Consider the following 57,671-nt stretch of genomic DNA (forward strand, 5'->3'; position numbering starts at 1 on the left):
CGCACCACCAAGACGAATCCGCAGAAATCCCCCCCCTCACTAATTAGCGAATTAAGCGCGCTGTACGCCACTGTAATCAGCGCAAAAATAATTGCTGCTGTGGCATGAATAATTGATTTTAACGCCTCTGTGACGCTGAGATTTTGCGGACGGATAATTAACAATAAACATGTCGCCGCGCAATCGTAGCCCCGCCACGCCTGCCCACTAAATAGGTCGGTTTTCATGCAGGTGCAAGAGATCGTCAGAACCGCGCTAGTGCAGGCGCTTTACGCAGGTCACGATCCTTGTTTAATCTTGCAGAATGGGGCAGAGAATTGCGGAATTTATGATGAAGGTTATGGTGATAAAAATTATTTACAGTATTATTTCATGTTTTATAATTTACTTTATCTCATAAAATACTAGGTAGTATCTTAATTCATTATTTACTACAAAACTATGTAGTTAGGCTTCTTAAAATAAAAAGACTAGTTACACATATTTAAAGGATTGATTATGCGTTTAAGTAAAGTTCGGGTACAAAATTATCGTAGCATTATTGATACTGGTGAATTTGATGTGGATGAGTTTAAAACAATTTTGGTTGGCCCAAATGAGGCCGGGAAAACGGCTATTCTCCAAGCCATTCAACAAATAAATCCCCCTAAAGAGATGAAGGGGTTTAAACCGCTTCGTGACTATCCTAGAGCTGAATACACCAAAATCAGTAGGGGAGAGCTAAAACCTGAATATATCAAGGTAGTGACTGCAACTTTTAAATTAGAAGAGTCTGATTTAAAGCACGCACCTGAAAAATTAAGAAATCAAGAAATTAGTTATGTTATTACTCGATATATGGATAATCATGCAACTCATAATTTACTTGGGGTGCAATCACTACTTTATGGCGAAGTTAAAGATAACCTAAGAAGAATAGCTCATTATTTAGATAGTCTTCTTGAGGATGAAAATAATAAAACCTACACTGATAGCCTTACTCAGATAACGAGTGGTTTTACTGAAAATCAAAAACTGTCTATTGAAAATATTAGAACACTATTAGAGTGGCTTGAGAATAATTTCACATTAATTGATGAAGAAAATGAAAAAGAAATTAAACGCCATAAAGAGATCGAAGATAAATTAAGTACTGAAATAGAAAAAGATAATTTTCTTTCGTATCTTTGGGATAATAAACCTACTTTTGTATTATATAGCAACTACTTCCGAGTTAAGCCTATTATTCATTTGGAGAACTTAGCTAAACGCCTGACCTCAAACATTATGGATGATGACTCTTATGATTATGGTAATAGTTGCCTACTTAGTTTGCTTGGGTTTACAGCTGAGGAGCTTTCTGAACTCGGAAAAGTATCAGAATCTACCAACAACTCAACTGAATTAAATATGGATGCTTATCGCGAAAATTTAGATAGGCGTAGTTATGAACTAAATGCTGCTAGTGTCGAGTTAACTCGTCAAATAATTAAAGTATGGAATCCTGAAGATAATAAAGCTGAAGCTAGCAGGCTTAAATTAGTTGCAGATGGACAATATCTCAAAGTAGTGGTAGAGGATAATATTGGTGTTGAAGTTGAGCTAGACCAGCGTTCCGAAGGATTTCAATGGTTAGTTTCCTTTTTTATAGTATTTTTTGCAGAAGCAAAAGGAAAGCATAAAAATACTATTTTACTTTTAGATGAACCCGGGGTAAGCCTTCACGCTTTAAAGCAAAGAGAATTTAGAAAGACAGTTTCACTACTTTCTGAAAATAATCAGACATTATACTCAACTCATTCTCCATTTTTAGTAGGGCCGGATGAACTCGATAAAGTAAGAGTTGTTGAATTGACCGATAGAGCTATTGGCACTAAAGTTCATACAACAATATCTTCTAGTGATCCTGCTGCATTATTACCATTGCAAGAAGCTCTTGGTTATGACCTAGCTCAAAGTCTATTTGCTCATCAACGTAATTTAATCCTAGAAGGATTGACAGATTATTGGTATATCGAAGCAATTTCTAACTTATTGAAAGATGGAGGAGAGAAGTTTTTAGATGACAAGATAGCTCTTGTGCCAGCTAACACAGCTAGTAAAATAGTTTATTTCGCTACAATTTTAACCTCACATAATCTTAAAGTGGCAGCTTTGCTTGACTCCGATAATGCAGGAGATCAAGCTGCAAAACAGGAAGTTTTAGTTCATCGTCTTGGTAATAAAAGAATTCTTCGTACTTCTGATTTTACTAGGCCTAAGATTGATAAAGCTGAAATTGAAGACCTACTTAGAGATACATTAGTTCAAATTGCAAAAGATGAGCTTAACTGGGATATAACAACATCTTTTTCTGGCGCCATTGATAAGCCGATTATTAATATATTCCAAAAGGAAATAGGCAAAGACTTCTCTAAGTATAAGTTAGCAAAGGCATTTTTAAAATGGTCACGAGACCATTCAATCACTAATTTAACTAAAAATGAGATTCAAGGTTGTACTAACCTAATTAACGCTATTAATTCAGCCCTAAAATAATTAATTAAAGATTTCTGACTCATTATTCATGAATAATAGTGGGTCAGAATTATTTTACTAATTTATTAATTCGAGCTAATACATTCACACACCTCTGCCTATATTTCCTACTAATCGCCTCTCTCTGCGCTTCTAACTCCTGCTTTTGCAGCCCTTTCCCATACTCATTTAAACTCAATCTCAACCTATCCCCGTCAACTTTTATAAAATGTAGGCCATCACTTACGCCTAAACCATTAATGAACATTGTTTTAATCTGTGGAATATCGAAATTAATGCCGACCTCATTAGCAAAAGTAACTATTTTCGACTGAATTTCTTTATCACCCTCATTTAATTCAATTCGTGATACTTGCCGCTGTTGTCTACCCTGTGATATTTTGGCTCCTGCTGCGTTCTGAGCGTCTGTTTCAATAAAGGCAAAACCGTATTCCTCTATGCTGCATACTTCACCAGAGCAGCGCTCTGGCTCGTAAAACTGCACATCTGAAAGATTGGATGTGATCCGCGATCTACAGTTATTGACAGGACTCCGAGGCGCGCCGATGGCGCTTTTTAAAAGACCATCGCCGGCAGCATCGGTGTTTTTCTTCACAATCTTGTATTGTCTGTCGCGAGTTTTGAGTGTTGGCTTGTTTGCAACAAGCTGATTGTAAATACCCACGACTTTCTGAACGTCTTCACCGTAAACATTCACATCACTAATTTCACGTGCAACTCGTATCGTCTCTTCTTTGCGGCGAATACATGGACCACCTTGCGACATCACATATTCAAAGAAATCACCACCATCGGCAGCGGCGCGAACACGCTCCGCAACATCACCGAGCTGATCCGCAATCGAAACGCCTCGCGGAAGCCGACGACACTCGCGATAAGCACCTTTTGAGGGAAGTTTATAGAATTGAAATTGCGGTATGCGCCATGTTGAAGCCCAAGCAGTAACCGCTGCTGCCATGCTTTTTAAATCTTTGCCGGTTTCGTGGTCTATCTCGCCATCAAGCGCATAACCATCAATATTTTTAGCGATATACTTTGCAATGTAACCCACAGCACCGCCGCGATTCATGTGCTTACATTCGAAACGGTACTTATGTGCGCCGGCCTCGTCACCATCTTCTTTTAAAGCGCGTTTACGCATAATCTCAATGGCTTTTGCACGGCTGGCTTTATCAACAAATAACAGCATATGCCAGTGAGGCGTGCCGTCATGATGCGGCTCAACAACCCGAACACCATAAACATTAATGTTATTGTCATTAAATGCAGAACGAATACGCGACCAGACTTTGACTAAGTACTGTTGTCCGTCTTTTGGTGTGTAGGCCTCATTTTTCCATTTACCATTAAGCGCAGCGATCACGTCTTTCTTACGCTTACGCAGTTTTGTTGGATGATATTTAGAAGGGCAGGTCCTGGTAATAAACATACCGATATCGCCACGTTCTTTCGCTACACGTTCAATGCCGGCCATTTGCGCCATTAATTCCATGCGACGAATTTCAGGGTTTGAAACACTTGCCATCACTTTATCGAACAGATCAAACCGCTCACCCGTTTCAACGTCTTCAATATCCATGCCTTGTAAATACTGCATATTAGATAAACGTTGCGCTTGCACAGCTCGAATGGCTTGTTTACTGGCGTAGGGGTTGCGATTCTGGCAAACATCCATATTTGCGATCATCAAGGCTTCAAGCCATTGGGTACGATGGGCTTTTAATTTGCGATACCAATAATCTGTATTGGTTAGGCGCTGAACGGCGGCAATAACTTTGCGAGCATCTAATGACGTGACAGCGGGACAATCAAAAATCTATTTTTATGAGTGGGCTTTTTAATCAGCGAAGAAGATAAACACGATGGCTAAACCAGATTGGGGGACTTTAGCCGGTGCATCTTGCCAGTTATTTGTGGGGGGAAGGAGGGGAAGTTTGGCGTTGAGGCAATCACTCGCTATTAAGGTGATGCGCTTAAAATGGCCACACAACATTTAGGGATGGTGAAAACCCGAACTGAATTAACCAGCAAAGGCGGCGAACCTATCAAAACCGAAGTTGCAAACATGATTTCACAAGAAGTTGCCGACGCTTATAAAAAACTAATGGGTTAATTACTGGAAATAGCCGTTTTAGCGAAAAAATAGGTTATGCAAAAACACCTATTTTACGTACGTTTTATTCACTGAGAATTTATGCATTTTTAAGGAGCAATTTAGATAAATGGTGCTTATCTGCAGAAACTAAATTGAACCTGTTTTCCGTAGGGGTAAGCACCATAATTTTAAATAAAAATGTGTTAGTCACATTTAAGTGGGGGGCAGGATGCTCCTTAGGGGGTGTCGTTTAAAAGAAACAATAAAAGCATTGCCACGGCGTTATTAATCATATGCAAAATAATTGGTGCCATAAGCGAATTAGTCTGAATTCTGACATGGCAAAAAATAACGGACATCACAAAAATCATAATAAATGTGGCAGGTGAATTATATTGATGGTGTATCATTGCAAATAGTACAGAGGTGATAATAATCATCACATGCTTGCCATTTGGGCCGTAGCCCATTCCGGCATTCAGTAAAAAGCCTCTGAAAATAATTTCTTCAATAATTGGCGCTGCGAAAACGACTGACACGACCAGAATAAACTGATGCAATGGTGATAGGGCGAGCATCTCAAGTATCGATGTTTCATCTTCTCCGTAAAACATAGTTGCAACAGATAATATGACCATTGCTATTATTGGAAGCCTGAGATCTGAAAATCGTACTGTGCCGAAAGGCATTAGCCCGGTTCGTTTCTGGTAATATGCTCGAGAGAACAGGGAATAAGGTAAGATAAATAGAATCGTAAATAGTGGCCAAGCGGCTAAGGCATCGTTATAGGTGGTTATCCCAGGAAATGCCAGTAAGGCATACTGAATTAAGTACCAACCTACAAAAAAACTGACGCAGACCAAGCTGTGTAGAACTCTGTCCATAGATATCATTATTATCCACATTGTTTTGTTGTTTATAAACGTTGATTTTAATGTATTACCAATAAAAAACCAAAAAATATTGGTTTTGTTTCATTTGCCATTGTCGAAGCGCTTAAGTGGATTATATTAAATAGCCCCTAAATGTAAGGAATTGACTAAGCCAACTCCTTCCCATTTGATTTAAAAATACTGAGCTATTTCCTGCATTAAGAGCATGTGACAAAGACAATCCAGCCCAATTTATCATTGATTAGGGGATGATTAACGACCCACGTAATCCTGAGCGTGGCTTACCCTCGTATATTCCATTTACTGCTCTTTCCTTGGCAGGAAGAATGGACTAAACGGTTTATCAGTAACGCACTAACAAAATATCGTCGTCTGTAATGAGGCGGCGCTAATCTCCCAGAGCGAGAATGATACGTATGATAATGTAAAACAATGCTATTAGCTTAATGAAACTTAATTTTAACTCTTATCTGGAGTAATAGCTATCATATATCTAGATATGGTGTATAGCTCGTAGGCTTACAATGATGCTGATGTGGGGCACGCACTGCAAAAGTAAATATACCTGCTCGTAATAAAAGTAAAATCGCAATACCAAGGCCAGCCACGAGCAAAAATCACACTCAGGATGAGTAAATTAAAATGCATTTGACCTTGGTTTTGCTTGCCACGAAAAAACCATGGAAAATTAGCTAAGGTAAAGTGAGTGCTGAATATCACAGGGAAATTTGTTGCAGGAATTACTTATCTGCCAGTTGATGACTTAAAAAGTATCAACAGCGTATTGATAGTGCTGCAAACTCTTAATGAGCCAATAGAAGTAGAAGTATTGAACTTCAATGATCTTAGTTTATCCCAATCAAGTTCAAGTCATGTGAACTATTACCAGCAAACAGATGATATGTTTGTTCTTGTTTCATCTTTAATTAAAAGCTGGATAAGAAACCACCCGGTTGCTAATGCGAATAAATGAACCGCTATGATGGCGAGTTGTGTTTATCTACTGCTTAACGGTTATGAGTTAACTACCCCAAAGAATGAGGTCATAGAGATGGCTAATGGAATGGCGACCAAAGAATATTCGTTTATTGAGTTAGATGGTTGGTTAAGTTTCTGATTTAGGCCTTTTGACTTAAGACAATTGTGTGAGTAAACGGAGATAGCAGCCATCTCAATCATCAAGATAAAGATAGACTAGTTCACTGTGGCGATTTTCCTAGGCATAAAAAAGTCGAAGGTGTTATCACCTCAGCTATAGATAATACCATCATCGACCAACCTGCTCATTTCGCTAACAAAATTATTGGTTATTCAGATAGCACATGATTTTAAGGTCGCAGAATTATGTAAGACAGAAGTGTTTATTTGAATAGCAAATAAGTGATACTGATTAAAAAGGGAAGGTATCCAGTATTGAAAAGATATAAAGAATAATGTTAACAAGAGGTATATCACTAAAATATATACGATTATATCAAAAATCTTTCCCGTATGTTGATTGCGTTCAAATATAAAAATATAAATCTTACTTAAGTTTTAATAGGGTTTATATTAACTAGCCATACGGGAACAGCAAAGACAGGTGAATAGGTTCAATAACAAGTGCATTATAATGATAATCTTGAATGCTAACAATAACGAACTCTTTTTGTCAGAGTTCGATTTTAAATTGAAATTAGTGAATGTACATAGTGAAGGTTTTTGAATGGTGACATAACTAAAAAAAATAGTTAATTATTCTGATTATGTTGTTAACTGTAAATATCGTTATGTTTCATTTACTTTGTTTATGTTAGCCTACGCGGCAAAAATTAAGAGTGGATTTTATAAAAATTTAGTTATGAATCAGAAAATAAAAAATGTAATTAAAAGCAAGTTAATTCTCAAGTTTATTTCAAATTTTCTTCTTTTTTCTTTATTACATAAGGTCATGGGGTATCCATTTAAGCCGCTTTATGTATTATTTATAAGTATTGGTTTGCTTTATGTAAAGAATAGGTCATACCGTTTTTTTGTTTTATTTTTCACCATATTAGCTGCTCTTTATTTACCAGTGGGTTTAATTTATGGCCCTCCAACATATAATACAGTTGCATCTTTTTACTATACGGATATACAAGAATCACGAGAGTTTATGTCAAATATTGATAGTAAATATTACATTTACTCGACGTTTATTCTAATTTTTGGGGCTTTAGTTAGCTCTATAAAAGTAAATGCTGTAAACTATCACAATAAAATAATATTTAGCATGGTGATATTGGTCTTTATCTTTACTCCGTTAAAAAATGCCTTAAGTGGTAAATATGAAAGAGCAGCTAATTCAGGTACACCAGAGACACGGTTCTTCACAGAGTTAGCTTATTCAATTTATTCATTAATTGATGAAATTGAATTATATACAAGTGAAGATACTTTTGAAATTACAAAGGTAACTAACCAATATGATATTTATGTTATCATCATTGGTGAAAGTGTTCGAAAAGATTTTATGCATGCATATGGTTTTAAGATAAATAATACACCATTCATGAGCTCAAGCAATGGTATTCTCTTTACTAACTACATATCTGCAGCTAGTTCTACGCAACCATCTTTGACACATAGTTTATCTTTATATCCAAATATAGGTAACAATATCATAACACTAGCTAATAAGGCAGGTTTTAATACTTATTGGTTATCTAATCAAGGTTTTGTTGGTGAGTACGATGGTTCAGTTGCTGCTATTGGTCGAAGAGCTAATAATAGCTTTTTTATTAAAAGAGGAGGCTCTGATGATAAGATAATATCTCCAGATACTGCGTTATTACCAGAATTTAAATTAGCTTTAGAATCATCAGACCATAAAAAGCTTATTGTTGTGCATCTTATGGGAAGTCATACACCATTTTGTACTAGAACAGAGGGGCTGTATGATTATTTTTATCATAATAAAAAACTTTCTTGTTATGTTCAAAGCATAAAAAATACAGATAAGCTTTTATCAGAAATTTATCATGATTTAAGTAAAACAAAATCTAAGTGGTCAATGATGTATTTTTCTGATCATGCACTATCTTTGACCTATGATAGAAATGAGTTGGTACATAATGATAAATATCAGCAAAACTATGAAGTACCTTTTTTTATTACTTCATACGACTCTAATAAAAAAGAAATTATAAATAATCGTCGTAGTGGCTTAAGCTTTATGTCTTTATTTTCTCAGTGGACAGGAATCAATGAGAGTAATATTGAAAAAAATTGTGACATGTTATCTAAAAATGACTGCCCTAATCAAAATACTATAATCGATTTTAATAAAAACAATCGTATATTTGATGATTTGCCCGATGATTATTCAAAGTAGCACAGAAACTTTTAGTATCGAGATAGTTGTCATTCTTCTGAAAATCAATCTGAGAGCACAGAGTGACATATGAGATGTATCTTTTTTAATAGAAAGTAAAGGTACTTACGAAATTACTGCTGCTTTACAATTTACTTGCTGTGGCAGCAGTATAAATGAATTTTATTAATTAGCCAGTTTATTCAGCACATTAGGGCCGAAAGTTCGATAAAGAATACGTACTGACATAAATTAAAAAAGCATTAGTAATATATAGGGAATTTCTAGTTAAGCATGGTGTGGAAGGTAATAACTTAACTAAATAAAAGTGATACAAAAATGAAATATAAACCTAAGTCTAAAGAGTTTGTTTTATTGTATGTTGAAAAAACAATGTTACTTTTGTGTGGTTGAATCATTGACTAAGATATCTAATATTAGGTAATACCTCTGAAAACTAGTGAAACACAGTAGGTTTCGGCAATTTGCTATAATATTATAATCATGGGCTGTAATATATGGAGCTAGGTGGCACTATCCTTGTGTGGAAATAAACTCAGCTAACTACATTCAACAAAAACTTCTGTTGAAAAAGTGGGGAAATACCGAAGAAAATATTGCAGAGTAAGCATTTAAGAAAATTACTATATAAATAAAATACTAGCATAATAGATATATAGATTAACATTATGAGTGATCCCTCAACTAACCAAAAACATCAAAATAAAGCCTCACCGAAGTGAGGCTTATGTATATGCGCTTTGCTAAAGAAACACTAAAGATCCTATACACGGTAAATGAATAAAGAATATTGCAGAAAGTACCAATATCAGGGTTAGCAATAAAAGGATTGAATGTCTAAAAAAGCTTACGGATTTTGGATTTTTCAGGAAAAATATTAATAAAAATGGGATGATAATTCCTAATATAGATACATAAGTTAGATACTTATCCAAATATTTAAACATAACTAACCCTATTTAAATTGGCTCTTTATATTGTCATTTCACGTACACAAATGGCCATTTATATCTGCCAGCTAGTAAGGCCTTCAGTGCCAATGACATTGTAGTGACAGCGGCTGCAAGGTAGCTTCCTTTAGAGCAGTGCGGCATAACGAGTTTTAAATTCCCAGTTATAGGCCACACCAGCCTTGCTCTTGCCATTATCCCAATTCACCGACCAAGTCATTAGGCCTTTAATCGACAAGTTTTTGGCATCAAGACGCGCAAAAGCATTATAGACAGCTTGTTTATCAATCACATAACCAGAGCCAGCAGCATCATTGTTGGCAGGCAAACCGATAACAAATTTAGAGGGTGGAATTTTTGTATAACCGCGGGTACCAGTAACTAGACTTTCAGTCAGGTAATACAAAAAGTCTTCTTTCATTGCGTCACTATTTTGGGTGAGCCAAGCACCTTTACCGCTCGTGGTTTCATCAACCCAAATACCATCGCCACCCTGATTATAATATTGCGGAGCAATAAAATCATAATATCCTTCGAGGGCATTGATATAATCTAGATAAGCACCGTTGATACGTAAATATGGGAATTCTGGCGCCATACTGATAATAAAGTTTTTCCCTTCGGCGGCGTAATGTTCTTTTACTTTTTTCAATGCGGCAGGTAAAACTGTTTTATTATTAGCTGAACTAATGGCTGTTTGCTCTAAATCGATATCTAAGCCATCAAAGCCGTAGGTTTCCACCAAACGGATAATTTCATTAGTTAGCTTGTCTTCGTCGCCAGTTTTCAATTGGATATGCGCATCGGCACCACCTAGGGAAATGAGTACTGCGCGGCCTTGGCTGTTTAATACTCCGACTTGACGGCGGAACTCGGCATCCGACAGATTGTATGGCTTGAAGGTTGGAATACCTTCGCCTTTCATAAAGGCCACGGCCACCACGTTATATTCTTCAGGAATGTCTGTCAGATTCATATTGGCACATTGCCCCTGCTGATAGCCATCACTGGCACCCGCGGCCCAATTGTGCCAAAAACCCATCATAATTTTTTTATTAGAGATATCCGGCATGGCGGCTGCGTCATCTACGACTTGTGTATTGATAATGTTATCTGAGCTCATAGTAACCTCGTTATTTTAGGTAAGATTAATTCCACACGCGCCAATATTGGTGGGCGTAAAGATATAATGCGTTTTTTTAACGAGGGTAAGGTGAAACCTTTTCCTGCCAATAATAAATTAAATTCAAGCTAACTGGAAAATGTAGGATGCTTTCAAAAAAGAATGTTTTGCTCTTAGATGTATAATTTTTCAGATTAGTGGAGGCGTATTTATAGCAATGACTATCTTCAAATGACTCACTAAAGAGTAAATAAATTATGACAGTAATTGTTACATATTATTTATAGCTATTACTCCAATTTATATTGACAATATTTATTGTCAGTATCATGCCGCGGTTTTCACTTATGAAGCGAGTGACGATTAGCTTTGTGAAATGGATAGATGAACCATAATCTGATAATGTTGAAAAATTAGCAGGGGTTCGCAAGAGGCTAGAAACGACGTATCAAGTGAGCCGTACAAGAAAATAAAATAGGTAATTCTGCTAATATTATTGGTTACAGCGGAATAGCTAGTGTTTATTTTATAAATGATAATGATTATTTATAAGTGGAATATTATCTGCTTTGGTCTTTATTGTCTATTTTATGGAGGATGCCAAAGATATTACAACAAAATTCTAAAATTAGAGATTGCAGTAGTGAGCCGTAATAGAAAAATAGAGTATTTCGCTTTTAGTTAAAATGCTAGAATCATTCTACCGATGAAAATGCGATAGAGAATTTAAATGATTAGATTATTTCTATTTTTAATATTTGTGTTCCCTTCAATCACATACGCTGCAAGTTTTGATTGTGCTAAGGCTCAGAGTAATGTGGAAAAATTAATATGCAATACTCCTGAACTATCTAAAGCAGATGATGAATTATATGTTGATTATCTGCAAGCAAAGTTAGTAACTGGAAACAGCGATGAATTTAAGAGGTTAGTTAAAAAGAATTGGGAATTGCGGGTTAAAAATTGCGATACAAAGTCGTGCTTGCTAGATTGGTATCATCGCTCAACGATTATTTATAGAAATATTGCTGCTAGCCAACCAGTAGATGAGCAAGATATATCTGAATTTAATTATTATTATAATTCGCCAGTGAAGTTAAGAGGCGTTATTAGATTAGAAAAACCAGATGGGTTCTTAACATTAAGAACAGATAATATAATTTCTGTCTCATCAAAAGAACCGGAAGATAGTGAGGGAGAGCCCACTGAATGGGGGATAGGTGCTTTGCATTTAGCACCAAGAAATTCAGATCAATTTAATCAGCTAAAAGAGATCCAAGGTAAAAAGGTAGATATCACTTGTGACCTATACCATGCAACTAATATTCATCACAAAACTCCGGTTCTTTGCAGTGTTGAACATTATGTTTTGGTTAAGTAATTGGCTGTATGGCATAAAACTGAAAACATAAAGTATCGTAGAAAAATGAAATAGGGCAACCTGCTATTCGTTTGTGATGAGTGACTGAAGGTACGATATTTTTATCTTTTTTTACCCTTTATTTTTTGCTCAAAAAATTTCCCTTTAAAAATAATAAGTTATATTATGTCGTAGAAATGAAGGTATTTTGCATAAAATCGTTGTAATTTATTGTTGCGCTAAGATTTTTTCCTGATAATTTATAGTGTACTGCCGCATAGGCAGCTTAGAAATCAACCGTACGGCTATCAATCTGCTTGGTTTTGTGTACTGCCGCATAGGCAGCTTAGAAAGTTGTGAGACGCGATTTTCGCTGTATCTATTTGTGTACTGCCGCATAGGCAGCTTAGAAAAAGCGCAAAAAAAAGGAATGCGACTTGATTTTGTGTACTGCCGCATAGGCAGCTTAGAAATTGGCGATATCGCACTCATGGATGATTTTCTGGTGTACTCCGGATGCAACTCCCGCTATTGCTGGCAACACCAGAGGAAATTGTAAAACCAAAACAAATAGTGAAAGTAAAACAAATTATGCGGGAACCATATATTTGACATAACCTAAAACAGCAAAGTTTATCGATTATATTCGTGAAGCATTACACCATCAACATGCAAAAAGGCATCTCTTAGTATTCCCAATGATTGAAACTCATTTAACTTATGATAATACGTCGACTCTACCTGTTCACGGGTAAGGCCTGTGAGGTAATCACTTTGTTGATTTGTTTCCCAATAAATCTCACCTTTTCCTTTTATGAAGTATCCTCTTAAAAATCCAGGCCATTTATCACGCATGTTAGATATCAACAGAGAGTGGCTATCAGGCTGTGTTGCTTGAAATTCATGAAAAAAATCACCTCTAAAGATAAAAATATTATTGCATTTAGTACATTGATAGATATCTCTTACATACTTGTATGCTACAGAAGCAAAATTATCTCTAGACTCCCCTTCTAGTTCATCAAGAAAATCATAGAAGTCTTGATCAGAGATGTAATAAGCCTTATAACTAAGATAATCTGTATTATCCCTAATTATATGACCGCAGCTACATTGAAACTTAGACATTTAATATTGACCTCATAATTCTGGATTTAGAATAAGATTATCGCCAATATTAATAATACATAATGTTAGATAAAAACATCATAAATATCTTAAAATTACCTAGAGTGATAAATATAACAGTATGCTAAATAAAAACACACTGAATTGACGTAAACACGGGCTTATAGGCTTACAAATCAAACTTGCTCATGGATATCTTATCAATTAATCTCTTTAGTAAATGGTCATTATTTTTTCCACACTGGGGATGGCTAATTTTTGAGGCGCTTAACCCATGATATTGGGTACGACTCATTGTATTTATTGCTTAGTCAAGTGAGATAATCTTTGATTAAAATACACTAGTATGAAAAGATTACCATTAATGTATTAGAGTAAGAGGAAATGCGTGTCAATGAAGGCAATATATTTATTACTGGGGTTGCTGTTTTCATCTTTTGCATTCTCAGCTGAAAACTCAGTGATGATCCTTGGCGATGATTATAGGCATACCTTAGTTAAGGAGCTAGAAGGGGCAACATTTGTAACTCATGGAAAGAATGACTCACTCATTCAGCAGGTTAAACAAGCATTTAATCAAGACAGTATTATTTTGGTTATTAACATGGCGGATGGACCAACTCAAAATCTTAGAGAATCCATCTTAATAGCAAGGCAATCAGGTCATAATTCTGTCCAAGTTTATTATCATGGTAAGCATTTACCAAAAGAGATGCTTAATGATGATGACTTTAAAAAGCTAATGACACTTGTTGTTAAGGAAGTTAACGAATTATTGGATCTGTATGAAATCCAAATAACAGGGGCTTATTATGATTGGGAAAGAGATTTTCCAGAAAAATTTCAGTTACAAAAAAATATTATGGCTAAATTTAGTCCAGAGCCTAACACGTTAATGACTGAAATACATAGTTATACCTATGTGTTTACAAAGGAAGAAGCAAGTAATAATACTATCATCACTGATGGAACGGTATTGGCATTTGCTTGTCAGGATGTCATTGGTAATGCGACTGTTCGAAGCCAAGATCCCATAAAGAGAGGTGGGAATTATTCTCACATAGTATTGGAGTTAGAAAAGCCAACATTGATCCCTTTACACGCACGATGCTTAGGTACATTAAATAACACGTTAGCTATGGCTTTTATTACTGTATTAGAGAATGAGAAATAATTAAATATCATGATAATTTTAATGTATTCACTATCTCATTTTTTTAAATACCTGTTTATAAACAGATGTTTGAATGATGAATGGAGCTATTAACGAATACGCACTAAACTCCTGAATATATAATAGTATTCAATTTGTCAGGCTGTATGTTATGAAATATTTAGAGCGTTATCTGTATCATATCATCTATTGAATTTTGTGATAAATATAACGGTATCATTATCAATTTAACTATTTAAATTTATCAATATATTAATGCTAAATAGAGTATATTGATTGAAATAAACGCCACTTATACAATTTAACGGAAAAATTCTTTTAGCGAAGAAGCTTTAAACCCTATTTAAATCCTTTACAGAACAGTATGTTTATTCTGTTTTATATAGAGTGCATATCAATCTCAGGTGCCTCAGCTAGAAACTATCCGAAGGTATTAGCAATGGGGCATCATTTCATTTGGTTTGCGGCAATTGAAAAAGTTATTGATGCTTTAGATAAATGATCGCTGATAAAAATTAGCAAACATGATATTTTCAGAATTACATTAAAATTAGATAGTTACAAAAAATATAACTATTGAAAATGAATTGACAATTTTCCGAGTGATTTAAGCGCGGTAATTGCGACCTCTTTATTAGGATCAAAGCAAAGCTCTATTAATCGGTTTAAGGTTTCTTCATTTTGGATTGCGTATTTGTAATCACCAAGGATGGATATCGCAGTGAGTTTAACTTCATTATTAGTTCCTTGTGTGAGCTGGATTAGTGTATTTAATATGATTTTTTGTCGTGAATGATTCATTTATTCATACCTAGCTAGGATATGTTAAGAAAAATCTGATTATAATCAGCCAAAATAGACATCATATTGTTATTTCTCCTTATTGCATTGTTCCTAGATGACAACTTCAATAAAAAGTATATGAGAAATTTGCATTTTATAAACAATAGCAACTAAATTTACTACGGATAGGCATCGGTATAATCACCATCTAATGTTAAAATCAGGGTGAAGTAGATTTTTTATACATCCTATTAGTAAGATATATGATAGGAAAACTTAATAGCTAGTTAAATTAACTGAGCTAAGAGGTATTTTCACTATTTGAGTATAGAGTGATAATAAGAGCCCAAAATAAGGGCTCTCATCTATAAACGTCATTCATGTGTTATTCTCAACAAATTGAATGTTAATTACTTAAATTCACATCGATAACTTGATAAAAAGCATTTTGGGTATTATCAACATCCCATGTTGCAAGAATAACATGGTAACCTTCATGATCAGCGGGCACATCACATATAAAGTTGATATCCACTTCGATCAATGGCATTGCTCCATGATCATCTCTTTGACAAAATGGCGTTAACTCAAAAGCTGAACGAGTTAATGGTGCTGATTGGTCCCAGCCATTTTTTGTAATAAAAAACCGCCAATTATCGGTTGCATGAGCCATAGTTAGATACCAAGTGAAGGTATTGAGACCCGTTTTCATATCAATTTTATGCCAACGGGTAGGTGTTTGCACATCAAGAGGACTGAAACGTTCTATACCACCTCCGCTAGCTATTAATCCATCAGGAGGCCCAGATTCTGGAAAGCCTTTTTGAGTTTCAATGCTCTGAGGTTCATATTCTGGCCCTAATCCACAATCATTGTTTAATGGTATTTTTGGCTCCTTAAGATAGTCGTTAAAGCTACATAGATAAGCGCGACTTTCTGGCATCCTTATATAGCCATGGGCGCTCGCGTAGAATGAAAATAACGTTAATACAGTACCTAATATACTTGGATATATTAATGGTATGATTAGATTTTTCATAATCACCTCGGACATAAAGATAAAGAATATTTACTGATCGATTATTGAATGATGTGTCAGAGAACTCATTCATCGTTTCAGTAATAATATTTTTATCATACTGACTTGCAGCAAAATTGAATAATTTAGTTCTTTATTTATTAAATTTTGCGTCATCTTTGCTGATTAATCATCTAATTAGTTAAATCTAAGTATTATTTAATGAGATTTAAGGGTATGAGAAGTTGAAATAGGGTAGAGTGGTATTATCCTAACCCTCCAAAGGAAAAGAGGGTTAGAACCAATAGCATTATTCAATCAGCATTAGGGGCCTTCGCCGCCTGAATCAATCCCTCCCATTCCTGGTGTATAAGTTATGCAATCTGGTTTGCCTGTAACAGGATTTGGTTCAGGTGAGCACCAAGTAACAGTGTTAGTCGCGTAAGCCGATGAACAAAGAATTGAAATAATAAATAATAGTTTTTTCATGATTACTTCCTTCTATTTGATAATCATGATTACTTTATTTTAATTATGTAGGCGAAGTTCATATTCCATTACTTAATGTGATGGGTGTCTCTTAAATAATTTTTTATTTAAGTGATTGATTTAATGCTCTTAAAAATAAGAGATGATATTTTACTATATGGGTAATTTATAGGTTAAGGTTGTTATGGCGTAATCATTAAAATATTTTATTGATTATGGTGTAACTGATATTGTGTATAACGTGATGTGTTAGTATGGAGAGATAAAGGTATTTAAATGATTCAAATAATTAACAATAAATTAGGCGAACCTACTAAAAGGTTCGCCATTCAATCATTATTTAATACTGTCATCTAATAATTCATTGAAATAAATGATTTTTTGGTCAAAATCAATAGCTATATTTTGATCTTTACACTCATTATTAGATATCATTTTACAGGAAGATTGTATGTTTTTTTCATGGATGCCTAACCATTCAGCTAATAAATGAAATAAATTCAGTCCACTCCTTTGCGCTGATATTATCTCTCTCGTATTTGAATCTGAAGAAGTAATAAAAAGAGGCGTTTCAAAATTTTGACGATGTTTATCATCATGGATTAGATCTTGTTGATTATCAATAAAAGAAAGCCCATGATCTGAAAAATATAACATAGACCATGAGTTTTTAGACTTTGATAATATGTCATGTAATAGAGATAACTGTAAATCAGTATTTTTTATACTTTGAACATAGCAAGATAAATCTTTGCTTTTATAAAATTCATCATACTTATTTGAGATCCTTTTACAAAATGGAGAGTGGCTACCAATTAAATGAACAACAATCAGTTTTTTCTTTGCAGGATTGTCGATGGACTCAATAAACTTGGGAATAATAGGGCCATCTTCTGTTAGTGGGTATACAAAGCTGTTTCTATATTTACTTTTAGTGTGAGCAGTCGCACATTTGCAAAATTAACCATGATGTTGCTAATAAGGGAAGTAGATACACCAGTATAGATTTATTATGTACTGAGTTATGATTATGTTGTCATTTTTGACGTAACTTAGGGGTAATAATATGTTAAAAGTAATTGCAGAAGATTTTATCCAGCTTGAGGCTATAAATATCGTACTCCCACTTTACCGTGAATTAGTTGAAGCGACTAAGCGTGAGCCTCTCTGTATTGCTTATGATTTATATGTTGACCAAAAAGATAGAGGGCATTTTATTTTTATCGAAGAGTGGCCTGATCAAGCAGCCTTAGATGCACATTGTAAGAGCGAACATTTTCAACGCCTTGTTCCCATGATTAATCAATATCAGCGAAAAGAGCCTTCTTTTATATTTATGGATGACGCTCTAGCTAAAATATAAACACTATAGAATTTCTTTTCGATAAAAATCATTAGGGTAACTCTATTTTAATGCCATTAGTGTATAGCTGATGGTTATTTTATTTTTAATGGTGATGCAGAAAGGACTAGGGGATAATTGGTCAATAGGTATGTTTAACTTTACTTATTTGGTTAACCGGGATTTTATTTTCTCTAAAAGGTAAAAAGCGACTTTCAGCTTAACTAATGATTTTATAGGGCCATCAAACTATCTGTTAGGTGTGTGTGAAATATTTATTTTAATAGTATTTAATGTATAAAAGGTTGGGTTAATTTTTTCGTCTAATCAGCAAGTGATTTTCCTTGTTTTTTACCCTTTAAATTTTTAAAGTTTTTATATCCTTTTAAAACAATAGGTTATGTTACCTGATAAAAAAGAAGGTATTTAAGGGGAAATTGTTATAATTTACTGTTGCATAAAGTTTTTTTACTGATAATTTATAGTTCACTGCCGTATAGGCAGCTTAGAAAATGGTTGGCAGGGACTATTTCCTGAGAAAGCTGTTCACTGCCGTATAGGCAGCTTAGAAATGAAAATGGTGGCAATGTGGCTACAACGGTTCACTGCCGTATAGGCAGCTTAGAAACGTTATCGCCACGGGTTTTAATGTATTGTCCGGTTCACTGCCGTATAGGCAGCTTAGAAAATGATCCACGCAGCAGCATCTTCTTGCGTCATAGTTCACTGCCGTATAGGCAGCTTAAAAATACGTTTTAATATAACTTAAAATTTCTACCTTATCCTTTCTAGCACACCCTCAATAAGATTTAGTGATTTTCACTTATCATGCAGAATAAAAGACTGTTAGCCTTGATGCGAAGTCAGAATAAGGCTTATGATATTTTGTACAGGGAGATTATTATAGGAATATTACCTATGGTGAGGAGGGGTGTTGATGTGTATTTTGAAAATACCAGCTCGGTGGAGGTATTTATATGAATAAGCTTTTTCGAATGTGCAACCTATTGCTATTAACTGCAAGCTTCTCAATGGTCTCTTTATCTTCCTATGCAGATCCCAATGGCGGTCATGGTCATGGGCAAGGAAAAGAGCATCAAAAAAATAAGCCTAACAAAGGTCATAATGGTAACGGAAAAGAAAAAGCAGATCATTTATCCTTAAATAAGAGTAATTCAATATCAGTATCATTAACTTACAATGAAGCAAGAGCACTCGCTTTAGACAGTGGTATTACAGGCTATCACGCGTTACCACCCGGTATTGCCAAAAACTTAGCTAGGGGGAAACCATTGCCGCCAGGGATAGCTAAAAAGGTTGTTCCACCTTCTATGCTTGTACAATTACCTCATTATCCAGGCTATGAATGGAGTATTGTTGGTAATGACTTAGTACTTATTGCATTAAGTACAGCGGTAGTCACTTCGATTATTAATAATGTATTTGACTGATCTTAGTAATGTGTATTGAAGCCATTAAGTAATATATACCTGTTAAATTGAAAAAGACCGTTCATTTGATAAACGTTATCCCATTAGCCCTCAATTTTTTGAGGGCTATGCAATCAAAGGGATTATTATTTCGTTTTATTCTTTTCTAACCATTTTTGCATTTGCTCTATTTCTGGACCTTGGGCGTTAATAATCTCTTCTGCAAGCTTTCTCATTTCAGGGTCGGTGCCATATTTTAATTCAATTTTTGCCATATCAATTGCCCCTAGGTGATGAGCGATCATACCTTGCGCAAATGCAATATCTGCATTCTCTTCATTCATACCTTTGGCCATATCTGCATGCATTTTATCCATAGATTGGTTTAACTCTTTTTGCATTTCGTTGCTGGCAGGAGCTTGAGCATGCATAGAATGATTTGAATTAGCAAAAGAACTAAAGGAGGCGATGCTAATGGTTAAAATTGCAGCGATAGGAAGCATTTTTTTCATGATAAATACCTTATTAAAAGGGGATTAAGTTAGGTTGACGATAAAGCTTCCCCTAAGGTTAAGGTCAATGGGGTAATAACAGATTTAACTTATTTTACATATAAATTGATTTTTATACTTAACTCATTTAATTGAGAGAGACGCAGTGAGTCTAAAAATAGTGGTATGATAAAATGAAATAACGATTCTTTATAATAGTGATCTATATCAAAAATTTCGAATAAGCGCTTATCTGTTTTTTACCGGTTTATATAAATCGAATGGATAATTAGATGCGTGGTATTATTGGTTTTATGTATTGTTCGCCATGTAAATATACTCTTTAATTATTTTTAAATATGGGGTTTATGTGGTAATTGATTGATTTTAAGGTTGAAGTTTTTTTAGGTTTTATTGTTAAAGTATATCTTTTCATTTAAATTTCATAAAATAAATTATCAATGTTAATGATAATGATTTCTATTTGAGAGTCTATTCTAGGTTGTTATATACTCTGATTTAAACAGGTGTGGTGATGATTCAGGGGTTATTAATGGCTATGCAGAAATAGTCTCTTAATACGGGGGAGATTAAGAATAATTAGGTTGGGTTAATTCTATAAATATTAAAAATCCTTTTTATAGCTAATGGAGTGAAGCTGTTATATTTATTACGTTTTTAAAATTATTTATATTATTAAATAATGGTCTTCACAATAAATAGCAGGCAGGAAAATTTTTATAAAAATGAAAATTAACATAGATATTTTATTCTGTAAATTTGAATCCTTATTTGAGTGATAATCAACTCATTATTTTTACTGTTATTTACTGATGTTCAAAGTGTTGCTATGCCATCAAAAATAATATTGAAAGTTATTGCAAATAACAGTTACTGATAGGGGAGCGCATCTGCAATGTTGTATGTTTATTTGTTGAGTTTTTATGCAGTTATTGTGCTTAAAAAAAGGAAATGGAGTGGGGGAAAGAATCAATGTATGAGGCTTTATGATGCAGATCACATAATAAATTCTTATGTTTTTATTGTGGTTATTATATGAAAGGTAATTGAAATTTATATAGGCAATATAATAGTCTTAATTTTTCTATTTTTCCATTCTATAGGCCTAAATTTATCCTAAGTTAGGATAATTGTTTAACTGTCTGTTTTTTAATGATATTTGTTATTTTTTTATTCGATTTGGCCATGGTTATAGCGTAAAAAGAAGTAAAATACCTACAAATGGTAATGATAATAATAACTATTTGCAATTGGGTGGGGTTGATATATACTCCGAATCGATCATTTATTTTAATGAATCTGTTGTGAGTAGATAGTTATATTTAATATGCATTTATCATTTATATGGCAAGGAATATTATGAAAAACCTATCATTAACAGCATTAACAATTGTTTTATCGAGTGTCGCGTTTAGTACTAGTGGAGAGACGGTTTCAGGACAGAGCCAAGCGTATGATTCCAATGGAGTTGAGGTGAATGTTGGAAAAACACAGTTTGCACAAGGCACCCATAGTGGGGTTATTGGTGATCCTGGTGTCGGTTTGAAAACCATCGCTAACGGTACAAGAATTGGTTTTTCTGGTTTTAAATCATTAGCACCAGAGAATGAGCAAGGTGTCAATGTATTACCTGCATCAAGTGGTGGCCATGGAGGGGCGATGGGGGAGTTTCATTTTACACAAGTTGCTAATGCAGAAGTCTATTTTGGCGACTGGTCTAAAACGGGGAGTGTAGGTGACCAAACTCATACTGCTTTCTTCTCAGGTAAAGAAGCCACAGAGTCGGTACCAACCGCGGGGCAGGCGGAATATACCATTGCTGGTATCAATCAATTTGATGGTCCAGGTAAATTAAGCGGTGTATTTAATGCTGATTTTGGTTCGAAAAAATATACAGGCGCTCTAAATGGTCAATCTCTTAATATTACTATGAATGGTAACATTCAAGACAAAGGGCAATTTTCTGGTAGTGCAATAGCAAATGGTTCAATTCAGGGTAAAAGCTCAGGGCAGTTTTTTGGCAAAAATGCGGATGTTGTCGCGGGTATAACCACCTTTGATAGTGACCATACAAAAGACACTTCGTTTGGCGGTTCAAAAGTGCAATAACTTATATTGCGGGTGGAAAGGATTTCCACCTATTACGATTACTTTAATAGAACATTGGTTGATATTTATGGGGTTATTTCGAGCGGGTATCCTATGGTTGTTACTTTATAGTAGTGTCGCCATCGGAGAGATAAGTGATATTGATAATTATCGCTTTTTATTAAAAGATAAAGCGGAATTTAGTCGAAAATCTCCCGTTATTGAAAATAATAAACCGTTTATTAAAGATGACATCAAAATTAATTTCGATGGTAAAGAATATCAGGTTAGTAATACGCTTAATGAGATGGGAATGGCTATTTATATTGCCTTAAATCGTGGGCAATACGATGACGTAGAACGTCTATTATCATATTACCAACAATTAAGTGGATATGACGTTTTACTTGTTGAGTTTGCTAAAGCACAAATGGCACGTGCAAATCATGATTATGCTCAGGCTATTTTTCACTACCAAACTATTTTAGCGCTAAAACCTGATTTTTTGCGTGTCGAGCTTGAATTAGCTCGAACTTATTTTGAAGATCAACAAAATAATGAGGCATCTTCACAGTTTAAACGGGTATTGGAAAAGTATCAGCAGCAGTTACCACAAAGTGTATTAGCTACAATTTCACAATTTATTACGGAATTAAGTAAACGAAATAGTTGGTCAGGAAGTTTTTCGGTAGGTTACGGTTACAACTCTAATATTAATCAAGTACCGGGGGATAAAAGACAGCGTTGCTACAGAAATGCAGTGCAGCAGTTTTGTTATGGTGCTGGATTGGCGGATAAAGGCACCAAATTTATCTATGATGGTGATATTAAACGTACCTTTTCACTTTACCAGCATCACAGTTTACTGTTTAAAGCATATACCTATGGCAATAAGTATGATGGTGCTGCCGAGTATAATGAAAATACCAGCCACATACGGGTTTATTATCAATATCAGGATGCAAAAAAATCATTCGCTATTGGCCCAATTAGTGAATTTAAATGGGTAGGAGAGCGGCGACACTATTATGGTGTTGGAGTGGGAATGGAAGCGGAGTATCGTTTTTTACCCCAGTTTTCGCTGAGTACAGTGATTGATCACCAAAAAATAAACTATCGTTCACCTTATCAAAGCCAAGATGGTAATAAGAGTCAGGCTTATATCACAGGGATTTATGCTCTTAGCTCAGATGCGGTGATATTTGGTGGTGTAGATAGTGGGTATGTGAATAAGGTTTATGATAGTGACAGTTATAAACAATATGGCATAAGAGGAGGAATATTTAAAGACGTTAGTCAGTATTATCATCTATTGGGGATCGCCAGTTATAAGCAAACTCGATTTAATGCTCCGCAATATGCGTTGGGAAGTCAAAATCGAATGGATGATGAACAACTGTATTTGGCTAAGTTAAGTTTACCTAAATACAGTATTGCCACAATGACACCATCCATTTCTTATAGGTATAGAGTCAATAAAAGTAATATTGATGCACTGTATTCATATCAACAAAGTGAAATTGAAATTAGATTAGAAAAACGCTTTTAATATTTTAGGTGTTAACAATGAAAATAAAAAAAATCATCACAATGAATATTGTGACAGGGATTTCGCTTACCTTAATTTCCGGTTTAGTGTTAGCAAAAGAACAAGAAGACCTCGGTACTATTATTGTTAAAGATAACGCAGAAACAATTAAGGAACGCGATCAAAAAGGTTATGACGATCAGTATGATAAAAATGAATCCAATATTTACCTCGGAAAAGATCTTGTTGAACGTTATAAAGGAACTAACCCAGCAGATGTGCTCAATAGTGCGGTAGGGGTGTATAGTGGAGATGCACGTAATAGTGGTGCATTAGATCCCAATATTCGGGGGATACAAGGTCAAGGCCGAGTACCAGTCACTGTCGATGGCACAGAGCAAGCCCAAACAGTGTGGCGAGGATATAACGGAGCCAATAATCGTAATTATGTTGACCCAAATATGATCAGCAGTATAACGATTCAAAAAAGTGCATCCTTAAACCCTAATGTGAAAACATCGGTTGGTGGGGGCATTGCGATAAAGACACTTAATATTGATGATGTCGTTGCTCCAGATGAAACGTTTGGTTTTGATTTAAAATTGGAAACCAGCAGTAATTCAACAAAACCAAGAGTACCTAATTTAGATTATGGGCATGACTATCGAGATGACCCTGCGATTATGGATAATATAAAAAATGGCAACAAAGCAAGAATGCTGTTTAATGATCCAGGGCTGCTAGTTACGCCTAAATCTCGTGGAGACGCAAACTTTTTTAATTTTAAAGATAATGCAGTTAGGGTCGCGGTGGGAACTCGGCAATCACGTTTCGATATCATGGCGGCTTATAGTTATCGAGACCAAGGAAACTACTTTGCGGGTAAACGTGGAGCTAATCGCTATAAAGATGATGTGTTTAGTTATGACCCGAAGAACCCATCTAAACCGGTTGACCCCTATTTGCCTTTTGCTGCGAACGTGTTTGCACCAGGTAAAGAGGTAACTAATACCTCCAGTGAAATGGAGAGTTATTTAGTGAAAACGAATCTATTTTTATCTGACTCACAAAAGGTGTCATTAGGATATACCCATACGACGAACCACTATGGGGAAATCATGCCGTCAAGGATCAGTTTCATGGAGTTAGATGGAAAAGTGCCGCAATGGACACTCGCGAAATTTAATATTCAAGCTTTTCATGCCGACTATTATTTAAATCCTGAAGATAATCCATACGTAAATATGAAACTTGGTTACTGGATGACCAAAACAACGAGTGATACGAATACTTCAGGCGGTTTTCCTCGAGAGCCTAAAGAGCGTGATATGGGGTTTGAATATGGGTGGATGCCTCGCAACCCTAATATTGATGGTACGTTAGTACCGGGTGCATCCTTGAATTCAACGAACAAACGACAAGGCTTAAATTTATCTAACCAAATGGCATTAACAGATAGCCTTGATTTAACTTTAATGGGGAGTTTTAGCAAAGAAACGGTTGATACAGAGGATGATATTTTTGAATATTCAGGGAGTTCTACATCGACGATTTTCCGAGCTGTACCGAGAGAAGGGGAAAGGCAAGAGAATACATTCGCATTTAATTTTGAATGGCGGCCAACAGATTGGTTGAATGTGACGGCTGGTGCTCAACGAACGAGTTATTGGTCGAAAGATCATTTATTAGATAAACGACGCGATGCGAAAGATGTTAACTTTGCGAGACCTCATCAACTACTCTCCAAAAACTATGATATTTCACGCACAATTACACAAAATGAATATGACACATTGACTCGTTTTACCAATGCTGAAGGGCAAAAATTAGATGACGTCATGGATTCGCCTTATTATTTAGAAAGGTTTGTTGAGGAAGCGCTAAATTTACAAAAACATTCTCTCGATTATGCGGGATTCAGATCTGCAAATGGGCAAGGGGAGTTCCGCATAGATGAAAAAAATAAGGCTAAATGGCGACCCGATGGAAAAAATAAACTGACCCGAGAAACCAACCCTTTTTATAATGGTACGATTGATACAAAAGCACAGACTGTCGATCCATTTACAGGCAAAGTGGTTAATCAATATATTCCCAATCAATCTCGCTCTAGCGATGAACAGGAAGATATTCGCTATTTATCCGAAGAAGAACGATTCCGCCATCAGGGGAAAAAGAAAGCACATGCTTGGGCGCCTTCCTTTTCCGCTTCTGCCTATTTAACTGATAATGACCGAGTTTACGCGAGCTATACGGAAACGGTACGTATGCCTAGTATCTTTGAGGATACGGTAGGTTTTTCTGGCTCAAGGGGTTATGCGTCACTCACCGAGAAGTTTGAGCCTGAACGCGGTAAAACAGTGGAAGTGGGCTATGTGCGTAATTTACAAAGTCTACTGGGTGCGGAACGTTTCGCTGACGTGCGTATTAATTATTATCACACGGTCATTGAAAACGCGTTTGAACGGGATATCTATCTCAAGTTTACACAAGTAGATAAGCACAAAACATCAGGTATTGAGCTACAAGCTCGTTATGACAATGGTAATTATTTTGGGGATATTGGGCTTGATTACCGTTTGCAAAATGAGGTGTGTGATAGTGCCTCCATTGCTGCTTTAGATCCAACTAACAAGTTTAATATGTCTGAATGTGTTGATGCGGGCTTTCCTGGTGGGTTCTTACGCACACAATTACAACCTAAATACAGTATTAATGCCAATTTAGGGATGCGTTTTTTGGATGAGCGTTTAGAAATTGGTAGCCGCATGCGTTATCACAGCCGTGCTGAAAATAATGACGAAAAGAAAATGATGGATAAATATCCGGCCAACTACGCACCTTTAAATAATAGCCCAATGCGCTGGGAGCCTGTATTTGTTGCCGATGCTTACGTCAGTTATGGCATTTCAGACAACGTCAAAATGGAATTGTTAGCGACAAATATTCTTGATGAATATTATGTGGATCCACTCACTCGAACCATGATGCCTGCTCCGGGTAGAACGTTACGATTGAATTTTACAAGCCATTTTTAAAGCAAAATGCCCTTCTTGTGGTACTAAGAAGGGCATCTTAAGATTCTCATGAAAAAGACGCGTTTTTTAACTGTTACTCTGTCTGTTTTGCTGCACGCTGTCATTATTATGGGCTTTATTCATCTGGCTCAAGAAGAAAAAAATCAACAGCATCAAGCGGTAATGGATGCGCCAGTGATGTCGATTGCGTTAACACACGCTATTGAAGAAACTGCGCCAACAGACTCAGATATGACACCCATGGTTGAGCCTGAAGCGGAGATTGTTCCGCCTGTTGTCGTGGAGACGGCACAGGTAGTGCTACCAAAAAAAGAGAAGAAAATTGAGCGACCTAAAAAAAAGGTCAAAGAGCCAAATAAGCGTTTAAGCGAGAAAAAAGAGGTTGAACAGCAAAAAGTATCTACCAATAAAATAACCAAGTCGGCAATAACACCACAGCAGTCACAACAAGGGGAAACGGCGGCATCTTCCCCTTCGATGGGGAAGGTGGGGCAACCTAAAAATGGGATGTCAAACCTAGCAGATACTCAGCAAATCAATGCATACAGGGAAAAATTACGCCAAGAAGTTGAAAGGCATAAACGCTATCCTCGGCGCGCCAAAAGTATGAAGAAACAAGGTGTTGCTCAAGTCCAATTTAGGTTAACGGAGACGGGAGAAATAATGTCAGCGCGTATTGTGAGTAGTTCAGGTAGTGAACTATTGGATAACGCTGCGCTCGCTGCTGTTGAAAAAAGCCAGTCAGTAGGGAAGCCACCTTCCGGCTTTGCTCACATAGTCACCTTTAAAATTGAATTTAAATAGCGATTGTGGGTGGCACACATCATTCAGTTGCCGTAGATATTTTTTCGCCAATAAAGTTAATCGTTGAAATCCCTTTTTCACAGGCTGTTTCTTTCAGTGTAGAAGGGGTTTTTTCTGCTGATTTTTTAAGGTTGTTTAGCTGCTTAACATATTTTTCTGAACCTGCAATTGTCGGGTTCTCTTCTAAATAACCTATCAGTGAATCTATTTGTTGATAGAAATAGTCGCATTGACTTTGATTAGGTTCAATTTTCTTGAAATTTTTTAGCCCTTCGGGAATTAAGTTTGCTGTATTATCTTTAACTAATTCAGCATATTGCCCATTTTTAATTTGTTCGACAGTTGAGTCAATTTTGCTTTTTAAGTTAAAAAACAGAGCTCCCACGACAATAATGGTGATCAGCAATACCACATTTACAAAAAGGCTAATTGGCAACAAATACTTTTTCATAGTAATCCCTTAGATATCAGGTTTGTTGTTGATATATGTATTTTTCCATCGAGCCTAATATAGCACTTAACTTGAATTACAGTAAAATAAAATATGCAAGTAACCTCTAATATTAAAACGGTGATTAAGTGTCTCTAGAACAAAAGTAATTTTTAAGGCAAACAGTATGGTGCTACAGCATAGGATAAATAAACTACCTGTTTATAGGGTACAAAGGAGATTGCATAAAACGCATTGTTTATTTGCATAAAGAATCAATGTTCAGTGATCCGCTAGCGAAGTATATTAGGTTTGATTCCTTAGGATATAAAGGAAAAATGCAGTAGCCAGTAAATTATTTCTGTTGGTGAAGAATTATTCAGGCTGATATTCTTTTGAGTTTGTTATTCGCCATATTAATCACGATGGTGAGAGTCTAAAATTTCAAACGAATATTATTCGCTTAATTCCCCATTCAGTTTGAATTTAGTTAATGCTTATTAATAATTTTATGATTGCGTTTTTAAAATCTGAACTCGCTATATGTTTTATTTTATTTTTATTAATTAGCATTTTAATTTATGGATAAAAACCTATCGACTGCTGGGTTTTTATCAATCATTTTATATTAATCAGTCTAAGGTTATTTTATGAATAAAGTATTATTTTCTATTATAGCAACATTTTTTTTTGTTCTTCAGCGGTAGCACAATCACAGGCTCACGATAAGGTACGTACGCATGAAAATGCGCTGATTGCTTTAAGTTTTACAGAAAACAGTACCTCTCAAGCTAACCAAATTGCGATGGCTAGGCATGCTGAAAAAGCCAATATTGAAAAACCAACGATTAATGGCCTATCGAAAACGTTTTCAAATATGGATGCCCATGAAAAAGCCGCGACGGCATTAAGTTTCACAGAAAATAGCCAATCGTATGCTGTACAACGTGTGATTAATCAACATATGGCAAGAAGCCAAACTAAATAAGCTTAATGAAATAGCGCATAGACACTCTATGCGCTATTCAGCATTTAGCAATGTGAATTAAAATAGTTTTTTCTGGGGAGGCCCTGAGAAATTCATTTTACCAATATTTTCCATAAGGACTTCTACAACGACAGGCTGTTTTAATTCGACGGCACGTTGTAACGTAGATTTAAAATCTTCTGCCTTATCAACGGTTAGTGCTTTAATTCCCATTGATTCTGCTAATCGCGTAAATGAAGGAGTGAGTAACTCATTATAATATTGCCGATCAGCGAAATATTTCTCTTGGATCCCGCGCATAACACCATATCCATGGTCATTCATAATAAGAAGCACAATCGGTAGTTGCTCTTGTGCCATGGTAGCAAGCTCCCCAATACCTAGCATTAAACCACCATCGCCAACTAAGCCAATAACGGGAGTCTGAGGATTCGCTTTAGCGCTACCGATAGCCATTGCTAAGCCTAATCCAATCGCACCAGCCAAAGAGTGAATATTGTGTAATGGCTGAGTCGCTTTTAGTAAGCGGCTTCCCCATAAGCTACCTGAAACGGTGATATCTCGCACAAATATACCGTGATCTGGCAGTGCCTGCTCAACCGCATCGCTTAATTGGCTGTATGGTCCACATTGCGCTCTGAGTTGTGCTTCGGCTTGCTGAGTGGCTTCTTGGACTTGTTGTTGCCATTGTGGTGAAATTGTTCGCTTAGCTTGCTCGAGTTTGCTGGCTAATGCGTTCAGAATACTATGGCAATCGGCAGTAACCACCAAATCTGCACGATAGTTTCGATTAGCCGCTAGCGGATCGATATCAATTTGAATTAAAGGTTGCGGCAAGGGTAATGACCACGTTTTGGTTTCATTACTGCGTAAACGAGAGCCAGCGACGAGTGTGATATCGCAAGAACGCATCAATTTATCAATAGCATCTGCGTTATGGAAAGCGCGTAAGCTAAATGGATGTTCGTCAGATAAAATACCTCGCCCATGCGTACTACTGATCACGGCTACCCCCTGATCTGCCAATTTTTTAATCGCATCAGAGGCGTGTAGCGCACCACCACCAATCCATAATAAAGGGCGTTGTGCATGCTGTAATTTTTGCCAAATCGCATCGACTTGATCCGCCGTTGCTTCTGGTAAAGGTTGAACTGTCAGTGGTGCGCTGAGTAGCGATAAGGGAACTTGTGCGCTTTGTATATCAATCGGTATTTCGATAGAGACGGGGCCACAAGGAACGGTTTGTGCAACTTGAATGGCTTTATGTAAGACGGCAACCGCTTGTTCGGCGCTATGGACGCGAAATGCTTGCTTAGAGCTGGCTTTTAAAAAGCCAAGTTGATCGCGCGTTTCGTGAATAAAACCGGCATCCATATCCAGATACGCTTTTTCTACTTGCCCTGTAATATGGATAATTGGCGAGCAAGCATTCATGGCTTCAATCATTGAGCCCACGGCATTACCCGCGCCGGCTCCTGTGCTGGTTAAGGCGACGCCAAGTCCGGTGAAGCGACCATGTGCATCAGCCATGGTAACGGCACCCGCTTCCCCACGACTAGGGGTGAAGTCAATCACGCCACGGCGACCAATTGCATCTGCAATCGGCAGGTTGTGGATTGAGATAACGCCATAGACGGTACTGACTTGGTATTGTTCTAATGTTCTGGCGATCGCCTCGCCAACCGTGATTGTCTCATACATAGTGTTCTCCTTTAGAATTCGATAACCAATAATTTGCAACGTGAAGATATTTACGGATGCATGGTCATTTATTCACACCAACGGTTTGGTTGTGGGTTTAGTGCCAGAAAAATACTTTTTTGCTGCATATAAGCTTTGAGGCTTTCAAGGCCTTTTTCTCTACCGAGTCCACTCTCTTTAAACCCACCAAAAGGTGTTGAAATGGAGAAAACTTTGTAGGTATTGATCCAAACAGTACCAACGTCTAAAGCATCTGCTAATTTAAAGGCGCGAGTGTAATCTTGCGTCCAGATCCCCGCAGCAAGGCCATAAATAGAATCATTGGCTTCTTCTATGAGTTGCGTTTCATTATCAAAAGGGATAACGACCAGTACAGGCCCGAAGATCTCTTCTTGGCAGACAGAAGCTTGGTTATTCAGCCCTTCAATAATGGTTGGTAAATAATAATTCCCTGCTTGTAAGTTAGGGTCTTGGGGGATAGCTCCGCCAAGGCGAATTGTGCCACCTTCAGCGATTGCTTGGTTGACGTAGCGAATAACACTTTCTCGGTGTTCGGGGGATATCAAAGGGCCGACATGAACCCGTTCTTGGCGAGGGTCTCCGATAATGAGTTGTTGAGTCAGTGCAGTGAGCTTTTCCATAAAAGGTTCATAAACAGCACGTGAGACGAACAGCCTAGAGCCTGCAATACAAGCTTGCCCCATTGAACTGAAAATACCATAACAAACGCCATGTGCCGCAAGGTTGAGATCCGCATCTTCTAAGACAATAGTAGGAGACTTACCACCAAGCTCTAGTGACGTTGTGATCAGTTTTTCTGCCGCAATATGTGCGAGTTGTCGGCCTGTATTGGTGCCGCCAGTAAAGGATATTTTTTTCACTAAAGGATGGCGGACAAGTGCATCACCAACGATAGAGCCTTTACCGGGGAGTACGCTGAGTAAGCCACTCGGTAGACCCGCTTGCTCAAATAATTCCGCGAGTTTCAATGAGATAAGCGGGGTCGCCTCGGCGGGTTTTAATATCACAGCATTGCCCGCAGCTAGTGCAGGTGCAATTTTTTGCATATCGCTAGCAATCGGTGAATTCCATGGTGTAATAGCGGCAATAACACCTAGGGGTTGATATGTACTTAATGTCATCATATCGGGCTGGCGACGAGGAGGCAGCTCTCCGCCACTGACTTCGCATACGGCGGCAAAATAACGGGCTGTTGCCGCGGCACTCATGACTAGCCCACGAGCTTCTGCCCAAGGTTTACCATTGTCGAGAGTTTGTAAGCGGGTTAGCTCGTCTGCTTGCTCTTCGATTAGCATACTGACGTTGTGTAAAATAGTCGCGCGTTGATGTGGGGGCATATTGCGCCAACTTGGCGCTCGCCATGCACGCTCTGCCGCCTGAACCGCTTCTTCAACATCACTTACACTGGCGCTGTTGAGCGTGGCGACAATGTGTTGGTCACCCGGAAAGCGAGAGCACATTTCATTACCGCGCCCTTGTTGCCATCGTCCACCGACAAATATATTGAGTTTTTTCATGGGAATTCTCCAGTCAGATAATGGCATCTTGATCTGCAATGCGACGGCAAATTTCGACGGCACTTAATGCAGATAGCAGGGATGTTTTAGGATTTGAAGGTAATGGGTTACCATTTAATTCGATACAAAAATGGCCAAAATCACCAGTAACCTCAATGCGATGACTATTTTTCTTGGTCGTCGGGTCGACCATAAGTTCGACTTTTGTTTTATCCATACCGATACCGTAGAGGGCAACCGTCGCCGCCACATTGGCATTTGCGGGGAATTTCAGTGCCGCCTCGCGTGCTGTTCCGTGGAAAAAAACCGTTGGCTCTGTAACCGTATCAAGGTCGATGTAATTTTCAGCCGGACCATTGCGCCAGCTGGCAGGACTTTTACGTGATTGGTAGGTCACTTGGCGGATTGCGGCTTCTTTTGCACAACGTAGTCCATCGAGACCAGCAACAGCCCCTGATAATGGGATAAAGATAGCGTGGTGTTGTTGAGCTTTTTGGCTTAGCGTTTGTGCTAATTGCGCATCCGCCAATGCGCCGGTTGAAATCACGGCTAGCGTCCAGCCTTTTTCTAAAACCATGGGGGCATACTGTTTGACAGCATGTTGACTAGCACACTCCAAGACTAAGTCTGGTTTTTGTGAGGCGTGCGTCGGGCAGCTTAGTGGTATCACACGGTTTTGAAAGCGTTGTTTGATATCATTGTGGTGATGTTCGCGAGCCACTATCCAGCCTAGCTCAATCCCAGCAGGAAGCCGTTGGATCACTTCATTCGCCATAGCACCATATCCGATAAGCATCAGTGTTTTCATCATCGTTCCCTTAAATGTGGTGGCAAAAACCGCCGGAGACATCTAACGCCGCACCAGAGGTAAATGAAGCCATTGGTGAAGCTAAAAACACCAATGCTCTAGCAGGCTCTTCTGGTTTCCCTAAGCGTTGCATTGGAATGCCGCGTTTTTTGGCGATCTCACCAATCCAACTGTGCCAATCAAGACTTTTGTCGCTACGCGCCTCAAAGCGGCGACGCCATTGCTCTGACTCCACCATGCCGAGCAAGATAGAATTGACACGAATGCCTTTCGGCAGAAGGGTTTTCGATAGATTAAGCGTGAGATTGAGTAAAGCCGCGCGAGCGGCAGAGGTCGCTACCATATGAGGCTCTGGTTGTCTTGCTAATAGCGAGTTGACACAGGTAATTGACGCGATATCTGACTGTTCTAACAAGGGCATAAATGCATTAACGGGATTGATAACGCCAAACAATTTAAGTTGCGCTTCTTGTAACCAAGCTTCTTCAGGCGTATCAGCGTAGTGAGCCACATATCCTTGACCTGCATTATTAATCAGTAAATCGACTTGCCCAAAATGTGTTTGTACTTGCTGTGCAAATGCCTCAGTTTGCGTTTTATCCAGCACATCGCAACAGACAGCGAGCAACTTAGCGTGTGGATAGGCCGCCTGTAATGCGTGATGTGCCTCGGTCAGTTTATCTTGGTTTCGACCACAAAAGGCGACATGACATCCTTCGGCTAACAGGAGTCGGACTGTGGCTAGGCCAATTCCTGAACTTCCTCCAGTGACGACGGCGACACGATTTTCTAATTGTAAATTCATAGCGCTTTCCTTAATCAAACTTCTACTACGGCATAGGTCGCCAAAAATTGCTTCAGGTAATGGTTAAATGGCTGAGATGCATCGAGATAACTTGCATGTCCTGCTCGTTCAATATAGGTAAGGGGGCAACTGTGTTGCTGAGCGAGCATGTGCACTTTTTCAGGCGGCGTAATGGTGTCATCAAGGCCAACAACCATTTGGACGGGGCCTGAATAAAGATTGAGGTAACGGCTAATATCATCGTGAGCCAACATCCATGCTGCGGCTAAGAAACCGCGAGGGTTAAGTTTACGCATGGTTTGCCTTACCCAATCAATCTGTGGTTCACTGGCAGATGAGCTTAGTAGGGCGGCGGCACGATGCTGTGCATAATATTCAATACCTGAATTGAAGACGATTTCTCGTCGTTGTTCATAAACCTGTCTCTGTTCAGTTTTATGTTTAGTTGCGTAGCCTTGCGCCGGATTGGCTAAAAATAAACCTTTTATTTTTTGTGGATATTTTGCAGCGAACGCACAGGCCATGATGGCACCAAGTGAATGACCAACCAATACAACTTGAGGAAGATCTAAGCCATCGATAAAGGCCGCTAATGCTTCTGCATAGTCATTGGCGGTTGGGGTGTCGGTAGTCAGTGCTCGGCTATTGAGGTAGCCTGGTGCATCCCATGCCAGCAAGCGGTATTGCTGGGTCAGTGATGAATCTGTCAGTTGATAAATCCACGATGCAGAGCCTGAGCTAATACCATGAAGTAAGATCACCGTTTCACCGTTCCCGGCTTCACGCCAATTCAAATGATATGAGCCGAATTCAGCGGTTTGGATAGTGGGTAAATGTTCAATAGGCAGTTTCATCACTGAATTCTCCTGTTAACTACGTTTGACTTTTGATAATGGATGATCGTCTGGGTAAGTCGGAATGGCAGGCTTAGGCGTACCGATCATTACGCACATCAACGCTTCTTCTTCACCATGATTAAATAAACCACGGTAAATCCCAGCTGGAACCGAAATTAGGTCACGCTCTTTGAGCACGGTTTCATACTCCTCATCCCCATCTTTAATAAATAAGGTGATGGTTCCTTTGAGCATGAAAAAGACTTCTTCAACATCAGGGTGCAGGTGCAGCGGTCCTTCACACTTTGAGGGCAGTACCATAGTTGAGAAGGTAAAGTTTTCCGCGGGAACGGTATTGGCATCGTTGGCAACCCCTGTCGCCCCCGTACCGATGTAACGCATCTGCGCCCGACGGTATTTAGGGTCAAAATCCGCCTGAAATTTCAATGCATTCCAGTCATATTTGCGGCCTTCAAAACGGGCGATGCGTGATTCAACCCAATCCGCCATCGAGATGCCTTGTGGTTTTATTTGATTCAGTTGTTGTGACATAGTGATATCTCCTGATATTGAGTAGTTAAATCAGTATCTTTTTATAAGGGGGATAAGTAATACGCTGCCGATCAAACCGATAATGACAATAAATAACAGGCCACTATCCATATTGTGGGTGAGGGTGATTAATACCCCCATTAACAACGGTGCGGCGGCACCCGCAAGGTTGCCTAATCCATTGAAAATACCGCCAGCGAGTGCACTGACTTGCTTTTGTGTCGCTTTGGCCAGAAGAGCAAATATATTTGGAGCACCAGCCCCCCACATAAACATGCTAAAGGCCATCATTAAAATAATGCTGTAGGTACTGGTGAGAAATAGCACACCTGAAAGACCGATTACGGCGCCAAGTAATGAGATAAAACAGACTAAGGCACGACGATCATAACGGTCAGAAATCCATGCTCCTATCGCTTCACCAAATAACATGGCGATAAAGGGGAGTGAGGATAAGATCCCCGCGTGCTCTAAATTGATTGATTTGCCTTTGATTAAATAGCTTGGTAACCAGCCGTTCATGCCCCAGAGGTAAACTAAGAAGGCAATATTAAATAAGCAGATAATCCAAAAATGGCTATTGCGTAACAGGGTATTACGTTGAATTTTAGCTTCTGCCATGTCTTTGGTAGAGACTTTGCCATCCACGTTTTGTGTTTGCTTATTGACTAAATTGGGGTGGCGAATGCCGATAACGACTAGCCACCATACGGGTACAGTGAAAGCCGCCATAACGAAAAAGGTGCTTTGCCAGCCAAAATTATTCAGTAAGTACAAGGAAATTGGAAAACCAAGAGCCGCACCAATAGGCGTGCCTAATAACCAAAGCATTGTCGCTCTTGCTTGCATTTTTTGTGGAAAAGTACGGCGCACGATGGCATAGGAAATGGCAAGTAATGGCCCTTCAGCAATACCTAGTAATACTCGAAGAAAAACCATTGTGGCGTAATGGTGAGTAAAACCCATAAAAATCATTAAAATACACCAGCTACTGATCATAAATAGCAGCATTTTGGTGGGGTGAAATTTATCGCCAATCCCACTGAGCAGCATGGATGACACGCCATAGGCAAACAGGAATGCACTCATCAATAGCCCAAGACGTGTGGGATCAAAATCAATTCCTAGAGCTTTTTGGAACTGTTCATCAGAAAATAGGGCGGCAATACTAATTTTGTCGAAAAAAGCTAACAGTACGCAGGAAAATAGTGCGATTGGGATCAACCAGTTCACGCTTTCTTGCGGTGATGCCATTTCATTTTCTTGTGTCACTGAGGGCACGGGTATCGGTTGGTTTGCCATATTATTTCTCCTACCTGCACATTTACTTCAGTGACATCAGTGAAAAATTAGGATCTGCAAGTTCCGATGGGGATAACTTGCGGCTGTTTTGCATCCACCTTTTGCCTAGCTTGATGGAACGAGGGTCATTAAATGCGACCATCTGAACTAATTCGTTGTCATCATTCAGTGAAAAATGCACTTCAGCATTTGGTGTGATGCGTTGAATATGTTGGGTTGCTAGTGGGGTTGGGATCCCTAAAATCTGGATATTGTCTTGATATTGATCTGACCATAGCCATGCAGGGTCATTAAAATCCTCACTGTGGGCATTAAGCATGGCTTTGGCGGTGGTAATGGCTTGGTTTTGTGCATAAGCCCAAGATTGTAAACACAGGGATAATGTGGGATGACAAGCAACATCGCCAGCAGCATAAATATCAGGGTGAGATGTTTGCCCTTGTCCATTGATCACAATACCGTGTGTGACTTCAAGGCCTGCTGTTGCCGCTAGCTCAAGATTTAATTCAACACCGATCCCCATAACAGCAAGATCAAAGGATTGGCTAGGCTGCTTAGCACAACTGATCCGTAAATCATCGTGACTTTCATCGAGCAAAATTTCGCCACAATCGGTTATGATTTCTACTCCCGCTTGCTGGTGGCGTTGCGCGAGTGCGTTTGAAACAGATGCAGGTACACTACGCTGACATAAGCGCTCTTGGCGTTCAAAAACGGTAACGTCAATGCCCATTTGGCGTGCAGATGCCGCAACTTCTAAGCCAATCCATCCACCGCCAATAATGGCCATTTTTTTAGCGGACAATAGCGCTTCACGTAAACGTTGCCCATCATCCCAAGTACGCAGTGCAAATACGCGAGGATGCGATTGCCAAGCAGAAGAGAGAAAACGGGGCCGGCCTCCCGTTGCAATTAATAATTTATCAAAAGCTAAATGGCGACCATCACTGAGCTGCACCTGCTTTTTGTTGGCATCAATATGGGTCGCACGAACAGGGCGATACCAAGTCAAATTCAGAGAGTCCGTTTCATCTTCACTAAATAGGCGTGATAGAGGGGTGCCCTCCTGTTTCAAAGCTGCCTTTGATAAAGGCGGTCGTTCATAGAAATCATGTGGCTCATCACTAATAACAGATAAAATGCCTTGGTAGCCTTCATCTCGTAATGTTTTTGCGGCCCAGCCACCGGCTTGCCCGCCGCCGATAATGACAATACCGCCATTAATAAGTTGTGTCATGGCATCACTCCTTGTCTTTTTTCACTTGTCGGCGTGTTTCGTGGTCGATACCACCTTCAACCGCCCATTCGGTAAAGGAAACGAGAGAGTGCTCTAGTTCACGGGGTTGCCATTTTTCGGTTAGATAGTCGTCGTTGGTGTAGTACTCAAACGCACCGCCCGTTGGGCTATTGACATACCAGAAGTAGGCAGACGAAATAGGGTGACGACCCGGGCCAATAAAAGTACTCCATTTTTGGCGGTTCATGGCGAGGCCACCGCCAATCACCTCATGAATATCGCGAACCGTAAATGCCACATGATTCAGGCCCCGCCCGCGATGAGGCAGCTTGAGTAGGAATAAATTATGGTGGCAACCATTAATTTGTGTACGTAAAAAAACCGCACGGTCGATATAACGGTCAGACACTTGGAAGCCCAGTTTTTGGCAATAGAATGCTTCTGTGGCCTGTAGGTCATCAACAAAAAAGACCACATGACCAATATTAATGGGGGTTGCTTTGTCATAAACAGGGCTTGGCGCATCAATACGACGAATATCTCCCCACTGGTTGATAGGGGAAATATCGACGGTAACATCTTGTTGTTGGCTAATCGTAAAAGCCACCGTCATACCGTTCGGGTCAAGGCACTGTGCCCCATCAGAGGTGAGTTGAAAGCCTGCACAATCTTCAATCTGTTTGATGACCTGTTCGAGTGTAACGCGGTCTTTTACGCCCCAAGTGATCCGTCGTAAGGTGGAGCCTGATTCAAAAGGTGTAGGCAAGCGGGGATCATCAATCGATGAAAGGGCGACGCTTGCACCGGACAGTGTTGTAAAATAAGAAGGGTTATTGGGTGATGTTTGCAGTCCAAAATCCTGCAAGAATTGCTGACAAGCGGCAAGGTTATCAACACCAAACTCTAATTTTTCAATACCAATGACTGACATAATTTGACCCTCTATATAATCGTTTTTTATTGCCGACCTTGTTTTTGGGCAAGCAGAGGCCTGAGGCTTATGGCAATAAACCTAATATTTAGTTTTATTTATGGGTAACGCTATACCGCTTTAGCGGAGGTTATTCCGCCAATAAACTCAGTAAGTTTTTGGGCTGCATTGCTCACTTCATTTTGTAATCGTTGGCGTTCTTGCGCGGGAATGCTATCCATTGGCACCATAATACTGATCGCCGCCTCGACACCGTGGTCTCGGTTGTAAACAGGGTAAACAATGGAAGAGATACCCCGACGGTAAAAAGACTCTCCGATAACATAACCCCGTAGCCGGTCTGCTTGGATCATTGTCCAAAATGCCTGTTTACTTCCCGCATCATCAGGTAACTCATCATCAGGATAGAGGGTATCGAACTCCTCTCGACTTAAGCCACTAAGTAACATCCGACCAATTGAGGTGCGGTGAGCTAATAACCGAGTACCAACACTCACGTGGTTAATTTTTGATTCGGCAGCACTAACCCGAGCAATATAAATAATGTCTCGCCCATCGCGTATGACGAGGTGACTATTGCACTGGCTACGGTCGCGTAATTGTTCAATGATCGGTTGGCCTAACTGTGTTAGATCGAGTGAGGCAATGTACCCTAAACCTAAGCTAAGCACTTTGCGACCGAGTGAAAAAGCCCCTGTCCTTGGGTGTTGTTCGATAAAGTCTAAATGCACCAAAGTTTGTATTGCACGATAGGCCGTCGCTTTCGGCATATCGATTAGACGTAAAATTTCAGCAAAGGTTAGCTCTCGGTGCTGCTGTGCTAGGAGTAACAAAAGCTGCAATCCTTTTTCCAAACCGGGGATCAAATATTTGCATGTTGAACTCAAAGCGTTAACCTCCCCGCATTAAGCGGCGTCTTTAGTTAAATACAAACCCACCATTGACGGGGATCAGTTGGCCCGTCACAAAATCGGCCATTGGCGAAAGCAAATATAAGACAGTACCGGTCACATCTTCGGGCTTTTGCTCCCCTTGAATAGCACGCCCATTTTCATAAAGCTGGTGGCGCTCAACTGGTACATATTCGGTGGCTTCAACTTTAGTTAGGCCAGGCGCGATAGCATTGACACAGATCCGGTGTGTGCCAAGCTCCCTTGCCATTGAGCGTGTCATGCTAATAATTGCCCTTTTGCTCGCGACGTAAGCCATCAGCTTAGGGGCGCCCCATAGAGCTGTATCAGAAGCAATATTCACTATCTTGGCATTTCTACTTTGGCGCAAAAATGGGAGTGCCGCCTTTGTCACTAACCATGTGCCTCTTACATTAACGGTCATGACGCGATCCCATAGATTTAAGTCATACTCATCCAATGTTTTGCCGCCAACGCCAGTGGCAAGGGCGGCATTATTAACGAGGCCATCAATATTGCCTTGTTGACCAATCTGCTGAAAAACATGCGCTATGGCCTCGGGGTCGGCAATATCTAAGTTAAAACCATCGGCAGTCAAACCGGCTTGGCGTAGCTGGGTAATGCTTTGCTGTAGGCGATCACTTAATATGTCGCACAGGATGACGTGAGCACCTTGTTGTGCGATCGCTTTCGCAAATTCAAAGCCTAAGCCTCTTGCTGCACCCGTAATGACGATGCGTTTGCCTGCCAGTAAATTATGCATTTGACGTTTCCTTATTATAAATTTGGTCAAATTGCTTTTTGGCTTCACGTTGCATAATACGGCGTAGGCGAGATAGCCCAACATCATGCTGATAAAGGAACTCATGTTGGCGAGCATTAGGCGCCATATTTTCAAGGATAATACGGTCTTGCTCTAAAACATCCCAATGTAATCCCTCTAAGCGATTACGGTACATAAAGCGCCAGAGATCACGTTGCCAATCTTTTACTTTACGGATACGCCAAAAGAAGACCCGGGTATTGAAGCGATCTTCTGGCACAACCATTCCGATGATCCAGAAGTGGCCACCCGGTCCGAAACGTTTTTGATAAGGGATGGATAGGCGTAGCCAGTTCGCGCCAGTACTGGCAAATTCAACCCAATCAAAATTCACCCCCATTTGGTCATTTTTGCGGAAGATAAACCCATTTTGAGTCGGTTCTAAAATCATCTCTGATTGCTTATCACCGTCCGCCATTGAATGCGAAGAAGAGTGGAGATAAGTGCCATGCATGGGATCCATGACATTTTCGAGTGCATATTGATAATTACAATGCCAAGTGGCTGTACATAAGAAATGGCTATGATTTTCACTATCCGCCAGCTCTTCAGGGAACGCTAGCGTCGGTGGCTCTTCATCAGTAATGGCAAAATAAAGAAAGATTGCGCCATGATATTCTTGAACTGGGTAGGTTTTTAGGCACTTTTGACCTTCTAATGGACATTGGCTAACAGCAGGAACATCTTTGACAATACCATCGCCTCCAACTTCAACGCCGTGATACCAGCAGGCAATACGTTCACCTAGGTTCCAGCCCATTGATAAGCGTGCACCACGGTGAGGGCAGCGGTCTTCAAGCGCATGAATTTGACCTTGCTGATCACGCCATAACACAATTTGTTCTTCTAAGCGGGTGATACCGATTGGGTTGCTAGTGACTTCCCAACTGGATAAAACGGGATACCACTGGCCTCTAAGTCCAACGTCTAAATAATCTTGATAGTTCTGAAGTTGTGCATGAGTTGTCATAATCTGCTTCCTGTTGTCGTGGGGTATCGTTGGTTATTATTATTTCTGCGTCACTGGCAGGAGATTAATACCCGTTTACTTGGAGAAATTCGCGAAAACTGGCTTCATTCCATGGTTGTCCTTGTCTATCAAAGAGTTGTCTTTGATTGAGTGCACTAATAATTTGCTCGAGAGTTTCAATACCTGAATCAAATAAGATTTCCAATGTGGCAATGAGAGCGGTTTCGTAGTCATCAGGGAGACGTGAGCGAGTTTGCCAAACGATATTTGGCGCCGTTCCCGGTGCTTGGATTTGCCCTTTACCGCCTTCACGAGCCGGTATAATTTGGTGATTAGCAGGTAAGTAAGGGTTGAAATTCTGTATCGGTTCCATTTCTACTCCTCAATAAAGCTAATTTCGATTTGGTTGTTATTAATGCGAGTCTGGTAGGTTTTGAGATCGCGACCACCTGGCTCACGTAGGCATTTTCCTGTTTTGATATCAAATACAGCCTCATGAAGTGGGCACTCCACTTTGCCATCCTCAACAAACCCTTGACTGAGTAGGGCATAGGCATGAGGGCAAACATCTTCCATGGCGTAATATTGATCATCCACTAAGAAAACACCGATCTCGGTATCATTGACTCGGGCTGAATAAGGAAATTCTTCTTGTACTTGCGAGACATCACAAATCGCGACCCAACTCATATTGTTTCCTCCACAGCAAAATAGTGTTGTTTCATATATAAAACATTGTTTATTATTTAAAACTAGCCTAATAGGCTGAGCGATAAACAGTCAATCGAATGTTACTCATATGTAAAATATTTGTTTTGAAATGTGCAGTGTGTCGAGATTATGGTCATTTTTAGTTTCATATGAGAAACAAAATGGGCTGAAAATAGTGTGACTATCGTTTGATGGATAAAATCATAAAATAAGGGATTATCATTATTTCACGGTAAATTACCCACTATAGTGGTAAAAAATAAATAACAGCAAAGAGTGAGAATTATTTCTGATATGAGAAAGCCTTTATCCATTAAGGCGTTTTTTTATTTTCTTCAGAGAGAAGGAATAGGAAAATTGAAAGGAATGAGATTTAAAAGTTTATATTTTTTAGTTAGTTACTAAGAATTAAATTAAAACCCACCGAAGTGGGTTAGTGAATTATCGTACTGTTAAGACAGAAATCTTAGAGTTTTGGATGATCATCGAAGCTGTTGATCCTAAGAAATACGTTGACATTCCAGGGTGTCTAGAACCAATAACAATCAAATCTGCTTGAATATCATCGGCAATACGCAAAATTTCATCCCTAGGCGTTCCCATGACGACCTGAGCGGTAAACTTTTCTTTAGGAAGATTAAAATCTTTAATAATATCAACTAATTGATTTGTTACTTTATCTTGTTCGCTATCTGCCTTTTCGGCAAAACCAAAGCCCATAGAGGTATAAAAAGGGATAGTAGGAATAACGGCTAAAAAATGAATATGAGCGCCTTCTTCCTCCGAAAGGTATTGAATATGAGGAAGTACAAGGTTTGCTAAATTTTTCTCTGTAATATCAATAGGAACTAAAATTTTTTTATACATATTGTTCTCCGAACAATTATCCAAGCCTATTTAAAATCTATCCGCTAAAAACAATCAGTAAAAATAAAGATAAGTTTAATATTTAATCAATTTAACATCTTATAGCCAATACAAAAATGGAGTTAGCTAACAATAACAATACAACGTTGTAACGAACAATACTTTGACGGCGGCTTGAAGTTAGAAAATTAAAACGGTTTGATGAAAAAACAGTTCATTTGTGCGGTTCCCCATTGAATGACTATCTTTCTCATCTTAGTTATTATATGGTTTATATATAAATCGTAATATTTTATATGTTAATGAGGTGCTGTCTTGGGAATCGTGAAAATTTCAGATGATCTGCATGACTATTTGCGCCGTGCTAGCCAAGTGATGTCACGCTCGATCAATTCTCAGGCTGAATTTTGGATAAAAATAGGTATCCAAGCCGAATTAAATCCCGATAAAACCTTCACAACGCTTATCAGCGAAATGCTAGAAAAAGAATCTGTTAACCATAAAGGGAAGTACCATGAGTAATATCACAATCAAAACAGCTGAAGAAATTGAATTGATGCGTGAATCCGGCCGTTTATTAGCCAAAGTATTTGCGATGTTAGATACTTTTATTGTGCCGGGTATTACGACCATGGAAATTAATGACAAGGTTGAAGATTATATTGTTAATGAATTGCAGGCGAGACCAGCCAGCAAAGGCCAGTATGGCTATCAATATGTATTAAATACCTCCCTTAATGAAGTGGTGTGCCATGGCGTACCGAAAGCTGATGAACATTTGAAAGCCAGAGATATTATCAATGTTGATATCACATTAGAGAAAAATGGCTTTATTGCAGACTCAAGTAAGATGTATGTGATGCCCGAAGCCTCACCATTAGCACGTAAACTTGTTAAGGATACTTATGAGGCTATGTGGGAAGGGATCAAACAAGTCAAACCAGGGGCAACACTAGGGGATATTGGTTCTGCAATCCAACACCATGCAGAAAAAAATGGTTATAGCGTGGTTCGTGAATATTGTGGTCATGGTATAGGCCGTGAAATGCACGAAGCTCCACAAGTGCTACATTATGGTGTACGTGGGCAAGGGGTTACCTTAAAAGAAGGGATGACATTCACAATAGAGCCGATGATCAACCAAGGTGGTATGAAAATTAAGACCAAAAAAGATGGTTGGACAGTTGTGACGCGAGATAAAAAATTATCGGCCCAATCAGAACATACTGTTTTAGTGACCGCAACCGGTTATGAAGTTTTAACTTTACGCGATGAAGAAAAAGCATTTGTCGCAAAACATCATCTTTAAAATTTGACGATGGCTCTGCAAAGCCGCGAGTGCGGCTTTCAGACTGTTATCGCGAAGCATAATAATTAATTTCATAACGCTGGCCATATTCGCTCTTGGGATTCAGTCTTTCAAACAGAAAATCGATAGCCATTCTTGTTTTATGGGGTAAATAGTGTCTATTAGGATAAACCGCATAAATAGAGTGTTCTGGCAATGAGTAATCCGTCAGTAAAGGGGTTAGCATACCTTTTTCAATATAAGGGGCGGCGATAAAGCAGGTTAGCAGCGAAATTCCCACTCCTTGAACAGTCGCTTCGCTATTATTGGTCAAGTCGTATCAAGCTTTATCTTAGATATCATCAACAGGCAGGCTGGAAATCATTTACTCTTACAATCGATAGGGTTGCTATTGATTATTTTAGGCGTGTATTATCAATACATAAAAAAAGATAATTAAAATGATAATCATAAAGGTAATATTTTGTTGTCAGTAGGGTTATATTTTTTGTGTTGTCATTTGAAGAGTAATAATTATTAATGACTAAAGAAATAGCATATTTAGGTCGAGAAGAGTTTGTGTAAGGATCCATTCTGTATGCTAGTTTATATTAGATAATATAAATTAAGATATGTAAACAATTAATGATTGTGATTTTATTTTAATCTTATTTGGCTTGGTTTTCACAATGTTTGTAATACTATTCTTTTGTTATTACGATACATAAGTAGAATGTGAAATTAATTTTAATGACTATTGAAATAATTAATATTTAATATCATATGATTGTGATGCCCATTATTTCGATAGTTTTATATAAACAATAAGGGGGCTTCATTTATTGACAATAAACTAGCACTCCATTTAGGAGGTACCATTATGCATGAAAAAAATATCGATTTTTGGGCGCAAGTTTTCCGCTGGGTTCAACTCAATTTACCTTTATTAAGTGGTGTTATGTTAGCAACGTTGATTGCATTTGTTAGAGAGTGGCGAGAGAGTAAAAGTACATGGCAATCATTAGCAGAAGCTGTAATATGTGGTGCTATTACAGTCAGTGCTATTCGAGCGCTTCAATGGTTACTTGTCTATTTAAATTATTCTGATGCTTGGTCATCACTTGCCGAGTTTTGTGGTGCGATGATAGGTTTCCTGGGTACAAAGAAGCTCAGTTGGGTTATTGATTCGATGTTGATTGCAATTCAAAAACGCTATAGAAATAAAGAATAATATTTTGAAGTATAGAAAAATCATTCTTATCAGAAATAAGTTGTACGATAAGCCCAAAATGAGGCTTATCGAGATACCTACCTTAAGAAGATACTGTTATTTAAAACGATTATAATTCTACTGCTATCTTAATTACCATTTAATGATTACCTAACTATCATCTCTGATCCCTTCAATAAGAGAATTATTTATTTTTTACTGCATCGGTATCAATATAAGAAGAAGTATATTGATATCATTAATCAAATGCTAATGAACTCCATAATGGCTAATTTTATGCTCTAAAAGAGAACAATCTTGTGGTGTTCCGCAATGATGGGTAAGATCTCGTGTTTTGTTTGTTTATTAAACATGTTATTTCTCTGGCTAGCTTAAAGCGGTAGGAAGTTTGTGTGAAACCATAAAATCTATTACTCTTTGCATTATCTCTAATTAACTTAAAAGGTTTAAGCTGATGACGGAGCCAATGAAAAAGCCGAGAACAAAACCCGCAAAAGAGAGATTGGATGATTTAATGAATGCTGCTGAGCATTTATTTCTCACGAAAGGTTTTTTAGAGACAACAGTGAGTGAAATAGTTAGCCAAGCCGATGTGGCGAAAGGTACTTTTTACCACTACTTTAAATCGAAGGATGAGATTTTAGAGGCTTTGCGCGAGCGTTATATGACATGGTATTTGGGAAAAATTGATGATGCACTGAAAGAGAAGGTGGACAGTCAAGCGATGCTAAGCCAGTGGTGTGAAAGCAGCGTACAATACTATGTTGAAAAAAGACGTATTCATGACATGCTATTTCATGAAAGTTTTCATACGTGTAGCAACGTACATGAACAGCGGGCAATTTCACAAGTGAAAAAAATCTTGTTACATGGAAAGGCGCAAGGTGTTTGGTCAGCAGAGCCAATTGGGCTGGTTAGCTCTATGCTGTATCACAGCATGCACGCTGCCGTCGATGAGCTTGCATCGAGCCTTGAATATGATGAGAACACATTAGGCGCAATACTTTATCAAAAGTTACTCGGTTTAGTTCAATAACACCGTATCTAATCACTCTTCTATCCTTCTAGAAATAGAAGGATGCTGTCATTTAAATCTGTCTTGTACTGAAGTTAAATTACATATCTAAAAGTGACTAAAAAACAGTAGGTTAAGCGACTGTTTTTTATGATTGAATCGTTAATACTATCATGTTTTTATCGTTTGATGATGACATTTTAGCGTTAAAATCTAAACTGATTTTTGCCAGTGAAAAAGCTAGAAAAATTTATTCTGGATGTGTTATATCATCGGAAAATTACTTGTCTGGACATGTTTTATGTTTAATTTTTCCGAGTTTATTAATGATACACCAATTGACTCTATCTTATTGTTTATAATTACATTTTTCTTGCTCATTATTTCAGCTTATATCGGTAAATTTATCTTTAAGCGTAAGAAGCTTAATGATGATATTGCTGATGACGAAGCAAAAATTATATTAGGGGCTATCTTATCGTTATTAGGCTTATTGATTGGTTTTGTTCTCTCAATCTCGATCAGTGGCTACAACAATCGTCAGCAAACAGAAGAGAATGAAGCGATTGCGATAGGGAATGCTTACCAACGAGCGCAATTATTAAACAGCAGTGACAGACGTGAAGCAATCCATTTATTGCAGCAGTACCTAGAGGCGAGAATTGAATTTTTTAAATCAGGTGTCAGCGATGAAAATAATCAATGGCGGAGAGTCTCATTAGAAAAACAAGCTACCTTGTGGGAAATTGCGGTTAAAGAGGCAAATCAATCACCAAATCCAGTGATCGCCTCGGTATTAACTGCATTTAGTGATCTTTATCTTTCACAACAAAAAACGATGGCGAGTTGGCGGCATCAAATACCGAATGCAGCATGGTTCTTATTAATTTTCTTTGCGATTTGTTCTAACGTTTTAATTGGTTATAACATTCGAGGAACTAAAGGTAAAAACTGGCTGATCCTCATATTGCCATCATTAACAACACTGGCACTATTTATGATCGCAGAAATTGATATTCCCGGTGAGGGGGTCATTCATGTGACGCCGGATGATTTAATATCATTACAGGAATTCTTATTTAAAGAAGGGGCGTTAGTCGGGAAACTTGATTAAATAAATATGCCCCGTAACGGAAGTATTACGGGGCACTATGGTTAGCGGACAATAATGCCTAAAAGAATACCAATAGCACCAAAGTCTGCATCACTAAATGTGGTATTAGCGATACCAATGTCACCAAGGACAGGTAATAAAAAGACAGGTAAGAAGGTAATGAGTAAACCTTGTGCAAAGGCACCTAAAATAGCGCCTCGGCGACCTCCTGTTGCGTTACCAAAGACTCCCGCCGCTGCACCAACAAAGAAGTGTGGCACGACACCTGGGATAATGACGGTCATATTCAACGCATACAGTATGAACATACCGATAATACCCGCAGCAAAACTGCTTAAAAAGCCGACTAACACGGCATTTGGTGCATAAGGGAAAACAACAGGGCAGTCTAGCGCTGGTTTAGCATTTGGAACCAATTTATCCGAAATCCCTTTAAATGCGGGTACGATCTCCGCAATTACCATACGTACACCTTGCAGAATAATGTAAACACCCGCAGCAAATGTAATGGATTGCATTAATGAGAACATAAACCAGTTTTTGCCACCGCTGACTTCACGAACATAATCTCCTCCCGCAAATAAGCAGGTAATAATGAAAATAATGAACATAGTGAATGAGATGGCAACTGGCGTGTCTCGTAGGAAAAGCAAACTTTTTGGCACATTCATATCTTCAGTAGAATGTTCTTTGTTGCCAAATTTGCTGCCAATAAAACCTGCAAGGACATACGATATCGTTGAAAAGTGACCAATTGCAACGTCATCAGAGCCAGTGATTTTTTTCATGTATGGATGTGCAATGGCTGGGAAGAACACCATACAAAAGCCGACGATTAATGAACCAACAACCACTAACAGAGTGCCTTCCATACCCGCTGTTGCTAAAATTACGGCAACCATCATCGACATGAAGAGTGTGTGATGCCCTGTGAGAAAGATAAATTTCCAAGGGGTGAGGCGTGCAATTAAGATATTAATTAACATGGCAAAGAACATGATCATTGCCATTTCACGGCCAAAACTCTTCTGGGCGATAGAAACAATCGCTTCGTTATTTGGAACGACGCCATTAATACCAAATGCGTGTTGGAAAATAGCGGAGAAATCGCCTAATGAACTAACAACTAAGCCAGCACCCGCTCCTAAGATCACAAAACCCATAATGGTTTTGATGGTGCCTTTAATACATTCGGTGGCGGGTTTCTTTTGAGCGATAAGGCCGATAAGCGCTATCAAACCCACTAAAATAGCGGGTTCAGATAACACATCTTGCATCAGAAAACGAAAAAATGACATACAGCCTCCGCTTATAGTGCGCCGAGATTACGTAAAGCCACACTTAAGTGCTCTTTCATTGCCACTTTGTCTATCATATTTTCCAAAGCAACAATTTCTCCAGCAACTTGTTGAGCAACCAATTGTTCGGCAATATCTTTGGTGCCAACAAAAATATCACTGGCGGTACCTTTAGCTGAGCCAAGATCAACGTGGTCAACCTCGGCACTGACTTGAAGATCTTTTAAAATATTTTTGATGCTCATTTCCATCATTAGGCTAGTGCCTAAACCATTTCCGCATACGACTGTAATTTTCATATTGTTTCCTTTTAATAATTAATAACGCGCGATGATGTTGAGGATGTCATCGACGTTTTCTGATTGCATGATGTTGTCAATATCTTCTTGGTTATCAAAAAGTTCAGCGAGTTTAGCGATAGCGCCGATATGGCTGTTGCTATCGGTTGCGGCAAGAACAATTAATAACTTAACGGGATCGTTGCCATCGGCACCAAACTCGACACCGCGCTTAATAACGGTAAGACCAAGAGATAGCTGATTGACGCCGTCTTCAGGGCGAGCATGTGGCATTGCAATGCCTGGGCCTAGTACATAGTAAGGACCAATCTTTTCATGTGAATGAATGATGGCATCAACATAAGATTGTTGAATACGGTGGTTTTTGAGGAGTGGTTCGCAAGCGATTTGGATCGCATCGCGCCAATCGGTGGCACTTTCAACAACCTGAATGACGTTGGGGGTCAATAATGTGGTTAACATTAAGTTTGCTCCTGGTGGTGTAAAACTATTTTTAGCTTTTTTTCTAACTAAGGGCATAGTAGTGATCAATGGTAGCGCTATCTAGTCGAATTATTCATTTTCGTGATAGCGCTATCATTTCGCATAAATAAAGCCAATAAAAACTCAAGAACACGAAAGTCCACTCATGAACAAAACTAACCTGTGGTAAGTTATAGTGAGATAAGAGTGAATAGAGCAAAAAATAATTTTTTATGGAAAAAATACGCAAGAGAAAGAATACAGGACGAGTTACGCTACAGGATGTGGCTAAATATGCAGGCGTTGGTTCAATGACTGTATCTAGAGCGTTGCGTACACCTGATTTGGTCTCAGATAAACTGCGAGAAAAAATCAATGAAGCAATCACTGAGCTAGGATATATACCAAATTCAGCCGCAGGTATATTGGCATCAGGTCAAAGTCGCACAGTTGCTGTATTGGTGCCTTCATTAAGGGATTACGCAAGCTCTGCATTTCTGCAACCATTACAAGAGGTCCTCAATAAAAATAGCTATCAGGTTGTTATTGGTAGTCATAACTATCAGCAGAAAAAAGAGTCTGAAGTCCTATTTACGTTACTGCAAAGTAACCCTGCTGCTGTGGTTATTTTTGGTGGGATTAATTCAGAGAGCGTATTTAGTTATCTCAAAAACCTTGATATTCCTGTTATTGGTGTGGCGGGGGAGTCGAGTCATCTATTCTCATTAAATATAAGAAGTAATATTGGTGAAGCCGTATTTTTTCTAACCAACTACATGTTGCAAAAGGGATATCGGAAAATAGGCTATATTGGTGCTCAGATGGATAGCAAAATACAGAGCCAACAACTGAGTGGTTGGACTAAAGCGATGCTAAATCATTATCATAGCGCAGAGCAAAGTATTACGACACCGTATGTGGCGACAATGGATTTTGGTCGTCAAGCGATTAGTGAAATGTTAACTCGGCAGCCGGAATTAGATGCAGTAATATGCAGTCATGAAATGATTGCGCTAGGTGTTTTGTTTGAATGCCAAAGAAGGTTAATTAAAGTGCCTTCTATGTTGGCAGTGGCTTGTGTTGAAGGGTCGTCTAATTGTGATTATATTCACCCGTCGTTAACATCGGTGCGTATTGATTACAATAAAATGGCGAAAGAAACGGCGAAAAAATTACAAAAATGGTTAGCTGAACCTGATAGTGGTTCTCCGCATCAACAAGAAGAAATTATTTTTCCCTATAAATTCGAAGCAAGGCAAAGCGCATAATGATGAAGTTTGTTGTTTTTTTGTTAACATTATTGGGTTTATCAACATCAACGGTATCAGCGGCATCGATAGCGAAAGGATATTTACCAGCAGTACAGAATATATATGTATTGTTTAGTGGGGTATTAGTAAAAGGCCCAGTGAAAGAGATAAAAGCGACTTTTTATACCGAAGATAAGACGGTGACACAGGATATCCAATTAAAATTGGATCAAAAGAGTTGCATTGAAAGCTTTGAATCAATTTCTCATGGCATACAACAGCATATTCAACTCAAAAGAGATAATAACCAACTGAAGGGCAGCAGCAATGAAGGGGAAATTATCATCGATTTAGACGAACAGTGCCGTTTTATATCCCAAAAAGACTCTTATGGTACGACGTATTTTGAATATGATGAACGTAACTACATTAAGAGTATCCATTCTAAAGAGGATAACGGCACCGTTGATAAGGTAGTATATAGTAATTTAGGTGAGTTACAGGAAATGAATTACTATGATAAAAATCAGTTATATATGCAAACTCTCTTCAAGCCATTAGCTGATATAAACCGTTATGCGGATATTCAAATAGAGCAGAAAATGTTAGGTGATTTGGGCTATATTTCTGAGAGAAAATGCCAATATAATCATTTTGGTGCACCAACAAATTGTCAAATTTTGACCAAATATGATGTTGATGGAGAGATGCAAACTCAACGGCAATCTGTCGTGATTGACACACAGTTTGAGGAGTGACAATAAGCACAAGATTAACTTATTGATTAAATAACAGTTAGCTTGTGTGCCATGCAAAAGCGGAGGGGATCGTTAAAAGAAGTCACGGCACTTGAATTTGTGTCTATTTAATGAAACTCACATTTTTTCGATGAGCGCCTCTTAAGTGAAAACTAAGGAGGCGCTTTTTAATATTATTCTTTATTAATTTGCATTTTTCTTTGAATAAAACGCGTTTCTGCTTGCTGCAAGTAGCTTTGAATTAATTGGTAGATTTCGTCGCGTCGATCGTATAAATCGCTATTATTTTTCAATATAGGTTCAACTTGTTCGATAAATCCCTTCATAAAATCATTAAGCTTTAACTGCTTGTGAGCAATCTGCGCGTAATAAAATTGATATACATACGATGCATGTGTATGGGAGAGAGGAGCACTTGCGTTAAAATTGTTGGTTGCAAGTAATAGCAATTGAATGTTTGTCATGGTACACCCTATCAGAGAGACACGTAGATGCTACCGGACTAAAATAAAATCTATTGTCAAAATTAGCCGTAAAATTTTAGTTTTTCAATCAAAGGGCTATTTATAGGAATATTCTGTATTTGCTGTTGTTTGCTGGTATGGCCTTTATTTAATCGCCCCTTTCTTACTAGTCGCTAACCTCCCTCAAAATCATTAATTTTCATAATGAATATGGCATTAAGAAACACAAATACTCGCAATAAGAGTAGTTGTTTTTGAGTTTATATGTAAATTATTTTTATGTTTAGTGTCTGTTGTAACATTTAGCTTATGGATATGGGCATGTAGTACTACAGCATGTTTCCACGCGAGAGAGGAAAGTTGCATCATCGTACCCGTTCAAAATTGATAGAGAACGTTAATGACAGAATGCAGGTGAGTACTTTGTATAAAAAGACATAAAGAAACACACTACAACTAAAGAGGGTAACTGATCATTTAGCTGAGGATTTTCTTCATGTCGGTTATCTTGAAAACAAGATACATACAAGCAAATATCAGCAAAAGCATCATGTGATAAACACTAAAAAACAGAATAGGTTGCAGAATATATTGCAATTGAGAGGACAGTTTTTATTTTTTTATGATCAATCTACTCCTATTTAGGGTTGGTTAATACTCTGTAATACATATTATCTAATTGAATAATTTATTTATGTTTATTCATGCTTGAAAATGAAATATGATTAATACTTAAATTAAATAACTATTTTGAGTGTTATACCCAAGAGTTCTTTTTGGGAGGAAGACACAAATTGTAACAGTTTGCTGTATTGCTGACTCTTATTTTTAAACATTATTACTGTTAGGATTACTCTCGGTTTGTGTGAAGGAATGCGTAAAGACTGAAATGGCGAGCATTTAATTGTTACTATCTATTATATTGTAAGGATTTTTTAATCGATGAGAGTTCATTTTAATTTATATAGTAAGGTAACTTTAAGTAATTAATAGGATGTATATCTCTATTAGAAATAGCACCTCAATCCATATTATTTAGAAATACTTGATTAAGATACCTACTGTTCAAGTGATCTGTCTTTATTATCAAATTACTCGTTGTGTTATACAAGAGCGAAAAGTATGAATATGGTTAAATTGCTCATTACTGTATTACTTATTGGTTGTTCATTTTTATTAGGGGTAATGGTTAATTATAAGCCAAACCCAGATCTGATTAAATTGGCCAAATACAATGTGGCAGATTACTTGTCTTATCCTGAATCCGCATCATTTAGGAATATTAAGTATAATTTTATTCGCTCAACGGCTGATAAAGGGGAGGTCGGCTATGTTTGTGGTGAAGTACTGCGTGTTAAAAATGCAAAAATCGAGGGTTATAAGCGATTTGCCGTAAAAACGTATAAAAATCAAGATGGCAGGATTGCACTATCGATTCCGCTCGTAGAAGGTGATTATGATTTGTTACCTTTATCGGTCATGGAATCTTTATGGACAAGATATTGTCAGTAAATAGATATTTTATTTTACTTTTTATTAACATTTAAAACGTAAAGTAATAACTGTTTAATATTATTAGGTATCTACAGGAAAGGCTTGAATATTAGCAAAGCTGTAAATTAACTGGCTATAAAGATTAACGCTTGATAACGTCGCTATCATCAAGCGTTTTCTTTATTGTTATTTATTTAATGTATTGATTAATAACTGATGGCGGCTATTGTAAAACTTAAGATAGGTCATATAACCTGCCAAAATGGTCGATAAGCTGGCTGTTGCTAGTAACATAAAAGTGACCATGATTTGATATTTCACTGCTTCTAATGGATCAACCCCAGCAAAAATTAATCCAGACATCATACCGGGTAAACTGACAATACCGACGGTTTTTGCGGAATCTACAGTCGGGATCAAGGATGCGCGAATACTGTCTCGAATAATGGCGATAGAGGCCACCTTAGGTGTTGCACCTAAACTTAGCATCTCTTGTATTTGTTGTTGTTGGCTACTAAATCGTTGGCCTAGATTATTGAAACACAGACCGACAGCAATCATGGCGTTTCCTGCGATCATGCCTGTGATTGGAATAACTTGCATCGGGGTAAAAGCTATTGCTTTTGTGATGATCAGTATTAATAGGGTTAAGAGTGTTCCAGAGGTAATGGCGATAAAAGCGGTCAAAAAGATTTTATCAATATATTTACTGCGCTTTTTGGCATTCCAAGCCGCATTAAAACAGATAAACATCACCATCGCGATAGTCAGAACTTCATGATCAACATTAAAAATGTATTTTAGAATATAGCCAACAATCAATAGCTGGATGATAGCGCGTAGAGTGCTCCAAATAATATCTTTTTCTAATGCCAGTTTTTCTTTATGGCTGATAAAGATAGCGACCAAAACAAGCATAATAGAAAAGCCCAGAGATTCATTGGTAATAGTGGGTTGGTGCATGACTCATTCCTATTTATCTGCATTATGGACGGGAAGGGTAATAATGTCATCAGCATGTGCAATTTCATCCTGATCATGAGTCACCCAAAGAATAGCGATATTTTGTTGTGTCGCTAATTGGTGGATTAGCTCATTAACTTTTACTTTATTTGCTTCGTCTAATGCGCTGGTTATTTCATCTAACAGTAATATTTTTGGTAGAAACTGAAGGTTGCGAATCAACGAGATACGTTGTTTTTCTCCACCAGATAATTCATTAATGCCTTTTTCTAATATTGAATCGGGTAAAGAAAAGTAACCAAGGTCTTTATAAATTTTATCTTTATTAAACGGTAGCTTACGTATCTGATAAGGGAAAAATAAGTTATCGTAAACGGTGGCTCCAAATAAAGAGGGGGTTTGAGTGCAATAAGAAACCTGTTGGCGATATTCCTCAGGGGGGATGGTTGAATAGTCATTGCCATTGAAGATAATTTGCCCTGAGGTAGGGGAAAGTAATGAAGAGATGATCTTAAGTAGCGTACTTTTACCGCATCCCGAAGGCCCCGTAATGAGTTTAAATTCACCAGCCGATAAATCAAACTGAACTTTATCTAGTATTGTTTTGTTATCAATAACATATCCAATATTTTCTAATTGCAATAAACCGCGGTTTTTATCCATTTTTACGCTTAGCCCATAGAGTTAATGTGACGTCATGCAGGCAATTTTATAATTGATCATTGATTTGCTCGCGACATGAAACGGAACAAGGAATTTACCTTGTATTGTAATCCAAAATATTATGCGCCATTCACGCTAAGATTGACATATTAAGCGGAGCAGGGATCAAATAAAGAAGATGATTAGGATTAAGAAAATACATCTATTGATGGTTTTTAAACCATATTACATGGCTTAATCAAATAACGATATGTAGCAATAGGAATGTCATTAATGGTAGTGCAAAGAAATTAACGTTACATTGTGTTTAACAAGAGAAATTCTTAAAGCTGGGGCTATTTACCTTGTTGTTAATTGCAGATATTCTAACAAAAGGAGATGGCATTCCTCCTGTTTAAAAACCGTCCAAATAAAGGGCTGATGATGCCTGCGTTCACCTTTTTAAATGATAGGGTACAGGTATTATGTGCCCTGAATATTTGGGGTATAAATGAGAGAGATCCCGTTCATTTATCCCCTTAAGCGCGATAAGGGGCTTCGTATGTATGCATCACTTTTTTCTATCGCATTAGGCTCAATTTTAGGTGGCTGGCTAAGATGGTTTGTGGGGCTGAAGCTGAATAACTTATACCCAAATATTCCGATGGGAACTGTTTTTGTCAATCTTGTCGGGGGATTTGTTATCGGTTTTGCCATTTCTTATTTTGCCAATGCCAATATTAGCCCCAATTATAAACTATTTATTGTCACCGGCTTTTGTGGCGCGTTTACTACATTTTCCACTTTCTCTTTGGAAGTATTAACGTTGATCCAAGAAGGGAAGTTAATGGTTGCATTGAGCACAATCGCCATTCATGTCATAGGCGCACTCATTTTTACTTTTTTAGGCATGATGAGTCACCACTGGCTCACTCAGTCGTAATCAACGAGTAGGGTAGATAGATGTAGGTGAAAAATGTGGTTGTTAGGCATTCGATAATCATCTTCTGATATTGCTGTGTTGAGAGCGGCAATCGTAAAATATTTCCCCAATTGATCTGTAAAATCGAGATCAACAGCAATAAATAGTCTGTCGTTCCACGATGGTGTATTTTGAGGTGGTTATTTTTCCATTATGGCTAAAAGGATGACTAAAGAAATCTAACGCACTTTAGCTATGATATTATTAAAGACTATCTCGACAATAAATCCCCCATTATTTTTGGATAAAATATCACCAGATAGTATGTGATCTTAGTGATGGTTAGTCGTCATTTTATGGTTATTGTGAGTAAAAAAACACGTTTCGAGGGTTAAATTTAACAAATTAGTAATAAAGTAGATTGTTTGGAATAACTGCTTTTACTTGCCTACAAAATTATTCTTTTCTAAAAATAATAAGTATATTTTTTGCAAACTCTCCATCTGACAACAGAATATAATCCCGTTGATTAATAAATAAACTAAAGTGTTATTCATTGTTAATGAGCTTTAATTAGAACGATAACGCTGCTCTTTAGCTAAAAAACAGACTAATTCTAATGTTATATGACGCTATGGTGTCATTTGTCACTGCTAAGGGGATGAGTCTTCTATTTTGCTATTCGCCCATTCTTCTAGAACGTTATCTATACATATTGATTTTCGATGATATTATGATTTTTACTGCTGTTTTTTATTAATAGCAGCGAAATAATCTTAATTTTGGCTATATATCACACCATCACTAAAAATATATTTTGTATAAAAATAAATAATAAAATTTATCATCTAAAGAAAATTGAATTAGAAACAGATATTGACGGGGAAAAGTTATGTCACAGATGTTAGCACTGTTTATTATCGTTTTGATTTTATACATTGGGGATGCTATTGCAGTAAGAACCAAAGCGTGGATCCCTTCCGTATTTGTATGTGCTGTTTTATTCCTATTCGGTTATTGGACATTCTTCCCTAAAGATATCGTCAGCATTGCCGGAATACCGCAAGTCGTGGCGGTGATGTTGATGTATCTGTTAATTACTAATATGGGAATGCTGCTATCACTCAAAGAGCTGTTACGGCAGTGGAAAACCATTTTAATTTCGTTATCAGGGATCTTGGGCATCATTGTTTTTATTTATGCTGTCGGAATGGTGTTATTTGACCTGAATACGGTATTAGTGGCGATCCCTCCATTAGTCGGTGGTATTGTGTCATCCTTGATCATGTCTAAAGGTGCTGCTGATGCGGGTCTTATTGACCTATCGGTTTTTGCCATCCTTATTTACGTTATGCAGGGGTTTGCGGGTTATCCATTGACAGCGGTAATGTTAAAACGTGAAGGGCGTCGAGTGCTTGAGCAATATCGTCATGGTCA

Annotated in this window: 53 protein-coding genes, 3 pseudogenes, 1 CRISPR repeat array and 1 riboswitch (1 of these 58 running past the window's edge); of the genes and pseudogenes, 23 read left to right on the top strand and 33 right to left on the bottom strand. The window is 38.1% G+C overall.

Going from position 1 to position 57,671, the window contains the following annotated elements; all coding sequences use genetic code 11:
- Nucleotides 1–227, bottom strand: a 227-nt coding sequence (locus PSE69_RS07340; protein WP_076914587.1) for a hypothetical protein, incomplete at its 3' end; no start/stop codon positions are given.
- Nucleotides 228–498: 271 nt separating this feature from the next.
- Between PSE69_RS07340 and PSE69_RS07345 the strand changes: the two genes are divergently transcribed.
- On the top strand, nt 499–2,517 hold the full coding sequence (locus PSE69_RS07345) for an AAA family ATPase (RefSeq protein ID WP_036943800.1): 2,019 nt from the start codon (nt 499–501) through the stop codon (nt 2,515–2,517).
- A gap of 49 nt (nt 2,518–2,566) precedes the next feature.
- Here PSE69_RS07345 and PSE69_RS07350 read toward each other — a convergent pair whose 3' ends face one another.
- A complete protein-coding gene (locus tag PSE69_RS07350) occupies nt 2,567–4,333 on the bottom strand; it encodes a replication endonuclease (RefSeq protein WP_412033769.1) in 1,767 nt (588 codons plus the stop codon).
- 162 nt (nt 4,334–4,495) lie between these two features.
- On the opposite strand from PSE69_RS07350, the gene PSE69_RS07355 reads away from it, so the two are divergent.
- Nucleotides 4,496–4,630: a hypothetical protein gene (locus PSE69_RS07355; protein WP_004918846.1), complete on the top strand. Its 135-nt coding sequence runs from the start codon at nt 4,496–4,498 to the stop codon at nt 4,628–4,630.
- A 218-nt stretch (nt 4,631–4,848) separates the two neighbouring features.
- On the opposite strand, the gene PSE69_RS07360 is transcribed toward PSE69_RS07355, so the two are convergent.
- Nucleotides 4,849–5,496: a CPBP family intramembrane glutamic endopeptidase gene (locus PSE69_RS07360; RefSeq protein WP_158002581.1), complete on the bottom strand. Its 648-nt coding sequence runs from the start codon at nt 5,494–5,496 to the stop codon at nt 4,849–4,851.
- A gap of 715 nt (nt 5,497–6,211) precedes the next feature.
- Between PSE69_RS07360 and PSE69_RS19825 the strand changes: the two are divergent.
- Both PSE69_RS19825 and PSE69_RS07375 read left to right on the top strand, forming a co-directional pair.
- A pseudogene (locus tag PSE69_RS19825) lies at nt 6,212–6,658 on the top strand (type II toxin-antitoxin system death-on-curing family toxin).
- A 687-nt stretch (nt 6,659–7,345) separates the two neighbouring features.
- The gene (locus tag PSE69_RS07375) at nt 7,346–8,857 is read left to right on the top strand and encodes a phosphoethanolamine transferase (protein ID WP_042116829.1); all 1,512 of its coding nucleotides are present in this window, start codon (nt 7,346–7,348) and stop codon (nt 8,855–8,857) included.
- A 1,080-nt stretch (nt 8,858–9,937) separates the two neighbouring features.
- Here the strand turns inward: PSE69_RS07375 and PSE69_RS07380 are convergent.
- Nucleotides 9,938–10,930, bottom strand: a pseudogene (locus PSE69_RS07380) (chitinase); the annotation flags it as partial.
- A 730-nt stretch (nt 10,931–11,660) separates the two neighbouring features.
- Here PSE69_RS07380 and PSE69_RS07385 point away from each other — a divergent pair.
- On the top strand, nt 11,661–12,311 hold the full coding sequence (locus PSE69_RS07385) for a DUF4431 domain-containing protein (RefSeq protein ID WP_014658149.1): 651 nt from the start codon (nt 11,661–11,663) through the stop codon (nt 12,309–12,311).
- Between the two features lie 612 nt (nt 12,312–12,923).
- On the opposite strand, the gene PSE69_RS07390 is transcribed toward PSE69_RS07385, so the two are convergent.
- Entirely contained in the window at nt 12,924–13,418 is a 495-nt protein-coding gene (locus tag PSE69_RS07390) for a hypothetical protein (protein ID WP_004918885.1), read from the bottom strand.
- A gap of 394 nt (nt 13,419–13,812) precedes the next feature.
- Between PSE69_RS07390 and PSE69_RS07395 the strand changes: the two genes are divergently transcribed.
- The gene (locus PSE69_RS07395) at nt 13,813–14,592 is read left to right on the top strand and encodes an elongation factor Tu (protein ID WP_121875310.1); all 780 of its coding nucleotides are present in this window, start codon (nt 13,813–13,815) and stop codon (nt 14,590–14,592) included.
- A 573-nt stretch (nt 14,593–15,165) separates the two neighbouring features.
- Here PSE69_RS07395 and PSE69_RS07400 read toward each other — a convergent pair.
- The 4 genes and pseudogenes from PSE69_RS07400 to PSE69_RS07415 form a co-directional block, all read right to left on the bottom strand.
- Entirely contained in the window at nt 15,166–15,393 is a 228-nt protein-coding gene (locus tag PSE69_RS07400) for a HEAT repeat domain-containing protein (protein ID WP_004918896.1), read from the bottom strand.
- 388 nt (nt 15,394–15,781) lie between these two features.
- On the bottom strand, nt 15,782–16,414 hold the full coding sequence (locus PSE69_RS07405) for a lytic polysaccharide monooxygenase (RefSeq protein WP_036943808.1): 633 nt from the start codon (nt 16,412–16,414) through the stop codon (nt 15,782–15,784).
- Nucleotides 16,415–16,717: 303 nt separating this feature from the next.
- Nucleotides 16,718–16,882 (bottom strand): hypothetical protein, encoded by a 165-nt coding sequence (locus tag PSE69_RS07410; RefSeq protein ID WP_004918906.1) that lies wholly within the window; start codon nt 16,880–16,882, stop codon nt 16,718–16,720.
- Between the two features lie 336 nt (nt 16,883–17,218).
- Nucleotides 17,219–17,797, bottom strand: a pseudogene (locus PSE69_RS07415) (sulfatase-like hydrolase/transferase); the annotation flags it as partial.
- A 151-nt stretch (nt 17,798–17,948) separates the two neighbouring features.
- Between PSE69_RS07415 and PSE69_RS07420 the strand changes: the two are divergent.
- Both PSE69_RS07420 and PSE69_RS07425 read left to right on the top strand, forming a co-directional pair.
- On the top strand, nt 17,949–18,245 hold the full coding sequence (locus PSE69_RS07420; protein ID WP_004918910.1) for a putative quinol monooxygenase: 297 nt from the start codon (nt 17,949–17,951) through the stop codon (nt 18,243–18,245).
- Nucleotides 18,246–18,708: 463 nt separating this feature from the next.
- A CRISPR array of direct repeats spans nt 18,709–18,973; the repeat unit is 28 nt; unit sequence GTTCACTGCCGTATAGGCAGCTTAGAAA.
- 228 nt (nt 18,974–19,201) lie between these two features.
- A complete protein-coding gene (locus PSE69_RS07425) occupies nt 19,202–19,675 on the top strand; it encodes an anti-virulence regulator CigR family protein (protein ID WP_036943812.1) in 474 nt (157 codons plus the stop codon).
- 125 nt (nt 19,676–19,800) lie between these two features.
- On the opposite strand, the gene copM is transcribed toward PSE69_RS07425, so the two are convergent.
- The gene (gene copM / locus PSE69_RS07430) at nt 19,801–20,166 is read right to left on the bottom strand and encodes a CopM family metallochaperone (protein ID WP_004918913.1); all 366 of its coding nucleotides are present in this window, start codon (nt 20,164–20,166) and stop codon (nt 19,801–19,803) included.
- Between the two features lie 1,359 nt (nt 20,167–21,525).
- Here copM and PSE69_RS07435 point away from each other — a divergent pair.
- From PSE69_RS07435 to PSE69_RS07450, 4 genes are all read left to right on the top strand, one after another.
- On the top strand, nt 21,526–22,275 hold the full coding sequence (locus tag PSE69_RS07435; RefSeq protein ID WP_036943816.1) for a Slam-dependent surface lipoprotein: 750 nt from the start codon (nt 21,526–21,528) through the stop codon (nt 22,273–22,275).
- A 67-nt stretch (nt 22,276–22,342) separates the two neighbouring features.
- Nucleotides 22,343–23,803 (top strand): porin family protein, encoded by a 1,461-nt coding sequence (locus tag PSE69_RS07440; RefSeq protein WP_102780568.1) that lies wholly within the window; start codon nt 22,343–22,345, stop codon nt 23,801–23,803.
- A 17-nt stretch (nt 23,804–23,820) separates the two neighbouring features.
- On the top strand, nt 23,821–26,820 hold the full coding sequence (locus PSE69_RS07445; RefSeq protein WP_014658157.1) for a TonB-dependent receptor domain-containing protein: 3,000 nt from the start codon (nt 23,821–23,823) through the stop codon (nt 26,818–26,820).
- Nucleotides 26,821–26,868: 48 nt separating this feature from the next.
- Nucleotides 26,869–27,624: an energy transducer TonB gene (locus PSE69_RS07450; RefSeq protein ID WP_053110717.1), complete on the top strand. Its 756-nt coding sequence runs from the start codon at nt 26,869–26,871 to the stop codon at nt 27,622–27,624.
- A gap of 19 nt (nt 27,625–27,643) precedes the next feature.
- Here the strand turns inward: PSE69_RS07450 and PSE69_RS07455 are convergent, their stop codons facing one another.
- Nucleotides 27,644–28,075, bottom strand: coding sequence for a hypothetical protein (locus tag PSE69_RS07455; RefSeq protein WP_004918937.1), 432 nt, complete (start codon nt 28,073–28,075; stop codon nt 27,644–27,646).
- A 784-nt stretch (nt 28,076–28,859) separates the two neighbouring features.
- On the opposite strand from PSE69_RS07455, the gene PSE69_RS07460 reads away from it, so the two are divergent.
- Nucleotides 28,860–29,042: a hypothetical protein gene (locus tag PSE69_RS07460; RefSeq protein ID WP_230088949.1), complete on the top strand. Its 183-nt coding sequence runs from the start codon at nt 28,860–28,862 to the stop codon at nt 29,040–29,042.
- Between the two features lie 57 nt (nt 29,043–29,099).
- Here PSE69_RS07460 and PSE69_RS07465 read toward each other — a convergent pair whose 3' ends face one another.
- The 15 genes from PSE69_RS07465 to PSE69_RS07535 form a co-directional block, all read right to left on the bottom strand.
- Nucleotides 29,100–30,743: a thiamine pyrophosphate-binding protein gene (locus PSE69_RS07465; protein ID WP_036943825.1), complete on the bottom strand. Its 1,644-nt coding sequence runs from the start codon at nt 30,741–30,743 to the stop codon at nt 29,100–29,102.
- Between the two features lie 68 nt (nt 30,744–30,811).
- Entirely contained in the window at nt 30,812–32,281 is a 1,470-nt protein-coding gene (locus PSE69_RS07470) for an aldehyde dehydrogenase (protein ID WP_121875161.1), read from the bottom strand.
- A 13-nt stretch (nt 32,282–32,294) separates the two neighbouring features.
- A complete protein-coding gene (locus PSE69_RS07475) occupies nt 32,295–33,089 on the bottom strand; it encodes an aspartate dehydrogenase (RefSeq protein WP_121875162.1) in 795 nt (264 codons plus the stop codon).
- A 10-nt stretch (nt 33,090–33,099) separates the two neighbouring features.
- A complete protein-coding gene (locus PSE69_RS07480; RefSeq protein WP_014658164.1) occupies nt 33,100–33,894 on the bottom strand; it encodes an SDR family oxidoreductase in 795 nt (264 codons plus the stop codon).
- Between the two features lie 14 nt (nt 33,895–33,908).
- Entirely contained in the window at nt 33,909–34,748 is an 840-nt protein-coding gene (locus tag PSE69_RS07485; RefSeq protein WP_121875163.1) for an alpha/beta fold hydrolase, read from the bottom strand.
- 15 nt (nt 34,749–34,763) lie between these two features.
- On the bottom strand, nt 34,764–35,282 hold the full coding sequence (locus PSE69_RS07490; RefSeq protein ID WP_004918950.1) for a cupin domain-containing protein: 519 nt from the start codon (nt 35,280–35,282) through the stop codon (nt 34,764–34,766).
- Between the two features lie 30 nt (nt 35,283–35,312).
- Nucleotides 35,313–36,536 (bottom strand): MFS transporter, encoded by a 1,224-nt coding sequence (locus PSE69_RS07495; protein WP_376738366.1) that lies wholly within the window; start codon nt 36,534–36,536, stop codon nt 35,313–35,315.
- 70 nt (nt 36,537–36,606) lie between these two features.
- A complete protein-coding gene (locus PSE69_RS07500; protein ID WP_040133049.1) occupies nt 36,607–37,821 on the bottom strand; it encodes an NAD(P)/FAD-dependent oxidoreductase in 1,215 nt (404 codons plus the stop codon).
- 4 nt (nt 37,822–37,825) lie between these two features.
- The gene (locus PSE69_RS07505; RefSeq protein WP_060561322.1) at nt 37,826–38,752 is read right to left on the bottom strand and encodes a VOC family protein; all 927 of its coding nucleotides are present in this window, start codon (nt 38,750–38,752) and stop codon (nt 37,826–37,828) included.
- A gap of 110 nt (nt 38,753–38,862) precedes the next feature.
- Nucleotides 38,863–39,639, bottom strand: a complete 777-nt coding sequence (locus tag PSE69_RS07510; RefSeq protein WP_060561321.1) for an IclR family transcriptional regulator — start codon at nt 39,637–39,639, stop codon at nt 38,863–38,865.
- A 31-nt stretch (nt 39,640–39,670) separates the two neighbouring features.
- Nucleotides 39,671–40,426, bottom strand: coding sequence for an SDR family oxidoreductase (locus tag PSE69_RS07515; protein WP_272675196.1), 756 nt, complete (start codon nt 40,424–40,426; stop codon nt 39,671–39,673).
- Nucleotides 40,419–41,456: an aromatic ring-hydroxylating oxygenase subunit alpha gene (locus PSE69_RS07520; protein ID WP_004918962.1), complete on the bottom strand. Its 1,038-nt coding sequence runs from the start codon at nt 41,454–41,456 to the stop codon at nt 40,419–40,421. The genes PSE69_RS07515 and PSE69_RS07520 overlap by 8 nt, the downstream gene beginning before the upstream one ends.
- A gap of 64 nt (nt 41,457–41,520) precedes the next feature.
- Nucleotides 41,521–41,829, bottom strand: a complete 309-nt coding sequence (locus PSE69_RS07525; protein ID WP_004918964.1) for a recombinase-like helix-turn-helix domain-containing protein — start codon at nt 41,827–41,829, stop codon at nt 41,521–41,523.
- 2 nt (nt 41,830–41,831) lie between these two features.
- Nucleotides 41,832–42,146, bottom strand: coding sequence for a nitrite reductase small subunit NirD (gene nirD / locus PSE69_RS07530; RefSeq protein ID WP_004918973.1), 315 nt, complete (start codon nt 42,144–42,146; stop codon nt 41,832–41,834).
- A 462-nt stretch (nt 42,147–42,608) separates the two neighbouring features.
- Entirely contained in the window at nt 42,609–43,034 is a 426-nt protein-coding gene (locus PSE69_RS07535; RefSeq protein ID WP_272675197.1) for a universal stress protein, read from the bottom strand.
- Between the two features lie 315 nt (nt 43,035–43,349).
- Here PSE69_RS07535 and PSE69_RS07540 point away from each other — a divergent pair, with 315 nt between their 5' ends.
- Nucleotides 43,350–43,556, top strand: a complete 207-nt coding sequence (locus tag PSE69_RS07540) for a ParD-like family protein (protein WP_014658170.1) — start codon at nt 43,350–43,352, stop codon at nt 43,554–43,556.
- Nucleotides 43,549–44,343, top strand: a complete 795-nt coding sequence (map, locus tag PSE69_RS07545; RefSeq protein WP_004918978.1) for a type I methionyl aminopeptidase — start codon at nt 43,549–43,551, stop codon at nt 44,341–44,343. Before PSE69_RS07540 ends, map begins: the two co-directional genes overlap by 8 nt.
- 46 nt (nt 44,344–44,389) lie before the next feature.
- Here the strand turns inward: map and PSE69_RS07550 are convergent, their stop codons facing one another.
- A complete protein-coding gene (locus PSE69_RS07550) occupies nt 44,390–44,656 on the bottom strand; it encodes a LysR substrate-binding domain-containing protein (protein ID WP_230088948.1) in 267 nt (88 codons plus the stop codon).
- 546 nt (nt 44,657–45,202) lie between these two features.
- Between PSE69_RS07550 and PSE69_RS07555 the strand changes: the two genes are divergently transcribed.
- From PSE69_RS07555 to PSE69_RS07565, 3 genes are all read left to right on the top strand, one after another.
- Nucleotides 45,203–45,553: a phage holin family protein gene (locus tag PSE69_RS07555; protein WP_004918982.1), complete on the top strand. Its 351-nt coding sequence runs from the start codon at nt 45,203–45,205 to the stop codon at nt 45,551–45,553.
- 466 nt (nt 45,554–46,019) lie between these two features.
- Entirely contained in the window at nt 46,020–46,589 is a 570-nt protein-coding gene (locus PSE69_RS07560) for a TetR/AcrR family transcriptional regulator (protein WP_225829579.1), read from the top strand.
- A gap of 280 nt (nt 46,590–46,869) precedes the next feature.
- A complete protein-coding gene (locus tag PSE69_RS07565) occupies nt 46,870–47,682 on the top strand; it encodes a bestrophin-like domain (protein ID WP_076914600.1) in 813 nt (270 codons plus the stop codon).
- A 41-nt stretch (nt 47,683–47,723) separates the two neighbouring features.
- Here the strand turns inward: PSE69_RS07565 and PSE69_RS07570 are convergent, their stop codons facing one another.
- The 3 genes from PSE69_RS07570 to PSE69_RS07580 are packed head-to-tail and all read right to left on the bottom strand — an operon-like array spanning nt 47,724 to nt 49,741.
- Nucleotides 47,724–48,980 (bottom strand): PTS ascorbate transporter subunit IIC, encoded by a 1,257-nt coding sequence (locus PSE69_RS07570; RefSeq protein ID WP_014658176.1) that lies wholly within the window; start codon nt 48,978–48,980, stop codon nt 47,724–47,726.
- Nucleotides 48,981–48,991: 11 nt separating this feature from the next.
- Nucleotides 48,992–49,279, bottom strand: coding sequence for a PTS sugar transporter subunit IIB (locus PSE69_RS07575; RefSeq protein ID WP_004918996.1), 288 nt, complete (start codon nt 49,277–49,279; stop codon nt 48,992–48,994).
- 18 nt (nt 49,280–49,297) lie between these two features.
- Nucleotides 49,298–49,741, bottom strand: a complete 444-nt coding sequence (locus PSE69_RS07580; protein WP_014658177.1) for a PTS sugar transporter subunit IIA — start codon at nt 49,739–49,741, stop codon at nt 49,298–49,300.
- A 233-nt stretch (nt 49,742–49,974) separates the two neighbouring features.
- Between PSE69_RS07580 and PSE69_RS07585 the strand changes: the two genes are divergently transcribed.
- Nucleotides 49,975–51,009 carry a LacI family DNA-binding transcriptional regulator gene (locus PSE69_RS07585; RefSeq protein WP_041705293.1) on the top strand — a complete coding sequence of 345 codons (1,035 nt, stop codon included), beginning with the start codon at nt 49,975–49,977 and terminating at the stop codon, nt 51,007–51,009.
- Nucleotides 51,009–51,749, top strand: a complete 741-nt coding sequence (locus PSE69_RS07590; RefSeq protein ID WP_004919004.1) for a YnfC family lipoprotein — start codon at nt 51,009–51,011, stop codon at nt 51,747–51,749. The genes PSE69_RS07585 and PSE69_RS07590 overlap by 1 nt, the downstream gene beginning before the upstream one ends.
- A 173-nt stretch (nt 51,750–51,922) precedes the next feature.
- Here PSE69_RS07590 and PSE69_RS07595 read toward each other — a convergent pair whose 3' ends face one another.
- Nucleotides 51,923–52,213 (bottom strand): hypothetical protein, encoded by a 291-nt coding sequence (locus PSE69_RS07595; protein ID WP_004919006.1) that lies wholly within the window; start codon nt 52,211–52,213, stop codon nt 51,923–51,925.
- 1,122 nt (nt 52,214–53,335) lie between these two features.
- Here PSE69_RS07595 and PSE69_RS07600 point away from each other — a divergent pair.
- Nucleotides 53,336–53,725, top strand: a complete 390-nt coding sequence (locus PSE69_RS07600) for a hypothetical protein (protein WP_004919010.1) — start codon at nt 53,336–53,338, stop codon at nt 53,723–53,725.
- A 168-nt stretch (nt 53,726–53,893) separates the two neighbouring features.
- Here the strand turns inward: PSE69_RS07600 and fetB are convergent, their stop codons facing one another.
- On the bottom strand, nt 53,894–54,670 hold the full coding sequence (gene fetB, locus PSE69_RS07605; RefSeq protein WP_004919013.1) for an iron efflux ABC transporter permease subunit FetB: 777 nt from the start codon (nt 54,668–54,670) through the stop codon (nt 53,894–53,896).
- Nucleotides 54,671–54,679: 9 nt separating this feature from the next.
- Entirely contained in the window at nt 54,680–55,333 is a 654-nt protein-coding gene (gene fetA / locus PSE69_RS07610; RefSeq protein WP_004919017.1) for an iron efflux ABC transporter ATP-binding subunit FetA, read from the bottom strand.
- Nucleotides 55,334–55,698: 365 nt separating this feature from the next.
- Nucleotides 55,699–55,770, top strand: a riboswitch (Fluoride riboswitch).
- Nucleotides 55,771–55,874: 104 nt separating this feature from the next.
- Here fetA and crcB point away from each other — a divergent pair.
- Together crcB and PSE69_RS07620 are read left to right on the top strand one after the other, a co-directional pair.
- Nucleotides 55,875–56,255 carry a fluoride efflux transporter CrcB gene (gene crcB / locus PSE69_RS07615; RefSeq protein WP_014658179.1) on the top strand — a complete coding sequence of 127 codons (381 nt, stop codon included), beginning with the start codon at nt 55,875–55,877 and terminating at the stop codon, nt 56,253–56,255.
- Nucleotides 56,256–57,126: 871 nt separating this feature from the next.
- On the top strand, nt 57,127–57,671 hold the 5' portion of the coding sequence (locus tag PSE69_RS07620) for a hypothetical protein (protein WP_272675198.1). It continues 679 nt past the right edge of the window; 545 of the gene's 1,224 nt are visible here — the first part of the coding sequence; it begins with the start codon at nt 57,127–57,129; its stop codon lies beyond the right edge, outside the window.

This window comes from Providencia sp. PROV122, from assembly GCF_028482365.1.
Lineage (GTDB): Bacteria > Pseudomonadota > Gammaproteobacteria > Enterobacterales > Enterobacteriaceae > Providencia > Providencia stuartii.

Excerpts from the sequence above, each read along its gene's own strand:
- PSE69_RS07345 (WP_036943800.1), top strand. The coding sequence starts at position 499 with ATGCGTTTAAGTAAAGTTCGGGTACAAAATTATCGTAGCATTATTGAT.
- PSE69_RS07355 (WP_004918846.1), top strand. The coding sequence starts at position 4,496 with ATGGCCACACAACATTTAGGGATGGTGAAAACCCGAACTGAATTAACC.
- PSE69_RS07360 (WP_158002581.1), bottom strand. The coding sequence starts at position 5,496 with ATGGACAGAGTTCTACACAGCTTGGTCTGCGTCAGTTTTTTTGTAGGT.
- PSE69_RS07375 (WP_042116829.1), top strand. The coding sequence starts at position 7,346 with ATGAATCAGAAAATAAAAAATGTAATTAAAAGCAAGTTAATTCTCAAG.
- PSE69_RS07385 (WP_014658149.1), top strand. The coding sequence starts at position 11,661 with ATGATTAGATTATTTCTATTTTTAATATTTGTGTTCCCTTCAATCACA.
- PSE69_RS07390 (WP_004918885.1), bottom strand. The coding sequence starts at position 13,418 with ATGTCTAAGTTTCAATGTAGCTGCGGTCATATAATTAGGGATAATACA.
- PSE69_RS07395 (WP_121875310.1), top strand. The coding sequence starts at position 13,813 with ATGAAGGCAATATATTTATTACTGGGGTTGCTGTTTTCATCTTTTGCA.
- PSE69_RS07400 (WP_004918896.1), bottom strand. The coding sequence starts at position 15,393 with ATGAATCATTCACGACAAAAAATCATATTAAATACACTAATCCAGCTC.
- PSE69_RS07405 (WP_036943808.1), bottom strand. The coding sequence starts at position 16,414 with ATGAAAAATCTAATCATACCATTAATATATCCAAGTATATTAGGTACT.
- PSE69_RS07410 (WP_004918906.1), bottom strand. The coding sequence starts at position 16,882 with ATGAAAAAACTATTATTTATTATTTCAATTCTTTGTTCATCGGCTTAC.
- PSE69_RS07420 (WP_004918910.1), top strand. The coding sequence starts at position 17,949 with ATGTTAAAAGTAATTGCAGAAGATTTTATCCAGCTTGAGGCTATAAAT.
- PSE69_RS07425 (WP_036943812.1), top strand. The coding sequence starts at position 19,202 with ATGAATAAGCTTTTTCGAATGTGCAACCTATTGCTATTAACTGCAAGC.
- copM (WP_004918913.1), bottom strand. The coding sequence starts at position 20,166 with ATGAAAAAAATGCTTCCTATCGCTGCAATTTTAACCATTAGCATCGCC.
- PSE69_RS07435 (WP_036943816.1), top strand. The coding sequence starts at position 21,526 with ATGAAAAACCTATCATTAACAGCATTAACAATTGTTTTATCGAGTGTC.
- PSE69_RS07440 (WP_102780568.1), top strand. The coding sequence starts at position 22,343 with ATGGGGTTATTTCGAGCGGGTATCCTATGGTTGTTACTTTATAGTAGT.
- PSE69_RS07445 (WP_014658157.1), top strand. The coding sequence starts at position 23,821 with ATGAAAATAAAAAAAATCATCACAATGAATATTGTGACAGGGATTTCG.
- PSE69_RS07450 (WP_053110717.1), top strand. The coding sequence starts at position 26,869 with ATGAAAAAGACGCGTTTTTTAACTGTTACTCTGTCTGTTTTGCTGCAC.
- PSE69_RS07455 (WP_004918937.1), bottom strand. The coding sequence starts at position 28,075 with ATGAAAAAGTATTTGTTGCCAATTAGCCTTTTTGTAAATGTGGTATTG.
- PSE69_RS07460 (WP_230088949.1), top strand. The coding sequence starts at position 28,860 with ATGGCTAGGCATGCTGAAAAAGCCAATATTGAAAAACCAACGATTAAT.
- PSE69_RS07465 (WP_036943825.1), bottom strand. The coding sequence starts at position 30,743 with ATGTATGAGACAATCACGGTTGGCGAGGCGATCGCCAGAACATTAGAA.
- PSE69_RS07470 (WP_121875161.1), bottom strand. The coding sequence starts at position 32,281 with ATGAAAAAACTCAATATATTTGTCGGTGGACGATGGCAACAAGGGCGC.
- PSE69_RS07475 (WP_121875162.1), bottom strand. The coding sequence starts at position 33,089 with ATGAAAACACTGATGCTTATCGGATATGGTGCTATGGCGAATGAAGTG.
- PSE69_RS07480 (WP_014658164.1), bottom strand. The coding sequence starts at position 33,894 with ATGAATTTACAATTAGAAAATCGTGTCGCCGTCGTCACTGGAGGAAGT.
- PSE69_RS07485 (WP_121875163.1), bottom strand. The coding sequence starts at position 34,748 with ATGAAACTGCCTATTGAACATTTACCCACTATCCAAACCGCTGAATTC.
- PSE69_RS07490 (WP_004918950.1), bottom strand. The coding sequence starts at position 35,282 with ATGTCACAACAACTGAATCAAATAAAACCACAAGGCATCTCGATGGCG.
- PSE69_RS07495 (WP_376738366.1), bottom strand. The coding sequence starts at position 36,536 with ATGGCATCACCGCAAGAAAGCGTGAACTGGTTGATCCCAATCGCACTA.
- PSE69_RS07500 (WP_040133049.1), bottom strand. The coding sequence starts at position 37,821 with ATGACACAACTTATTAATGGCGGTATTGTCATTATCGGCGGCGGGCAA.
- PSE69_RS07505 (WP_060561322.1), bottom strand. The coding sequence starts at position 38,752 with ATGTCAGTCATTGGTATTGAAAAATTAGAGTTTGGTGTTGATAACCTT.
- PSE69_RS07515 (WP_272675196.1), bottom strand. The coding sequence starts at position 40,426 with ATGCATAATTTACTGGCAGGCAAACGCATCGTCATTACGGGTGCAGCA.
- PSE69_RS07520 (WP_004918962.1), bottom strand. The coding sequence starts at position 41,456 with ATGACAACTCATGCACAACTTCAGAACTATCAAGATTATTTAGACGTT.
- PSE69_RS07525 (WP_004918964.1), bottom strand. The coding sequence starts at position 41,829 with ATGGAACCGATACAGAATTTCAACCCTTACTTACCTGCTAATCACCAA.
- nirD (WP_004918973.1), bottom strand. The coding sequence starts at position 42,146 with ATGAGTTGGGTCGCGATTTGTGATGTCTCGCAAGTACAAGAAGAATTT.
- PSE69_RS07535 (WP_272675197.1), bottom strand. The coding sequence starts at position 43,034 with ATGTATAAAAAAATTTTAGTTCCTATTGATATTACAGAGAAAAATTTA.
- map (WP_004918978.1), top strand. The coding sequence starts at position 43,549 with ATGAGTAATATCACAATCAAAACAGCTGAAGAAATTGAATTGATGCGT.
- PSE69_RS07555 (WP_004918982.1), top strand. The coding sequence starts at position 45,203 with ATGCATGAAAAAAATATCGATTTTTGGGCGCAAGTTTTCCGCTGGGTT.
- PSE69_RS07560 (WP_225829579.1), top strand. The coding sequence starts at position 46,020 with ATGAAAAAGCCGAGAACAAAACCCGCAAAAGAGAGATTGGATGATTTA.
- PSE69_RS07565 (WP_076914600.1), top strand. The coding sequence starts at position 46,870 with ATGTTTAATTTTTCCGAGTTTATTAATGATACACCAATTGACTCTATC.
- PSE69_RS07570 (WP_014658176.1), bottom strand. The coding sequence starts at position 48,980 with ATGTCATTTTTTCGTTTTCTGATGCAAGATGTGTTATCTGAACCCGCT.
- PSE69_RS07575 (WP_004918996.1), bottom strand. The coding sequence starts at position 49,279 with ATGAAAATTACAGTCGTATGCGGAAATGGTTTAGGCACTAGCCTAATG.
- PSE69_RS07580 (WP_014658177.1), bottom strand. The coding sequence starts at position 49,741 with ATGTTAACCACATTATTGACCCCCAACGTCATTCAGGTTGTTGAAAGT.
- PSE69_RS07585 (WP_041705293.1), top strand. The coding sequence starts at position 49,975 with ATGGAAAAAATACGCAAGAGAAAGAATACAGGACGAGTTACGCTACAG.
- PSE69_RS07590 (WP_004919004.1), top strand. The coding sequence starts at position 51,009 with ATGATGAAGTTTGTTGTTTTTTTGTTAACATTATTGGGTTTATCAACA.
- PSE69_RS07595 (WP_004919006.1), bottom strand. The coding sequence starts at position 52,213 with ATGACAAACATTCAATTGCTATTACTTGCAACCAACAATTTTAACGCA.
- PSE69_RS07600 (WP_004919010.1), top strand. The coding sequence starts at position 53,336 with ATGAATATGGTTAAATTGCTCATTACTGTATTACTTATTGGTTGTTCA.
- fetB (WP_004919013.1), bottom strand. The coding sequence starts at position 54,670 with ATGCACCAACCCACTATTACCAATGAATCTCTGGGCTTTTCTATTATG.
- fetA (WP_004919017.1), bottom strand. The coding sequence starts at position 55,333 with ATGGATAAAAACCGCGGTTTATTGCAATTAGAAAATATTGGATATGTT.
- crcB (WP_014658179.1), top strand. The coding sequence starts at position 55,875 with ATGTATGCATCACTTTTTTCTATCGCATTAGGCTCAATTTTAGGTGGC.